37 protein-coding genes and 4 pseudogenes (1 of these 41 only partly in view) are annotated in these 49,674 nt (G+C 53.3%); 27 read left to right on the plus strand and 14 right to left on the minus strand.

Going from position 1 to position 49,674, the window contains the following annotated elements:
* From EKM04_RS22440 to EKM04_RS22540, 21 genes are all read left to right on the plus strand, one after another.
* On the plus strand, window positions 1–757 hold the 3' portion of the coding sequence (locus EKM04_RS22440; RefSeq protein WP_183893685.1) for an ABC transporter permease. It extends 47 nt beyond the left edge of the window; 757 of the gene's 804 nt are visible here — the last part of the coding sequence; its start codon lies beyond the left edge, outside the window; it ends in the stop codon at window positions 755–757.
* Between the two features lie 63 nt (window positions 758–820).
* Complete coding sequence (locus tag EKM04_RS22445; RefSeq protein WP_234910844.1) at window positions 821–1,924, plus strand: ABC transporter substrate-binding protein; 1,104 nt, start codon at window positions 821–823, stop codon at window positions 1,922–1,924.
* 73 nt (window positions 1,925–1,997) lie between these two features.
* Window positions 1,998–3,056: an ABC transporter ATP-binding protein gene (locus tag EKM04_RS22450; protein WP_183893689.1), complete on the plus strand. Its 1,059-nt coding sequence runs from the start codon at window positions 1,998–2,000 to the stop codon at window positions 3,054–3,056.
* A gap of 102 nt (window positions 3,057–3,158) precedes the next feature.
* Window positions 3,159–4,700: a hydantoinase/oxoprolinase N-terminal domain-containing protein gene (locus tag EKM04_RS22455; protein ID WP_183893691.1), complete on the plus strand. Its 1,542-nt coding sequence runs from the start codon at window positions 3,159–3,161 to the stop codon at window positions 4,698–4,700.
* 12 nt (window positions 4,701–4,712) lie between these two features.
* Window positions 4,713–5,801, plus strand: coding sequence for an S-methyl thiohydantoin desulfurase family protein (locus EKM04_RS22460; protein ID WP_174154618.1), 1,089 nt, complete (start codon window positions 4,713–4,715; stop codon window positions 5,799–5,801).
* 1 nt (window position 5,802) lies between these two features.
* Window positions 5,803–6,891, plus strand: coding sequence for an S-methyl thiohydantoin desulfurase family protein (locus EKM04_RS22465; protein WP_183893693.1), 1,089 nt, complete (start codon window positions 5,803–5,805; stop codon window positions 6,889–6,891).
* A gap of 70 nt (window positions 6,892–6,961) precedes the next feature.
* Complete coding sequence (locus tag EKM04_RS22470; protein ID WP_234910845.1) at window positions 6,962–9,691, plus strand: LuxR C-terminal-related transcriptional regulator; 2,730 nt, start codon at window positions 6,962–6,964, stop codon at window positions 9,689–9,691.
* 335 nt (window positions 9,692–10,026) lie between these two features.
* Complete coding sequence (locus EKM04_RS22475) at window positions 10,027–10,767, plus strand: glycosyltransferase family 25 protein (RefSeq protein WP_234910846.1); 741 nt, start codon at window positions 10,027–10,029, stop codon at window positions 10,765–10,767.
* A 32-nt stretch (window positions 10,768–10,799) separates the two neighbouring features.
* Entirely contained in the window at window positions 10,800–12,137 is a 1,338-nt protein-coding gene (locus EKM04_RS22480) for an O-antigen ligase family protein (RefSeq protein ID WP_252094096.1), read from the plus strand.
* Window positions 12,134–14,074: a polysaccharide biosynthesis protein gene (locus EKM04_RS22485; protein ID WP_252094097.1), complete on the plus strand. Its 1,941-nt coding sequence runs from the start codon at window positions 12,134–12,136 to the stop codon at window positions 14,072–14,074. Before EKM04_RS22480 ends, EKM04_RS22485 begins: the two co-directional genes overlap by 4 nt.
* Before the next feature lie 21 nt (window positions 14,075–14,095).
* A complete protein-coding gene (locus EKM04_RS22490) occupies window positions 14,096–15,007 on the plus strand; it encodes an NAD-dependent epimerase/dehydratase family protein (protein ID WP_183893699.1) in 912 nt (303 codons plus the stop codon).
* A 52-nt stretch (window positions 15,008–15,059) separates the two neighbouring features.
* Window positions 15,060–15,638 (plus strand): sugar transferase, encoded by a 579-nt coding sequence (locus tag EKM04_RS22495; protein WP_210290008.1) that lies wholly within the window; start codon window positions 15,060–15,062, stop codon window positions 15,636–15,638.
* 334 nt (window positions 15,639–15,972) lie between these two features.
* Window positions 15,973–17,046 (plus strand): dTDP-glucose 4,6-dehydratase, encoded by a 1,074-nt coding sequence (gene rfbB, locus EKM04_RS22500; protein WP_183893700.1) that lies wholly within the window; start codon window positions 15,973–15,975, stop codon window positions 17,044–17,046.
* The gene (gene rfbA / locus EKM04_RS22505) at window positions 17,043–17,927 is read left to right on the plus strand and encodes a glucose-1-phosphate thymidylyltransferase RfbA (protein WP_183893702.1); all 885 of its coding nucleotides are present in this window, start codon (window positions 17,043–17,045) and stop codon (window positions 17,925–17,927) included. Before rfbB ends, rfbA begins: the two co-directional genes overlap by 4 nt.
* Before the next feature lie 17 nt (window positions 17,928–17,944).
* Window positions 17,945–18,628: an NAD-dependent epimerase/dehydratase family protein gene (locus EKM04_RS22510; RefSeq protein ID WP_183893704.1), complete on the plus strand. Its 684-nt coding sequence runs from the start codon at window positions 17,945–17,947 to the stop codon at window positions 18,626–18,628.
* On the plus strand, window positions 18,618–19,592 hold the full coding sequence (locus tag EKM04_RS22515) for a glycosyltransferase family 2 protein (RefSeq protein WP_183893706.1): 975 nt from the start codon (window positions 18,618–18,620) through the stop codon (window positions 19,590–19,592). The genes EKM04_RS22510 and EKM04_RS22515 overlap by 11 nt, the downstream gene beginning before the upstream one ends.
* Window positions 19,589–19,969 (plus strand): GtrA family protein, encoded by a 381-nt coding sequence (locus EKM04_RS22520; RefSeq protein ID WP_183893708.1) that lies wholly within the window; start codon window positions 19,589–19,591, stop codon window positions 19,967–19,969. Before EKM04_RS22515 ends, EKM04_RS22520 begins: the two co-directional genes overlap by 4 nt.
* 45 nt (window positions 19,970–20,014) lie before the next feature.
* Window positions 20,015–21,334 (plus strand): NAD(P)/FAD-dependent oxidoreductase, encoded by a 1,320-nt coding sequence (locus EKM04_RS22525; RefSeq protein ID WP_183893710.1) that lies wholly within the window; start codon window positions 20,015–20,017, stop codon window positions 21,332–21,334.
* A gap of 18 nt (window positions 21,335–21,352) precedes the next feature.
* Entirely contained in the window at window positions 21,353–23,644 is a 2,292-nt protein-coding gene (locus EKM04_RS22530) for a hypothetical protein (protein WP_183893712.1), read from the plus strand.
* Between the two features lie 335 nt (window positions 23,645–23,979).
* Window positions 23,980–25,398: a class I SAM-dependent methyltransferase gene (locus tag EKM04_RS22535; RefSeq protein ID WP_234910847.1), complete on the plus strand. Its 1,419-nt coding sequence runs from the start codon at window positions 23,980–23,982 to the stop codon at window positions 25,396–25,398.
* 146 nt (window positions 25,399–25,544) lie between these two features.
* Entirely contained in the window at window positions 25,545–27,593 is a 2,049-nt protein-coding gene (locus EKM04_RS22540; RefSeq protein ID WP_183893714.1) for an LTA synthase family protein, read from the plus strand.
* Window positions 27,594–27,642: 49 nt separating this feature from the next.
* Here the strand turns inward: EKM04_RS22540 and EKM04_RS22545 are convergent.
* Window positions 27,643–28,362: pseudogene (locus EKM04_RS22545) on the minus strand (glycosyltransferase family 2 protein); the annotation flags it as partial.
* Between EKM04_RS22545 and EKM04_RS23100 the strand changes: the two are divergent.
* Window positions 28,346–28,408, plus strand: coding sequence for a hypothetical protein (locus EKM04_RS23100; protein WP_350310112.1), 63 nt, complete (start codon window positions 28,346–28,348; stop codon window positions 28,406–28,408). The pseudogene EKM04_RS22545 and the gene EKM04_RS23100 sit on opposite strands and share 17 nt — an antisense overlap.
* On the opposite strand, the gene EKM04_RS22550 is transcribed toward EKM04_RS23100, so the two are convergent.
* The 9 genes and pseudogenes from EKM04_RS22550 to EKM04_RS22585 form a co-directional block, all read right to left on the minus strand.
* Complete coding sequence (locus EKM04_RS22550) at window positions 28,388–29,326, minus strand: GDP-L-fucose synthase family protein (RefSeq protein WP_183893717.1); 939 nt, start codon at window positions 29,324–29,326, stop codon at window positions 28,388–28,390. The two genes, EKM04_RS23100 and EKM04_RS22550, sit on opposite strands and share 21 nt — an antisense overlap.
* Window positions 29,327–29,329: 3 nt before the next feature.
* Window positions 29,330–30,412 (minus strand): GDP-mannose 4,6-dehydratase, encoded by a 1,083-nt coding sequence (gene gmd / locus EKM04_RS22555; protein WP_183893719.1) that lies wholly within the window; start codon window positions 30,410–30,412, stop codon window positions 29,330–29,332.
* A gap of 12 nt (window positions 30,413–30,424) precedes the next feature.
* Window positions 30,425–31,435: a GDP-mannose 4,6-dehydratase gene (locus EKM04_RS22560; protein WP_174154589.1), complete on the minus strand. Its 1,011-nt coding sequence runs from the start codon at window positions 31,433–31,435 to the stop codon at window positions 30,425–30,427.
* Window positions 31,436–31,469: 34 nt separating this feature from the next.
* Complete coding sequence (locus EKM04_RS22565; RefSeq protein WP_234910849.1) at window positions 31,470–33,980, minus strand: glycosyltransferase; 2,511 nt, start codon at window positions 33,978–33,980, stop codon at window positions 31,470–31,472.
* Window positions 33,981–34,112: 132 nt separating this feature from the next.
* Window positions 34,113–34,463 (minus strand): annotated as a pseudogene (locus EKM04_RS23105) (glycosyltransferase); the annotation flags it as partial.
* A 9-nt stretch (window positions 34,464–34,472) separates the two neighbouring features.
* Window positions 34,473–35,339 (minus strand): class I SAM-dependent methyltransferase, encoded by an 867-nt coding sequence (locus tag EKM04_RS22570; protein WP_183893723.1) that lies wholly within the window; start codon window positions 35,337–35,339, stop codon window positions 34,473–34,475.
* Window positions 35,340–35,556: 217 nt separating this feature from the next.
* Window positions 35,557–36,963, minus strand: a complete 1,407-nt coding sequence (locus tag EKM04_RS22575; protein WP_183893725.1) for an ABC transporter ATP-binding protein — start codon at window positions 36,961–36,963, stop codon at window positions 35,557–35,559.
* Window positions 36,953–37,771, minus strand: a complete 819-nt coding sequence (locus tag EKM04_RS22580; RefSeq protein WP_174155357.1) for an ABC transporter permease — start codon at window positions 37,769–37,771, stop codon at window positions 36,953–36,955. The genes EKM04_RS22575 and EKM04_RS22580 overlap by 11 nt, the downstream gene beginning before the upstream one ends.
* A 206-nt stretch (window positions 37,772–37,977) precedes the next feature.
* A complete protein-coding gene (locus EKM04_RS22585) occupies window positions 37,978–39,099 on the minus strand; it encodes a glycosyltransferase (RefSeq protein ID WP_183893727.1) in 1,122 nt (373 codons plus the stop codon).
* Window positions 39,100–39,671: 572 nt separating this feature from the next.
* Here EKM04_RS22585 and EKM04_RS22590 point away from each other — a divergent pair.
* Window positions 39,672–40,634, plus strand: coding sequence for a glycosyltransferase family 2 protein (locus EKM04_RS22590; RefSeq protein ID WP_183893729.1), 963 nt, complete (start codon window positions 39,672–39,674; stop codon window positions 40,632–40,634).
* An 82-nt stretch (window positions 40,635–40,716) separates the two neighbouring features.
* Here the strand turns inward: EKM04_RS22590 and EKM04_RS22595 are convergent.
* Window positions 40,717–41,380: pseudogene (locus tag EKM04_RS22595) on the minus strand (transposase); the annotation flags it as partial.
* Between the two features lie 560 nt (window positions 41,381–41,940).
* Here EKM04_RS22595 and EKM04_RS22600 point away from each other — a divergent pair.
* Window positions 41,941–43,905, plus strand: coding sequence for a HAMP domain-containing methyl-accepting chemotaxis protein (locus EKM04_RS22600; protein WP_183893731.1), 1,965 nt, complete (start codon window positions 41,941–41,943; stop codon window positions 43,903–43,905).
* A 548-nt stretch (window positions 43,906–44,453) separates the two neighbouring features.
* Here the strand turns inward: EKM04_RS22600 and EKM04_RS23110 are convergent.
* Entirely contained in the window at window positions 44,454–44,861 is a 408-nt protein-coding gene (locus EKM04_RS23110) for a winged helix-turn-helix domain-containing protein (protein ID WP_183893733.1), read from the minus strand.
* Between the two features lie 424 nt (window positions 44,862–45,285).
* The gene (locus EKM04_RS22605; RefSeq protein WP_183893735.1) at window positions 45,286–47,193 is read right to left on the minus strand and encodes a HAMP domain-containing methyl-accepting chemotaxis protein; all 1,908 of its coding nucleotides are present in this window, start codon (window positions 47,191–47,193) and stop codon (window positions 45,286–45,288) included.
* A 429-nt stretch (window positions 47,194–47,622) separates the two neighbouring features.
* Here EKM04_RS22605 and EKM04_RS22610 point away from each other — a divergent pair, with 429 nt between their 5' ends.
* The gene (locus tag EKM04_RS22610; protein WP_183893737.1) at window positions 47,623–47,931 is read left to right on the plus strand and encodes a hypothetical protein; all 309 of its coding nucleotides are present in this window, start codon (window positions 47,623–47,625) and stop codon (window positions 47,929–47,931) included.
* Between the two features lie 24 nt (window positions 47,932–47,955).
* On the opposite strand, the pseudogene EKM04_RS22615 reads toward EKM04_RS22610, so the two are convergent.
* Window positions 47,956–48,195 (minus strand): annotated as a pseudogene (locus EKM04_RS22615) (BrnA antitoxin family protein).
* A 341-nt stretch (window positions 48,196–48,536) separates the two neighbouring features.
* Between EKM04_RS22615 and EKM04_RS23115 the strand changes: the two are divergent.
* Both EKM04_RS23115 and EKM04_RS22620 read left to right on the plus strand, forming a co-directional pair.
* Complete coding sequence (locus EKM04_RS23115; RefSeq protein ID WP_327786285.1) at window positions 48,537–48,758, plus strand: hypothetical protein; 222 nt, start codon at window positions 48,537–48,539, stop codon at window positions 48,756–48,758.
* Between the two features lie 65 nt (window positions 48,759–48,823).
* Complete coding sequence (locus EKM04_RS22620) at window positions 48,824–49,441, plus strand: HEPN domain-containing protein (protein ID WP_327786286.1); 618 nt, start codon at window positions 48,824–48,826, stop codon at window positions 49,439–49,441.
* Window positions 49,442–49,674: the final 233 nt, after the last annotated feature.

The raw sequence follows: 49,674 nt of genomic DNA on the forward strand, positions 1-49,674 counted from the left end.
TCTGACGCTGGCCATTCTGCTCGTGCCCGTTGTTATCGTGGTGCTGGCGGGCTTGAATTCCGGGGACTACCTCACCTTCCCCCCACAGGGCTTTTCGCTACGGTGGGTCTATGCTTTCCTGACATCACCTTCGTTCCTGTCTGCCTACGGCGTGTCATTTCTGGTTGCCGCGATCTCGACGGCGATCTCGACGGTGCTCGGCACCATGGCAGCCCTTTTCCTGTCGCGCGCCTCCGGCCCGTTGATTGGAATGTTGCGCGCCTTTTTCATGATGCCGATCGTCCTTCCCGGCGTCGTTCTTGGCCTTGCTCTTTACGTCTTCTATGTCACAAGCGGAATCGGGCTGGCACGCAGCCTGACCGGCCTCGTCATCGGCCATGTCATCGTCACGTGCCCGTTCGTGATTGCGACTGTCACGGCTTCGCTCGTCGGTTTCGACCGGAGCCTTGAAGAGGCGGCACGGTCGCTCGGTGCTTCACCCTTTACAGCCTTTCGGCTGATCACGCTCAAGATCATCGCGCCCGCCATTTCAGCAGGCACAATCTTCGCCTTCATCATTTCCTTTGGGCAGTTCGAAGTGACGCTGTTCCTGTCGACACCGAACCTCCAGACGCTGCCAATGGCGATGTATGTCGCGTTGCGTTACGCGTTCGAGCCGACGGCCGCAGCTGCCGGTATCTTTGCCATCCTTCTCGTCGTCATTTCGATGATCGCGACGTCTAAACTCGTCAATCTTAAACGTATCTTCGGCGGCTGAACGCCCGCCTGAGACTGAACGACCGATCCCGCATCCATAAGTTCAAAAAAGGGGAACATGGACATGACTGGAAAGACATTCGATCCCAATCGCCGCAAGCTTCTCAAACTGAGTGCCGCAGCAGCCACCCTGCCGCTGTTCAACATCAATCACGCGTTTTCCCAGGATGTGACCTATGACGGATCGGTCTTTGATGCCGGTGGTGCTGTCCTGCGGATCGGCGAATGGGGCGGTCCCTGGGGTGAGCTCGTTCACAAATATCTGCTCACGGATTTCGCCAGGGATTACAACTGCAAGATCGAATATGACTCGACCTGGCCGTGGTTCCCGAAATTCGTCGCCAACGGGCCGCAAAAGCCACCGCTCGACGTGACCAACTGGAACCTGCCGGAAATGTTCAAGACGGCAGCGGCGGGCGACTTCTTCCACACCATCGAAGAAATTCTTCCCAACCTTCCGAACGGCAAGAACCTATGGCCATTCGCCACATCGAATGGTGTCGGCGTGACATGGGCTTTCAACCAATATGTTCACGCCTACCGCACGGATCTCGTCACCCCCCCACCGACGAGCTTCAAGGATATGTGGAAGCCGGAATTTGCTGGCAAGCGCGGTACCTATATCACATCCAACACCTTGCAAATGGACTTCTTCCTCGTCGCCTGCAGCCTGTTCGGCAAGGACCAGTACGATCTCGACGCCGGTTACGAGGCGATGCGGGCCTTGATGCCCGCCAAGATTTCAGACTTTACCGGCAACATGCAGACATTGATGGATCGCGGCGAAGTCGTCATCGCGGTTCAGAGCGATGCCGAACCGATGCAGGCCCATGACAAAGGTGCGCCTTTCGCTGTCATGTACTGGAAAGAATTGCAGCCGATCCTGACGCAGACCTACACGATTAGCCGCTATTCCGAGCCGACCCAGAAAAAACTGGCCTATGCGCTGCTGAACCGTGCGCTGGAACCGTCCTTCATGACCAATATGGGCAAGGAATTCTATCTGCGGCCAACGGTTTCCAATGCCGTTCTGCCGGACAATCTGGTGAAGTCGGGCATCGTCAACAGTGCCGATGCCATCAAGGATTTCTGGTTGCCGGACTGGAAGGCCTATCTGGAGAACGAAGACGAGATCGTTGAGACAGTGAACGAAATCTTCGCGGGCTGATCGAGACAGACGGTGGAAGCGGTGGCCGTGTTGCGCGGCCACCAGCCAACGGACACATGGGAATTACAGGACGATGTCGGATATCCAGTTAAAGAACCTCGTCAAATCGTATGGCAATACGGTGGCGGTTGCGGGCATAGACCTGCACATCAAGCAGGGAGAGTTCTTTTCTCTGCTTGGGCCTTCCGGCTGCGGAAAGTCCACCACACTGCGCATGATCGCGGGCTTCATCCGCCCCAGTGCGGGTCAGATCCTCATTGGCTCGGACGACGTGACCGGACTGCCGCCGGAAAAACGGGACATCGGCATCGTATTTCAGAACTACGCGATCTTTCCACATATGAATGTTGCCGAAAACATCGGATTCGGTCTGAAACTCCGGAAAAAATCACCCGCAGAAATCGATAGGGCAGTTGCCTTTGCACTCAGCCAGGTCGGCCTTGTGGGTTACGAGAACCGCTATCAGCGCCAGCTTTCCGGTGGTGAACAGCAGCGCGTGGCGCTGGCGCGCGTGCTCGTGACCGAACCGCGCATCCTGCTTCTGGACGAGCCACTGTCTGCACTCGACAAGGCGCTGCGCGAGGAAATGAAATACTGGATCAAGGATCTGCAGAAAAAACTCGGGATCACCACCGTCTATGTCACCCACGATCAGGATGAGGCGCTGACCATGTCCGACCGCATCGGCGTGATGCAGAAAGCCCGCGTGGAACAGGTCGGTACACCACAGGAAATCTACGAACGCCCCAAAACACTGTTCGTTACAACCTTTATCGGCCAGTCGAATGTCATCGACGTCACGGTTAGGGGCCGGGATGGCGACCGGCTGAGTGTCGGTTTTGCAGATGTCACGGCGCTGACCCGTGCGCCAGCGACCGATATCGCTCCCGGAACCGCGGTTAAACTCGTTGTGCGCCCTGAAAACGTGATTATCGGTCAAGCCGGAACCGGCCTGCCCGCGACTGTGATCTCGGAGACTTACCAAGGCGCTCTGGTGCGTTACCGGCTTTCCTTCGGTACCAAGGAGATCATCGCCGAACGACAAAACCAGTCTCACGTCGAACGGCTCTCACCAGGGCAGTCCGTGGGGGTGAGTTGGGACCCGGAAAGATCGGAGGCATTGATGGCCTGAGGGCCGCAATCGCTGAAAACAATCATTGATGAGGCGAACCGGCATGCGGGCAATGTCCGCAGCAAAGGACGCGCATTGTCTGAAGACAAGTAGGAGAATGATATGCGTATAGGAATTGATGTGGGTGGCACCAACACGGACGCCGCTCTGATGGACGGAGCCGCTGTTATCGGTGCATGCAAGAGCCCGACAACGGCTGACGTCGGGTCTGGTATCGTTGCCGTGATGAAAAAGCTGCTGGATATGACCGGCGTGTCTGTTACGCAGATCCAGGCGGTCATGATCGGCACAACGCACTTCACCAATGCCGTGGTTGAGCGCAAACGCCTCCTTGAAGTGGCCGCCATCCGTCTCGGTCTGCCCGCCACCAAGGGGTTGCCGCCGCTTACCGACTGGCCGCAAGACCTTGCCGACACGCTTGGTCGTCATACCTTCATGCTGCATGGCGGCCATGAGTTCGATGGCCGCAAGATTGCGCCACTCGATGAAAAAGGTCTTTTGGAGGTGGCGCAAACCATCCGTCAGCGTGGTTTGACGTCTGCGGCCGTGACGTCCGTATTCTCGCCGGTAAAACCGGAGATGGAGCTTCGCGCTGCCGAAATCCTGCGTGAAGAAGTGCCCGGCATCGCCCTGTCTCTCAGTCACGAAATCGGCCGCGTCGGTTTTCTCGAGCGTGAAAATGCCTCGATCATGAATGCGTCGCTGGCCGACCTTTCGAAGAAAGTCGTGTCATCGTTCCGCAATGCCCTAAAGGAGATGTCGATCACGGCGCCGTTTTATGTCAGCCAGAACGACGGGACACTGATGGCACCCGATTATGTCGAGCGCTACCCGGTGCTCACCTTCGCCTCCGGCCCCACCAACTCCATGCGTGGCGCTGCACTTTTGGCCGGAGAGAAAGAGGCCATGGTGGTCGATATTGGTGGGACGACGTCCGATGTCGGCATGTTGATGCAGGGGTTCCCGCGCGAGTCTGCCGTTGCCGTCGATATCGGTGGCGTGCGGACCAACTTTCGGATGCCGGACGTGCTGGCCATTGGCCTTGGTGGCGGGTCGTTGGTGCGCGATGACGGAACCCGTATTGGCCCCGATTCCGTTGGCTATGAAATCACCTCGAAGGCGCTGGTCTTTGGCGGCGATATGTTGACCACGACGGATATCGTCGTCGCTGCAGGACTGGAAGATATCGGCGACAGGTCGCGCGTTGCCCATATACCGGCCAGCACCATCGAAGCCGCTCTGGCCACCATGCACCGGATGGTGGACGAAGCCGTCGACCGCATGAAGACCAGCGCAGAACCGCTACCCGTCATCCTCGTTGGCGGCGGTTCCATTCTCGTCTCCCGTGATCTCCCATCGGCCTCAAAGGTTATCAGACCGGAAAATGCGTCTGTCGCGAACGCCATCGGCGCGGCCATCGCTCAGGTCGGCGGAGAGGTTGATCGCATCTTCTCATTGGAAGGCACATCGCGCGACATCGTGCTGGCCGGTGCCAAAGCCGAAGCATCGGAACGCGCCATCAAGGCCGGTGCCGATCCGGCATCGGTCAAGATCATGGATATCGAAGAGGTGCCGCTGGCCTATCTGCCAGGCAGTGCCACACGCATCCGCGTCAAGGCGGTCGGCGATCTGGTGATTGGCTGAGGAGCCCTGACGATGAAACTCACACGCGAACATCTTGCCGATCTGGCCGTCGGCGCAGCTTTTCTTGGCACCGGGGGTGGGGGCGATCCCTATGTTGGACGCCTGATGGTGCAGCAATGCCTGGATGAAGGGTGCGAGGTCGAACTGATCGATCCGCAGGACGTCCCCGATGATAGTCTTGTTATTCCAACCGCCATGATGGGGGCCCCCACCGTGCTGGTGGAAAAGATACCATCGGGTGACGAAGCCATTGCCTCACTGCACCGGCTGGAAAAACGGCTCGGTCGGAAGGCGGGCTACACCATGCCCATCGAAATCGGTGGCATCAACTCGACGATCCCCCTCGTCGTCGGCGCACGACTGGGCCTGCCCATTGTCGATGCAGATGGCATGGGCCGCGCCTTTCCTTATCTGGAAATGGAAACATTCGGCGTCTACGGCATTTCAGGCTCTCCGATGGCCGTCAGCAATGAATGGGGGGATTGCGCCCTGATCGAGGCTGTCGACAACCGTCAGATGGAATGGCTGTCACGCGCCGTCGCCATGCGCATGGGTGGCTGCGCCTATATCGCAGAATATGCGATGACCGGTGCGGAGGTAAAACGCACGGCCATACCCAACACGCTGACACTTGCTATTCGGATTGGCGAGGTGATGCGCAAGGCGCGTGACGAGCACCTCAACCCCATCGAAGCGCTCTTAGGTTTTCTGCCATCAACGCTCTATCGTTATGGACGCGTCATCTTTTCCGGCAAGATCACGGATGTCATGCGTGAAACGCGGGCGGGCTTCACCATGGGGCGGGCGCGCATCGATGGCATCGCTCCCTTTTCCTCGCAGATGGACATCGAGATCCAGAACGAGAACCTGATCGCCCGTGTCGATGGCAAGGTCAAGGCCATCGTGCCGGACCTGATCTGCATCATGAACACCGAAACGGCCGAGCCGATCACCAACGAGAATCTTCGCTACGGGCAGCGGGTGACTGTTGTTGCCGTCTCCGTGCCGGAAATCATGCGCACGCCCGAAGCGCTCGCCGTGTTCGGACCCGCCTGCTTCGGGCTTAAAGAGCCCTTTACCTCGATAGAGGAGATCGATTGATATGAACATCATCACGGATCAGGATCTCGACGACCTCGCAGTTGGTGCTGCCGTTCTGGGAACGGGTGGGGGCGGCGATCCCTATATCGGCAAAATGCTGGCCAAGGCTGCTATTGAAAAATACGGTCCTGTCTATCTCATGCATCTGCAAGACGTTCCCGATGAAATCGCTGTCGTCGCTTGCGGCGCGATGGGCGCCCCGACTATCCTCATTGAAAAGATTCCCTCGGGCGATGAGGGTGACCTGGCACTCGATAGCTATGAAGACCACACCGGTGTGGATATCGACGCGCTCATTCCCTTCGAGGCAGGCGGCATCAATTCGATGGTTCCGATCATCATGGCTGCTCGAAAACGCATACCGGTCATCGACGCCGACGGCATGGGGCGTGCTTTCCCACAGCTCGAGATGGAAACCTTCAATGTCTATGGCGTTTCAGCCAGCCCTATTGCCATTGCTGACGAGCGTGGCAATTGCGTGTTGATAGAAACCCGTGACGCTGGAAAGGCTGAATGGCTGGCGAGGGGGGTGACCATCCGCATGGGCGGACAGGCCTATATCGTCAATTACGGCATGGACGGAAAAACGGCAAAGCGCGTTTCTGTTCCTGCCACCATGTCGCTTGCCATCGGTATCGGACGCACGCTCCGCGAGGCGATCGGCAGTCATGACGATCCGGTGGCCGCATTGATTGCGTTCTTCGCTGGCACGCATTACGGACACGCCGAGATCATCGCGTCCGGAAAAGTCGTCGATGTTGCCCGCAAGGAGGAAAACGGCTGGTCGGTGGGCATTGTGACGATCGAACCCTTCGATGCATCGCACCCGAACATCAAAATCCGCATACAAAATGAGAATCTTGTAGCAGAAGATGAAAATGGCAAGGTTCTGGCCATCGTTCCCGACCTGATAACGGTGCTGGATCTGGACACGGCCGAAGCCATTACGACGGAGCGACTTCGATATGGTCAGCGTGTCAACGTGCTCGCGGTCAGGGTCCCGCCGATCATGCGGACGCCGGAAGCGTTGGCGGTCTTCGGCCCTTCAGCTTTCGGCCTACCCCATACCTATAGACCGTTAGGGGCTTGACGAATGATCGACTAGAGGACCTGATAGAGGTCGAAGCAGGACAGTCCTGCGGTCTTAAAAGAGCATACCGATGCAGAACTCCGGTCTGAGCGAAAAGGCACAGCAGGTCAAAACGGCTGCTGAGCGCACCAAGGTTGGATCGCGCTTTCGCCCCCCGCGCATGTTGTTCAACGGGATAGAACGACCCTACCTGCTGTCGAAGCTTCTGGATGGGCTTGCAAGGCAGATCGTAATTTTGCGCGCGCCGCCGGGTTTCGGCAAGACGGCGCTGATGAAGGCTGCCTATGATCGGATTTCCGCGGGAACGCTTCGTCTTCCGGGCGGATGCGAAACGCCTATCGCGCACTGCGCATGGTTGACCCTGTCTTTGCCGCAATCACCGGAGGATTTCGTCGCAGACCTGCGGCAAGCGCTCGATCTTCCCAGGGGAGAAGAGACCGGCAATGCTCTGATGGAAACAATGGAAGCGGTCGGACTCCGCAGCGGCGTCACCATCCTGTTTATCGATAATGTCGATGATGTCGGCGGTCAAAACCGTTCTCTGGAAGAGATGGTGCTATCGGCGCCGGATAATCTTCGTATCGCTCTCGCATCCTTGCGTCCCGCGCCGATCCCCATCGCTCGCCTGAAGGCGGCTGGCACCCTGAGCGAGATAAGTGCAGGCGACATGCTCTTTGGGCGCTCCGAGCTTCAACGGTTGTCGGCTCGTTCGCAGACGACAGCGTCGATTGATCACCTGATGGAGGTGACGAGGGGTTGGCCAGCCCTGACGCAACTCGCTACCCTTCCGTCGCAGGGAGAGCAAGGAACACCTTTGGCCGGGCAGAATGCGGACATGGTCGGGTTCGTGCGAGAAACAATCAGCAGCCAGTTATCTCCTAACCTTTGCAATCTCCTTCGGAAAATGGCCGTCTTCGATGAGTTTCGATTGGACCTTGCTGCTGATCTCGGCGCCGAGCAGCTGCTGCCCGACGACCTCGCGATGATCGAGACCCTCAACCCGGTTATCGAAAAAAATGCGGGCGGATGGCTCACGCTTCATCCGGTGTTACGTTCCTGTCTGGCTGAAGATACGCCGGGTGCGCCCGCAAACAACGGTCGGACGTTGCACCGACAGGCCGCAATCTGGTTTGCGACTCAGGGCTTTCTTGAGCAGGCGGTCTCGCATGCGGCGCGTAGCGGTGACTTTCGAATGGCAGAGGAAATCATCGATCAAGCTGGCGGTGTCGACATCTTCCTCCGGGCCGGACACAAGGTGTTGGAACATCTGATCGATAATTTTCCGCCAGAGGTTTTGCATGCTTCTCCGGGACTCGCGGTGTGTTACGCGGTCGTCCTGTCCAAGCGTGGGAATGCGACAGCCGGACGGGAGCGGTTGGACCTGCTGAAAGAAAAAGACGACTGGTCGCCCGTTGCGCTTGCGGCGGTCAATCGCAATGTTTTGGATCACATCGATAGCCTGATTGATGTGTATGTAGACCGCAGGATGAATGTGGCCCAGGCGCAACGTCTGGAACAGGTTGCGGCAGGGCTGCCACCCCATGCGACGTGGGAACTGGCTTGGATTCATAATCATCTGTGCATCGTTTACACGCGCTTGGGCGATATCGAGGCTGCGCGGCGCACTGCGCTCAAAGCACTCGGCTATTATCGCGAGGAGAAAGCGACTTACGCACAGGTCTTCATGCTGGTCCACCTCGGTCTGGTTGGATCGCTTGCAGGCGAATTTTCCTCCGCACTTCAGTTTTGCAGAGAGGCCGAGGCCCTTGTCGAAAGCAAACATTGGAGTGATCGCAATCTTTTGGCTATTACCCGGCTTGCCTGCGCCGATGTGCTTTACCATCAAGGCGAAGTCCAGCTTGTCGAAGCCATGCTCAATGAATGCATGGAGCCCCTGGTGCGTGGAGAAAGCTGGGTAGACCTGTATACGCGCCTTTTCTCGCTGCTTTCACGTAGCCGCCTGCACATAACGGGCTTCGATAGCGCTGTTGCGGCAATCGATAAAGCAGAAGAGGTCGCCGTTGAGCGCGCCATGCCGCGCTTGAAGGTTGCCGCCGGGATTATGCGGATCGATCTGCTGGTCAGGGTTGGCATGATCGAGTCCGCCGGACAGGCGGGTGAAAAAGTGGTGGCGATGCGGGCGAAAGCGGATCCGAACAACTGGACGTGGAGAGAGGACTATGATTATGAAATTGCTTCATCCAGGCTAGCCATCGTTCTCGGGCACAGCCAGATAGCGCTGGATGCCGTCGAGACATTAATTCGCAAAAGTTCAATTCAAGGGCAGGGTTATCATCGACTGATTGCCGAAATCATCGCCGTGAGAGCGGCATGGAAAGCCGGGCAACAGGACAAGGCCCTGTCCTACTTGCAATCGGCAATCGCTCTTGCCCGTGCCCATCAGGCAACACAGTTCTTCATTGATGAAGGGTCGGATTTCGCTGTGATATTGCGGGCAATTGTGCGTCGTTTCGGACTGAAAGCGTTCAGTGTTGATGCCGTGGAGTTTATGAGTCGCATCGTTGGTCGTGATTTTCAGCGCCCACCCAAATCGGTGACGGTCGTTCAGGAACGCAAGGATAGGATCCCGCCATCTGCGGGCCTGTTGAGCAACAGGGAAACAGGTGTATTGAAGCTTCTGGTGGATGGTCGCAGCAACAAGGAAATGGCACGGGCGCTGGATATTTCCGAGGCGACCGTCAAATTTCACTTGAAGAATATCTATACGAAGCTGGGGGTAAGCCGGCGGGGCATGGCCGTGTCATTGAGCAATCAGCTCAATCTTACAACACAACAATAGCGCGAAGGCTCTTGCATTGTCGCACCTGAGCGCTCGCATCGAACTGTATGACCATGTGAAATCTCATCCTTCACGAACAAAAATGAGAGGAGACGCCCAAAAATGAACTATATTCATGGCTTATCCGTTGAAGGCTTTGCGGTTGATGGCTACGACTTTCGATAAAATTCATCGTCGACTCCAACCTGGATTTGTTTCGTTTTTTTGAGCTAGATATGGGCGCCATACTGTTCTAGATAAGCGGATATAATGTCGCTTTTTTAGATTTTCGTGTTGTAGTTGTTGCTTCTGTATGGATATTCTATCCTTTAAAAAGTGTGATGAGTGGGGATTTCTTGGAGACATTCGGCTTATATGTTATCAACTTGGACCGATCTGCGGATCGGTGGGAGGCGATACGTGTTCAGGCCGAAAAATTTGGTTTGAACGTCGAGCGCGTGAGTGGAGTTGACGGGAACAAGGTCTGTGCGGATTCCTGGGTCGATGCTGACGAGAGCAAATTTATCGTCAGAAACGGGCGCAATATGCTTCCTGGCGAATACGGATGTTACAAAGCTCACCTGTCTGTGCTCGAGACATTCGTCTCAAGCGGCTATACAAATGCCATCGTGATAGAAGACGATATCGAACTGACAGAGGATTTTTTGCCCCGGGTGGCGGCCATCCGCAGTGGACTGCCGTCTGCCGAAATCGTAAAGCTATTGAACCACCGGACAAAAGGTTTTCGGGAAGTCGCGGTGACCACTTTCGGCGACAGGATCGGTCGTTGTCTTCACGGTCCGCAAGGATCGGCGGCGTGTTATTTGGTGACACGCGAGGGCGCCAGAAAGATGCTCAGCGAAATGCAGATGATACGTTACCCTTATGACATTACGCTTGAGCGCGGCTGGAAAACCGGCGTTGAAGTATATACCGTCAAAAGCAACATTGTGGAATTATCGACACATTCAATCGATAGTCAAATTGCCAACCGCGAGCAGTATCGTGCGGTGAAAATACGAGGACTTCGTAAGATGTCGACCCATCTCATCAGAGCGATCGAGTACCTGCGTCGGATTCGGTACGCGCTATCGTGATGATTGCTTCCACTCCTTCTAGGTCTCTTGCCGTGACCGCCTTGGTAAGCGCTCTCTGGCTTGTGATGATGTCGGTCACCTTGGTTGAGAGCGATGCATATAGATATGCTGCGCTCGGCCTCATCATCGCCTTCGCCTTTTTCGTTCCCGGGCCGAAAAATCTCCTGTTGCGAGATTGGCTTGCAATCTTGTGCATTGTCGCTGGCGGCGCTGCGTTGCTTCGTTTTCTTCTCCTGCTGATCGTCACGGGTGAAAAAGGCGCGTCGGAATGGCTGTATGCCTTTCCCCTTCTTTTCCCCATTTTAGGTGTCGCATTCGCCGGAAGCTGGAAAATGGTGAGGGGTATCGTCGCGATTTTCTTTTCTCTCGCACTCATATTGCTTCTGCTATCGACCAGATTTACCGATGCCCTGACGGGTGAGCGCATTTTTCCACTTTTTCACCACAACCCGATCCACGGCGCCGTTGGTTGTGGATTTCTTGTGATTGGTGCTTTCTACTGGATGTCGCATCAGTACGAAGTGGGTAGTTCCAAGGCTTTTAGATCGTTTGCGACGGTTGTCGGAACCGCTGTTATCGCGCTGGCGCTTTTTAATGTCTGGGGATCGAAATCCAAAGGCGTATGGCTTGCTCTGATACCGGCCTTTGTCATGTTGGTGCCAACGACCCTCATGTTTTTGCGGAAAAAAGAAGTCATCCTCACCATGGTCGCGGGCGTCCTCCTTCTGGGCGTGAGCGTTTACGCTGTCCGTGAAAATATTGCGGAGGTTGCCGGCCCTACAGTCGATTCCGTTGCCACAGTCGTCGCAGAGCTTGATAGCGGCCGGTCGTTCTCAAGTATTTTTAAGGAGGCGATTGAGTCGTCCTCGACGCCTGTTACGTTTGACGAGCGCCTTCAACTCTGGTCGAACGCCTCTGAAGTGATTGCCGTCGCACCGTTTTTCGGAAGTGGCAACCACTGGCTCACGATTTGGCACACAACGCGTTACGCCAGTATACCCTATACACTGATGCACAATGGATATCTGGAAATCCTCATCCGGCACGGGTTTTTAGGACTGGCCATTTACGGCTTGATATTTGTAGCAAGCCTATCTCGTGTTTTCAGGGCATCACGGCTGGGCTTCATCAGTAAATGCGCGTTTTCATGTTATCTCGTCTGCGCCGTCTACTTCGCCTTTACGATCCTCAGCAATTCCAACAATCGTTTGGCCATGGGGGAATCCTATGCGCTGCTTTTCAGCGCCGTGTGTTTTGCATGCACGATCAGGATGACATCAACGCCTCAGACAACCGGCCAGGCGATGCAAGACGACGCCCGCGGTGCGGCCGCTGACCGTGTTGACCTCAGAAAGCAGACACTGGCGTGATCGAAGACAAATACGTCCAACAGATACTGAATTTGCCGCGCTCAACCAAGCGTGCGCTGGCCGTTATTGTTGACGCGTCCTTTTGTGTGCTGACGATTTGGCTGGCTTTTTGCTTTCGCCTCAACGACTGGGTTGCGCTCGAAGGAATTCAGCTGCTGACGATACCCGTGTCGCTCGCGATTGCGCTGCCCATTTTCATCACGATGGGCCTCTACCGTGCCATATTCCGGTTCATGGGGTGGGCCGCCTTCATCGCGGTGATAAAGGCCGTGACGATTTATGGCCTGGCGTTCATGGCGATCTTTACCGCCGTCAGCTTTCCCGGAATACCGCGCACCGTCGGCATTTTGCAGCCCCTGTTGCTGCTGATCGCGATCGGTCTGTCCCGCTTCACCACCCGCTATTTTCTCTACGAGGCCTATAATCGTATCCTTCGTCAGAGCACTCGGCGCAATGTCTTGATCTATGGTGCCGGTATCGAAGGTCGCCAGTTCGCCAGCGTTCTCAGTCGCAGTGTCGAGTTCCATCTGTGTGGCTATCTCGATGACGACCGAAACCTTCAGGGAAGCCTGATCGGTGGCGTCAAGGTTTTCAAGCCGGAGCAGATCGTCGACATCTGTGCCCGATTGAATATCCGCACGGTCTTGCTGGCTCTGCCCAAAATCGATCGGAAGCGTCGCAACGACATCATCGAGGAACTGCGCGGCGCCCGCGTTGCTGTTCGCACCGTTCCAGATCTTGGGGCGCTTGCCATCGGCAAAGCACAGACAGCAGATATGCAGGAACTGGATGTCGAGGACCTGTTGGGGCGTGAACCGGTTCTGCCGAACCAGGATCTGCTGGAAAGGAATGTCAGAGGTAAAGTGGTGTTGGTGACGGGAGCGGCAGGCTCCATCGGGAGCGAGCTGTGTCGTGGCCTGATCAAGTCCAACCCGTCGATGTTGATCCTTCTCGATCAAAGCGAGTTTGGCCTTTACGCTCTCGAAGCAGAACTGGTGAAGGATGGGGAGACCAATCCGCAAATCATTCCTCTTCTGGCCGATGTCTGCGATGAGACGCGCATTTCAAAGATCATGCAGACGTGGCAGCCTGCGACAGTCTATCACGCCGCCGCCTACAAGCATGTCCCGCTGGTCGAGCAAAACCCGGTCGAAGGCGTCAAGACGAACGTGTTCGGCACGCTGATCGTGGCGAAAGCCGCCATTGATGCCGGCGTCGAGAACGTCATCCTGGTGAGCACGGACAAGGCGGTGCGGCCGACCAACGTCATGGGGGCGACCAAACGGCTGGCGGAAATGTGTCTTCAGGCTTTGGCGGCCGACGGTTCCAAAACCGTTCTGTCGATGGTTCGTTTCGGCAATGTTTTAGGATCCTCCGGCTCCGTCGTTCCGCTGTTCAGGCAACAGATCCGGGAAGGTGGTCCGATCACGCTGACGCACCCCGATATCACGCGTTTCTTCATGACGATTTCCGAAGCAACGCAGCTGGTTGTCCAGGCAGGTGCCATGGGCAAGGGCGGAGATGTATTCGTGCTGGACATGGGCGAACCGATCAAGATCATTGATCTAGCGCGCCGCATGGTGGAACTGTCTGGCCATACCATCCAGGATGAGCGGTACCCGGGGGGTGACATCAGTATCACCATGACCGGTTTGCGTCCTGGCGAAAAGCTGTTCGAAGAGATGCTCATTGGCGACAATCCGGAGCCCACAGAGCATCCGAAAGTCATGCGCGCCCGCGAAAAATTCATTGCCTGGAGCGAATTCGAGCCCAGGCTTGATACTCTCCTCACCATTGCCGCAGGTGGTGATGCGGCGGCGATAAAGCTGTGTCTGTCCGAGTTGGTCGAGGACTACAAACCTCTGGACCGCATTGTCGACCACGTCTTTGTGCGGGACGGACAAAGAGTTGACTGCGTCACCGAGCCCTTCAAATAATCGAACCCTGAGGAGATCACGATGTTTCTCGTGACCGGCGCGACAGGTTTTGTCGGGACATCCGTGGTAAACACACTTCGTCAACGTGACCTTCCATTTCGCGCTGCGTCCCGCTCGGCCCGTGAGGATTTTATCGGAGTTGGCGATATCGGCGCGTCTACGGATTGGCAGACAGCACTTTCAGGCGTTGATACGGTCATCCACCTGGCGGCTCACAATCAGGACATCATGGCGGGTGATCAGGGTTCCGACGATAAGATGCGCTCAGTCAATGTTGACGGCACAGTGCGACTTGCCCAGCAATCGGTGGAATGTGGTGTGAGGCGATTTGTCTTCATTAGCACGATAAAAGTGAACGGCGAACGCTCAGAACCGGGACGGCCCTTCACCGCCCATGATCGTCCGGCACCTGAAACGGCTTACGGCAGATCAAAACTTGAGGCGGAAAACCGTCTCATGGACATCGCCACTGCCTCTGGCATGGAACTCGTTATTGTGCGTCCGCCCTTGGTTTACGGCAAGGCTGCCAAAGGAAGCTTCAAGGCGTTGGTCAAGCTCGTCAAAAGCGGCCTTCCGCTTCCGCTACGGTCCGTGCGCAATCACCGGTCCGTGATCCACGTCGACAATCTGGCCGACCTGATTATCACGGCAGCGATGAGCCCGTCAGCGCACGGGCACATTCTGATGGCAGCAGATGGCGCGGCATTGTCCACTGCAGATTTTGTCCGAAAAATCGCTGCGGCAAGCGGACGCCGTGCGGTGTTGTTGCCGGTGCCTGCTTCGGTGTTGCAGACTATAGGGCGGGTGGCAGGCAAGACAGATATGGTTGCCAGGCTCATTGACAGCCTGGAGGCCGACATTACTGAAACCGAAAACAGACTCAGTTGGAAGCCACCATTTTCAACCGACGAGGGGCTACGGCGGTCGGTGTGATGTGCTAGATCGACTGAAATAGTAGAGTGTTTCCATACCAAAGGCGGACGAATTGGCCGATCGCGTGAACAGTGTCATAAAACGATTCTTCGATATCATCGCCTCAGCAGGCGGGCTGATCGTCTTTTCGCCGCTGCTTCTCGTCCTCGTCATTCTCATTCGCCGCGATTCTCCAGGCGGCGCATTTTTTCTGCAGCAGCGCGTCGGGCGCCATGAACGCATCTTCACATGCATAAAATTCCGCACGATGGCAGCGGGAACCCCGAATGTCGGCTCTCATAATGCGCAACAATCCTGGATAACACCACTCGGCAAAAAAATACGATCCATAAAACTGGACGAATTGCCACAACTGATCAACGTCCTGAAAGGCGACATGAGCCTTGTGGGGCCGAGGCCGTGTCTGCCAAGTCAATCAGAGGTCATCGAGGCACGCAGAGAACGTAATGTCTTTTCGGTGAGGCCTGGTGTGACGGGCCTTGCTCAGGTAAGCGGCGTCGATATGTCAACTCCAGAGCAGTTAGCTGCAATCGACGCGTCGTATATCAGCAATGCGAGTTTTTCAGGAGACATGCGGCTCATCGTCGCCACGGCATTCAATGGAGCAAGGGGTGACGCTGCAGCGAAATAACAAAAACATAAGAAAGATCCGGTAGAAAGGGATTAACCGGTTTTTCAAATTCAGACCGCGAGGGTGTCTGTTCATGGAAAAAATTTCTAACGATGCACTTTCCGTCGGATGATAGAAGAAAGAAAGTCCGTAAACCCGCATTCAGCGCTGATAAGTTGGGAGTTCGGATATTACGCCTATCATAACCAATAAGGGAGTCTCCAACGGTTGTATTGAGATCTGATCGGCCGATTAGATTGACCCTACTATCGCGCTCGTGTAAGAGCCATCTTAAGTAAATGTAAGGCGAGTTTGGCTTGCTTTTCTTCAAATTATGCTGCGGGAAGAGTGGCCGATGACAATAGTCGTGACTGGCGGGGCGGGTTTCATCGGCAGCAATTTCGTTCTGGAGTGGCTGCGGAATTGCGATGAGACAGTCATAAATATCGATAAGCTGACCTACGCGGGGAATCTTGAGAATCTCGTTTCTTTGAAAGGCGACCCTAGGCATATTTTTGCCAGAGTGGATATTGCCGATAATGCGCGAGTTTCCCAACTACTTTCTGAACATAACCCGAGGGCGATCTTTAACTTCGCTGCTGAATCTCATGTAGACCGGTCCATTCATGGACCCGGAGATTTCATTGATACGAACGTGGTCGGCACGTTTCGGTTGCTGGAAGCGGTCCGTGCTTATTGGGGCGGTTTGCTGGAGCCGCAAAAAAGCTCGTTTCGGTTTCTCCATGTATCGACTGATGAGGTCTATGGTTCATTGGATCGAGAAGCTCCTCCGTTTAATGAGTTGAGCCGCTACGAACCCAATAGTCCATACTCCGCGAGCAAGGCCGCTTCAGACCACCTCGTCAGGGCATATCATCACACTTACGGGCTGCCCGTACTGACGACAAACTGCTCCAACAACTATGGACCCTATCATTTCCCGGAGAAACTTATTCCGCTTTGCATTCACAATGCATTGGCGGGCAAACCCTTGCCGATTTACGGTGATGGTCAGCAGATCAGGGACTGGCTATACGTCGAGGATCATTGCTCGGCCATCCGGCAGGTGGTTGAGGGAGGCCTGGTCGGCGACACCTACAATATTGGCGGCTGGAATGAGAAGGCCAATCTCGATGTTGTCAAAACATTATGCGAAGTCTTGGATGAGCTGAGGCCCCGTGATGATGGATCGTCTTACGCCGAACAAATTATTTTCGTTAAGGATCGTCCAGGTCATGACCGGCGCTATGCAATTGATGCACGCAAGATAGAAACTGAGCTGGGGTGGCGGCCAGCTGAAACGTTCGAAACCGGACTACGCAAAACGGTCAGATGGTTCTTGGATAATCAGGTTTGGGTCGAGAATGTGACCAGTGGGGCCTACCTTTCTTGGGTCGAGAAGCAATATGATGGTGGAGTGAGTGAGTGACGCGTAAGGGAATTATTCTCGCTGGAGGCTCTGGAACGAGGCTGTACCCCATTACCGAGGGGGTTTCGAAGCAGTTGCTTCCAGTCTACGACAAGCCGATGATTTACTATCCTTTGTCGGTTTTGATGTTGGCGGGCATTCGGGATATCCTGATCATCACCACGCCTGAGGACCAGCCCGCATTCCAGCGATTGTTGAAGGACGGTAGCCAGTTTGGCATAAATTTAAGTTACGCTGTGCAACCAAGCCCGGACGGACTGGCGCAGGCATTTCTTATAGGCGAGTCCTTCATCGGCGGTAACGACGTTTGCCTCGCACTCGGTGATAACATTTTTTATGGTCAGGGCTTTAGTCCCCTTTTGCAAAGCGCCGCTGCAGTCACGCGTGGTGCGACCGTCTTTGGTTATCCTGTCAAAGATCCTGAGCGTTTCGGAGTGGTCGAGTTCGATGCCGACATGCGCGCGATTTCAATTGAAGAAAAACCGGTAAATCCCAAAAGCCACTATGCTGTGACCGGACTTTACTTTTACGACAATGACGTTGTGGAAATTGCAAAGGCAGTAGAGCCTTCCGCGCGCGGTGAGTTGGAGATTACGAGCGTCAATCAACATTACATGACGAACGGCTCTCTCAACGTTCAGGTGCTCGGTCGAGGCTTTGCATGGCTGGACACTGGTACATTTGAAAGCCTTCTAGAAGCGTCTCAGTTTGTAGAAATCATTGAAAAGCGGCAAGGCTATAAGATTGCCTGTTTGGAAGAAATCTCGCTTAGAAATGGTTGGATGAGTGTCGATGCTCTGGCGGCGCGAGCTCACGCCTTGCGCAAGAACAGCTATGGTCAATACCTTGGCGAAATAGCACGACAGGTTGCGAGCGAGTAATTGATGCAGGATTTGTTATGATTATCGGGCGCGGGCTTGTCGCTTCGGCGTTCGTTCCATACTTCGAATCTGATCAAGACGTAATCGTTTTTGCCGCCGGTGTTTCAAACTCGGGTGAGACGCGCGCAGAGGAGTTTCTCAGAGAAGAGAAAATGCTGAGAGCTTACCTTGAGGCAGCGGGGCAGCTTATATACTTCGGTAGCTGCAGCGTTTTTGATCCAGAAATGGCGAATACGCAATACGTTCACCACAAGCTCGAGATGGAAGCTTTGGTTAGCAGTTATCGAGGCAATGCCATATTTCGCCTACCTCAGGTGGTTGGCACGTCGTCTAACTCTAATCTTCTCACAAATTTTTTGCACCAAAAAATTGAGAATGGTGAGCGTTTCAATGTATGGAAAAATGCACGCCGTAACTTGATCGATGTCGATGATATTGCGGCTATCGTTACGCACGTGATCCGCACGGGTGACCCAAAAGAGGGCGTTTATAACATCGCCAGTCCGTTTTCTGTTTCGATCCTGAATATAGTCGAGGTATTCGAGATGGTTTTGGGCAAAAAGGCGGTGTACTCGTTGATCGATGCAGGAAGTGGGTATGACATTGACGTTCCCGATGTTAAGCGTGCGGCGTCTGACCTAAACATTTCGTTTGACGAAGACTATATCGAGAGGACGATAAGGAAATATTATGGAAGGTGAACCCGCCCTGAAACTTTCAGTTGTTATCCCTGCCTATGGCAGTGAGCTCACTCTTCCTGAGCTGGTGCGGCAATTGGAAGTGGTGTTGAGCGATGCGCCGAATGTGTTGGGTAGCTACGAGATCATTTTAGTCTGCGATCACTCCCCTGATGGGACCTGGGAAGTAATCAAGCAACTGGCGGCGACCCGTTCAAAAGTCTCAGGTGTCTTGCTTCGAATGAATGCTGGTCAGCATAACGCCCTGATGGCCGGTTTCACGCGTGCATCCGGAGCAGTCGTGGTCACGATGGACGATGATCTCCAGCACTCGCCACACGATATACCGAGGCTGGTTGAGAAAGTGGATGAAGGGTATGACGTAGTTTATGGTCGATTTACGAACCGTAGCCATGCTGCCTGGAAAGTTATCGGAAGCAAGTTCAACAACACGATCGCGGCCTATCTTATGAAAAAGCCTATGGATCTGTATCTTTCGCCTTTTCGCGCTTTTCGCTCGGTAATTTGCAAGGATATTCTAAGCTATTCGGGGCCTTACGTGTATGTCGATGGACTGATTTTGACGTTCACTAGAAATATCGCCTCGGTCGAGGTCAATCATTTTCAAAGGTTTGCCGGCGATAGCCGGTATGGTCTGAAGAAGTCTATTTCTTTATGGCTGAAAATGGCGACCAGCTTTTCACTTGTGCCCTTAAGGCTGACTTCTTTGCTAGGGATCATTGTATCCGGCTTCGGTTTTCTCTGTGCGTTTTTACTCATCGTGCAGAAGTTGACGATTGACGTGATGCCTGTTGGCTGGGCTTCCTTGATTGTTGCGGTTCTTGTGATTGGCGGTGTGCAGTTACTTGCCCTCGGCGTCATTGGCGAATATCTGGGCCGAGTGCTTCTCACAATCAACTCCCGGCCGCAGTATGTGATCGGTGAGACGACTGATGCGCTCGCTCGTACTCAGGACCAAAAGTTATGATACAGTTCCTTCTTTATTGTGTGTGCGGCGGCATCGGAGTTTCGACCGATTATCTCGTATACTATCTCAGTATCCAGTCGGGACTATGGTACCAAAGCGCGAATGTGTTGGGGTATCTGTGTGGCACCATCATAAGCTTCTTCCTGAACCGGATCATCACTTTCAAAGCAAGAGACAAGATTGCCCAGCGGTTTGCGATCTTCCTTAGCGTAGCAGCGGTAGGCTTCACGGCGTCGGTCGTCATGTTGTGGGTCCTCGTGGACTATATGAGTGTGGATGAAAAGATTGCAAAGCTTCTTACGTTGCCTGTTGTGGTCGTTATCCAATTTATATTGAATCGCCGTATTACTTTCGGCAGCACCGCAAATAGCCGCTGAAGCGAATTGAACGATAGGCAGCGAGTGCCATTGGAAGGGTTGAACGTGGAACAAGTTTATGATGTCGTGGTTGTGGGTGGTGGTTTCACCGGACTTACAGCCGCTTATGTTCTCGCTAAGCGGGGCTTGAAAGTTCGTGTTATTGAGGGAGATACCGATGTAGGCGGTCTTGCCGGAACGTTCGAGTTCAGCGATGGCGTAAAACTCGAGAAGTTTTACCATCATTGGTTTAACAACGACGTTTACGTTCCTGAACTGGTCAAGGAACTTGGGATGGAGGGGGACATCGTGACCCTCCCCTCCAAAACTGGCATGTATTTTAATGGCCGTATGTGGAAGCTATCGACGCCGATGGATCTGATGCGGTTCACGGCCCTGTCGTTCGTTGATCGTATCCGTCTTGGGCTACTCGTATTCCAAGTCCGCAGGGTTAAGGACTGGAAGCAGATCGAGCATCTGAGCATACGAGAATGGCTGGAATCCTTGGCGGGCAAGCGCGTCTACAAGGTGGTCTGGGAGCCGTTGATCGAGTCCAAGTTTTCTGTGTACGCAGAAGCTGTGAATGCCGTTTGGATGTGGAAGAAGCTTGTTCTTCGCGGCAGTACGCGAAACGACAAGGGTGGCGAGGAACTTGCCTACTTTAAAGGAGGATTCGGACGATTGGCCGACGCCATGGTGTCCGCAATTAGACAGGCTGGCGGTGAGGTTACCGTTGGCGAAAAAGTACTCAGTGTTAAAGCTGATGGCAAAAACCTCTCTGGAATTCAAACACAGAGCGGGGAGGTTCAGGGCAAGCAGTTTCTGTTCACTCCGGCGCTGCCAATTATCGCAGACATCTTCAAGGGATCGACCACTGAGGAATGGCGCCAACGATTGCTACGGGTGCGCTATCTGGGCAATATGTGCTTGGTACTGAGGCTCAAGCGAAGCCTGTCTGATACTTACTGGCTCAATGTTAACGATCCTGGCTTCCCATTCGTAGGTGTCATAGAACACACGAATTTTGACGTTCCAGAAAACTATAAAGGATCGCATATCGCGTTTCTTTCACGATATCTTGCGGTTGAAGATCCGGTATGGTCGTTTACCGACGAGGAGTATGTCGATTTTGCGTTGGGGCACCTAAAAAGGATGTTCCCTGAAATGGAGCCTTCTTGGGTTATCGAGCATCGGGTTTGGCGTTCCGAATACGCTCAGCCTGTGACGGAGCGCAATTATTCTAGCTATGTTCCAGGCAGAGACACGCCATTTGAAAATGCTTTTATTTCAACGATGGCGCAGATTTATCCTGAAGACAGAGGAACGAACTATGCCATCCGAGAAGGCCGAGACATCGCGCGGCATATCGCAGATTTGCTGGCTTAGGCAGTGATGGTAAACGGGTTGCCATCGATTCCTGCAGTTTTCATTCTTGCTGGTTCCATCACTGTCGCCCTGGTTTTTGGGGCGACAATCGTTGGACGATACTTAAGTGGCTTACTTCCAGTACGATTGCGTCCTCTAGCAAAGTTCTATCTCGCACCTGCTTTGGGGCTCGCTCTTTTTACGGTAGGGGCAAGCATCGTAGGACGTTGGCTGCCTCTCGGAAACTGGATCATCGCCGCAGTTTTATCTCTCGGGCCGATTTGTTGGGCTATTCTGCGTGAGCCCTTCAAGGGTCGGATGCTCTTACACGCAGTCTCCAACAGCCTTTTTTCGCTAGCCGCCGGTATCAGCATGCTAGCTCCGCTTCTTGTCTTTGGAGCGTTCAACGCACACAATGACGCTTTTACTTATCTCGCCCACAGTGGCTGGCTACAGAATCATGCGTTTTCTAACACGATCGAACCCGGTTTGATCACTCCGGTAACGACGCAAATCGCAATGTATCAACATTTCGGTTTTCGCATGGGCAGCTCGTTTTTTATTGCTCTTGTTCAGTCGATATTCGGTCTTCGGTGGGCTTATGCTGCTTATCCTGCCGTCATCATCTCGGCAATATTTTCCACATGTCTTTCACTCGGGTTTCCAATCAGTGCGTATTTGAGGCGTTTTTCCCGTAGAACCCGCTTACTTGTGCTGTGTTTTCCCGCATTCGGCTTCGGTGGATTGGTGTTTGCTGCCAACTTCGGCTTTTTGCCACAGACACTTGGGCTAACATTTGCCTGCAGTCTGCTGTTTCTGTCAGGGTCTGTTTTCAAATGGTTTGGTGCGCTCGAAACAGACGATATGCGGGCGGTGCTTAAGCCCGCCATTCTATCCGCGCTCCTCCTCAGTGCATTCGTTTTTGCTTATTCCGAATTCGTTCCGTTTGTTGGATTGGCGATTTTGATCGTCGCCATCGCAACCATGATCCAGTCAAAAAACAAGCTGGCAATAATCGCTTATGGCGTATTCGTTCTAGTTTTCGCGACGCTTTTCCTAAATTTGGAAATCGTCAGGGCGTTCACAGCATTAAAACTTCAGTCCGGCGCTGTCGTAGGAACACCGGTCAATTGGACTCTCATCGGGTTCATAGCGCATGCGTTAGGCACACATGGTGGAGCGTGGGATACCTTTCAGTGGGCGTTGCCTAGCGGCGATTGGGTTTCTTACGGCGCAGGCGTCTTTACAGTCCTCCTCCTAACTGCACTACTAGCACACGGTTGTAGAGGACTTTCGCGGTCAGCAAAGACGCCACATCTGCTGCCTATCACTACAATGCTGGTCATTCTTTCCCTAGGTCTTTTGTATTTTCGTTACTTGGTACCATCGCCATTTTCAGTCGGCGTTGGCCAGAGTTGGAGCCAGTTCAAGCTGGCAGACTGGGCGCACCCATTTGTTTCCGTCTTCGTTTTGCTAGCGTTTTTCTTCTTGCTCTCCAAGATGGGAAAATGGGCTGCAAAAACGGTTACGGCATTTTTTGCCTTAGGTTTTGTTGCGGCCGGCGTTTTGGCGGTTGAGCGGGTCAAACCGGTCGTGAAGAGTTATGGAGACGTTCACGATCTCGCAAGGTTCTATACGGATTTTAGGGACGCCGTGCTGACCTCTTGCCCTCCTCTGGCTCCTCTTTACCTTGCTTTAGGTGACAGTGATCAGAAAATCAGACAAATCGCCACGCTCTACCTTCCAGACCGTCAAGTTCTCGCCGACTGGAAGGGAGATGACTATGTTCAGGCTTGGTTGCCCGAAGCCGATAGGCGCGGAGAGCTTGTACCGGGGCAGTGTATCGTCGAACGGCAATCTTCTCAGCAAATCTCCGTTGGTGGCCGAAACGTGGGTGCATTTACAGTCGGTGCAGTACCCGATGTTGGGCGTATTCTAATTGGGGTAGTCCAAGGGGCGCATGACCAAGAGACAAACGGCAAAGACTGGTGGCGTTGGATCGAGCGTGAAGTGAGCTTTGAATTGCAGCCTAGATTGGTTGATGGACAAGCAATGCGCACGAGGGTTCGATTTGCATATCAAACGCGTGGGCCACAGACCATCACTTTGGCACTGCAATCGGATGGCGGAAACGAAGGTGATTCAGTCAGCACCTTTGCGGTCAAAAGCACGGGCGAAGGTTCGGAAGTGTTCGATCATGTTTTTGATGTTCCCCCTGCAGATATCCGGAGGCTACACATGACCACAAATGGCGTCGCATTCCCTCTGCAGGAACCAGATACACGATCTGCCGCATGGAGAATCGAAAACCTTCACATCGAACCCAGTTAGTAGAGTGTTTTCTCAACTAACCTCAATCGTCCAAAAAAGGTCCTGCACATTGCGCTTTTATATATGACGGATGTATGACAAAAGTGAATGTCGGGCCAGTCAAGATTGTATATAACGAGGGAAACTGAGAATGAGAAATCTATTATTCATATCGTCAGGCGGACTATTTCTAATGTCGTCAAGTGGAAGTGCATTCGCTTACCTTGATCCAGGGACTGGGAGTATGGTTCTCCAAGCTATCTTAGGAGGCGCAGCGGTAGCTCTTGCTACATGTTCTCTCTATGTCGAGAAGATAAAGTCTTTCTTTAGTGCTCGAGGGCGCGACGGTAAACGGGATGGTGGCGGAAAAGATGTTTGACGCCTCATCCGTCGGAAATGCGACAAGAATTTCTGGTTCTTTTCGCGATCCAGCAGGTCACGTTTTGGAACGTGGTGACGACATTTTCCGTGAAATTTCTTCTTGGGGCGCTCCTGCTTACGAAGCAGCCAGAGACGCCGGTATTTTCCTCGAATTCTCAGAAAGAGGATGGCTGGTCCCTATCAGAGCAGAAACCGTTATGGCTGATAAAAAAGGCTATATTATAAAGGTCGACCGGATTCCGTGGATCAGTTATCCGTACGAGTGGTCTTTCGCTCTCCTGAAATGTGCAGCACTTTTTCATTTGGATTTTCATCTCAGTCTTCTGGACAAGGGGTTCACTCTGTCGGACGCGACGGCCTATAATGTCCAGTTTTTAGGTCCAAAACCGATATTTATTGATCACCTGTCTTTGCGCCCGTACCGTGATGGAGAGTTTTGGGCAGGACACAGGCAGTTCTGTGAACAATTCCTCAATCCACTGCTTCTGCGCGCTTATGTTGGAAGGCCGCATAACGCTTGGTATCGAGGGGCCATGGAAGGGATTGCTGTGGCGGATATCGCAGCAGTGATCCCAACCCGTCGCAAATTCACTTGGAATGTTTTTACCACTGTCGTGCTGCAGGATCGCTTCCAAGCGGGTACCAGTTCGGATGCCGCCAAGATCTCGGTAAAAGATCGCAGTCTGCCAAAGCGAGCTTTTGTCGCCATGCTACAGCAGCTTCGAAACTGGATTTCCTCGCTGGAACCGGGCGACAAGGTTAAAACTGTTTGGGCCGATTATTCGCTGACGAACACTTACAGTGATGCCGAAAGAGATGCAAAACATCGTTTTGTGGCAGACTATGTGGCCGATGTGAAACCAAGAACGGTCGTTGATCTCGGTTGCAACACTGGAGAATATTCAGAACGTGCTTTGGACGCAGGCGCACAGGCCGTAATCGGGTTTGACTACGATGTTCAGGCGCTTGATCGCGCCTATCAAAGATCGATCGACAAAGGGCTGAACATTCTTCCTCTGTTTCTAGACGCCAGAAATCCTTCCTCGGGCCAAGGTTGGTTGGGCACGGAGAGAATGAGTTTTTCCGATAGAATCAAGGCCGACGGACTTCTAGCGCTGGCATTTGAGCATCATCTGGCGATAGCCCACAATGTTCCATTGGATCAGCTTGTTCGCTGGCTGGTTTCGGTAGCGCCAACTGGCGTGATCGAATTTGTACCCAAGACAGATTCGACGGTCGAGAAGATGCTGGCTCTCCGGGAAGACATCTTCCACACATACGAGATAACCGAGTTTGAGCGGCATCTAGGTGGAGTGGCGGAGATCGTCCGGTCACAGGTCGTCTCTCAATCCGGGCGAACGCTGTTCCAGTATAGGAATTCGAATGTTATTTAGTGTGTTTTGTATACCGGTATCTATTTCTTTTACCTTGATACACCGTCGATATATTACGCGTGTGTCGTAATGAGTAGAATAATCGAGTTGGAATTTCTAATCCGAATTCTACTTTCGCACTTTTCTTAGTTAACTCGGGATATCATATGTTCGCTTACGCCCCTGCCTTTATAATCGGGCTCCAGATTTTTGTTTTGGGGCCGTTAGTATTGGTCATCGCAAATAAAGAGCGTTCTCCGATTAGCGTGGCAGATGTTTTTCGAGAGCCTCTTGCGATATCCCTGTTTTTTTCTCTCACGCTTGGATTTTTGATTTTCAAATTCCAAAAAAAATGGAATGGTAGAATTGCATCGCTTTTCTGGGCGTTTGCTTTGTATCTTTTAATCCAGTTCTTTATAATTATTCCAGACCTTGGAGTGCTTGATGGGCGAGTGATAGATTTCGCCGATCACCGCCTGCTGATGATCTTGGAACTTTCTATTTTAATTACGGTCCTTGTAATAGCTATCATTTTTCCGCGTCAGTCCGTGACCTACTTGTCACGATTAGTCATATTTGCCTTTGTTCTCGTTTCTATCCAGACAACGCTCTCGTTGCCTCGCAGCAGTCAAGTCGATCCTAGTTTGACAGGCTCCCGTTCCTCGGACTTTTTTCGAGACGCCGAGGTATACGATGTCCTACAAGTCGGAAAGGAAAATGCAATTGTCATTTTAGTCGATACTCTTCAAGGCGACGCTTTCGAAAAGGCGATTTATGCTAACCCAGATTTGGCAAGTCGGCTTTCGGGATTTACATTCTATAACAATACAACGGGACATTTTCCTTTCACAGCTTTGAGTGTGCCAGCCATACTCAGCGGTACTGCTTACGCTGGTAAGGGGCAGAGTTTACCTGATTATAGAAAAGACGCCGGTTTCAGAAGATTGGAATCTGTGTTCGAAGGTGCAGGATTGCGCTGGGGGCGTATTCCGCTTGGTGGAAGAGCATCCTTTTTGGACGATCGTTCCTCAAAGTGTCGAGCGTTCGCTACACTTTACGACGCTTATCTCTTTCGCCAGCTACCTCTGTTAATAAAACCGATGTTTTATTCCAACGGGGAGATGCAATTAGAAAAGCGATGCGGGGCATCCGTGGTCCCGAATAATCCGTCAGGTCTTGATCTTGCTGTCTTAGAAAAATTGTCTGAGGAGACAGTAATTGGAGGTGCTGGATCTAAAATGGTCTTCATACACTTGTGGGGCATGCATCCACCTGCGAACCTTTCTAGCGGCTGTGAGGTTTCTGCCCCCAATCCATCGATGGAAAAGTATCTCGAACAGGCGCCGTGTATAATTGGTCGAGTCGCCAACTATATTGATCGCCTTCGTTCGATTGGTGCTTTTGAAAAATCCTCCATCTTTATTGTCGCGGATCATGGAACCAGATATGGGTTTTTTAACAAAACCGAACCGAGCTCAATCCCTGAATTTATCCGTTCGTCTGCAAATCCGACCCTACTATATCACTCTCCTGGCCAATCAGAACCATTGAGTATCAGTAATTCTCCAATAGAGATAACCGACATCTATCCCACCATAACTCACAACTTCGGATTGGAAGACGGCTCTAGAGCGAAGGTAATAACTGCCGCCGGTGAAAATGAAGAAAGGGAACGCACATTTTTGTTCTATAAGGGCATCACCGACACAAATGGCGAATTTCTTCCGCAGTATGAACGGTTTTCGATCACTGGAGACGTGAAGAGCGTAGATAGTTGGAAGAGCTTGGGGGTGGAAACCGAAGTCCCAGAAAAATTGGAATCAATTAAATTTGGCACTAATGGGGCTAGTAAACTTCTCAATTACGGCTGGTCAGAGGAAGCACAAGGGGTACCGGTTTCCTGGGTAGTCGCCAGCCCTGCGACAATCACGGGGACACTACCTTGCGATTGCAACATTAGAGTCTCCATGAGGATTATGAATCCTCATGACAATCAGAGCATTGTGTTCAAGATAAATAACCAAATTATTGCAGTGCTAAATGAGTCCTCTCCAACCGGATGGGTTGAACGTGATTTCAGATTCGACGCTAGCGATTTCGGGCCGGGGTCTATCAACCTTGTCATTGAAGCGGCAATAATAAAGCCCATATCTACAGCAGACGTTCGGAACATAGGCATCGCATTTGACTGGATTAAACTAGAAAAAGAAAAATAAGATTCACGCCGCAAAGCATCAGTCTCTGCTTGTGAAAAAATATGCCAGTTTATAGACTCAACGACTTCCACCATACTGCATAGGGCTGTGCGATCCACCATTTGAGCGGGACGCTGCCATAGTGACGCCGAACGAGATCGATCGCTTCTTGGTAATGAAGTCGTCGGTTGTTTCGGGTCTTTGTCGCTTCGTGAACGCGGTTGACTGCGACGAAATCATCGATATAGCGCGGAGAGCCTACCGTCTTGTAGAGGCGCCACCAGAGGTCGTAATCCATGGTCATGTGGAGTGTAGGATCCACGCCACCGATGCGTTCCCATGCGGCACGGCGTATCAGCGTCGCTGGCTGGGAAATGATGCAGCGCAAGGCGAGTCTGTGTTCCGAAAAAGGCTCAACCCAAACGGGTCGGCGGACGCCTGTATTTTCGTGGTGGTTCCAGCAGCGGCCATAGACCATGGGCGCGTCCGGGTGGGTTTCGGCGGTTTTAATCAGACGCGCCAAGGCGCCAGGCAGAAACCAATCGTCACTGTTCAGCCAGCAGACATATTCTGCTCGACCCTTGGCGACACCCTCGTTAATCGCTGCTGCCTGGCCGTCGTCCTTTCGGCTCCGATATCCCGCGAGGCGATCCCGCCACCGGTCGATTACATTGAGCGAATTGTCGCTTGAGCCGCCGTCCAGAACAAAGACCTCGAGCGGGATGTCCTGCTCGAAAACGGATGTAAGAGCCTGATCCAGGAAGCGTCCCTGGTTGAAGGATGGGACGACTACGGTAACAAGCGGATCTGCCAGATTAGCCTCCGGCATGTTTTGACAGGAAATCGGCATAGGCTAGAGCGATACCTTCGCGCAGGCCGATCTTGGCCTTCCAGCCCAGTTGCTGCAAGCGGCCCACATCAAGAAGCTTGCGTGGCGTGCCATCAGGTTTGGAGGCGTCGAAAACGATTTCTCCTCCGAAGCCGACGACGTCCATGACCGTTTCAGCAAGCTCGCGAATGGTGACGTCCGTTCCTGTCCCGACGTTGAAAAGCCCTTCTGTGATTGCGTCCTGCTCCATCAGGAACAGACAGGCGTTCGCCATGTCATCCACATAAAGAAACTCGCGCATCGGTCGGCCGGAGCCCCACACCGTATATGTGCTGTCGCCTCGGAGCTTTGCCTCATGAGCCTTGCGGATGAGTGCCGGGAGAACGTGGCTATTGGCAAGGTCATAGTTGTCGTTTGGACCATAAAGGTTCGTCGGCATTGCCGAGACATACTGCGTTTCATACTGGCGGTTAAAGCTCTCACAAAGTTTCACACCGGCAATCTTCGCGATCGCATAGGGCTCGTTGGTCTGCTCCAGGGGGCCTGTCAACAGATAGTCTTCGCGGATCGGCTGTGGGCAGTCGCGGGGGTAGATACAACTGGAGCCGAGAAATAACATGCGCTTGACACCAGCCTGCCAAGCACCATGCACGACATTGGATTCGATCATCAGGTTCTGGTAGATGAAATCCGCGCGAAACGTGTTGTTGGCATGGATGCCACCTACTTTCGCGGCTGCCATGAAAATGTAGTCCGGCTTCTCGTGACGCAGGAACTCGTTGACCTGATGTTGCTGAGTCAAATCGAGTTCGCTGCTAGTACGAGTTACCAGATTGTCATAACCGACAGCGAGGAGCTGCCGGACAATGGCCGAACCTACCATCCCACGATGACCGGCAATGTAGATCTTGGCATCCTTGCGCATGGCTTACTCGTTGTAGTTGAATGTGTTGTAGCCGTGCTTTTTGACGACTTCATCCCGTTGGGCCGACTTCAGGTCTTCACGCATCATTTCAGATACGAGTTCATTGAAGGTGATCTTGGGAGTCCAGCCAAGCTTCTCGCGCGCCTTGCTGGCGTCGCCCAAAAGGGTCTCGACTTCGGCCGGGCGGAAATAGCGCGGGTCTACCGAGACGATGCAGCGGCCTTTTTCGTCGTACCCCTTCTCGTCTACGCCGGTACCGCGCCAGTCGATCTTCATATCGATTTCGCCAGCCGCAGTGTTGACGAAGTCACGCACGCTGTATTGCACGCCGGTCGCAATGACGAAATCTTCCGGCACGTCCTGTTGCAGCATCATCCACTGCATCTCGACATAATCCTTGGCGTGACCCCAGTCACGAAGGGAATCCATATTACCGAGGTAGAGGCAATCCTGCAGACCTAGCTTGATACGCGCCAGAGCCCGCGTAATCTTGCGCGTCACGAATGTTTCGCCGCGCACCGGGCTCTCGTGATTGAAAAGAATACCGTTGCAGGCATAAATGCCATACGCTTCGCGGTAGTTGACGGTGATCCAGTAGGCGTAGAGCTTAGCTACAGCATAGGGCGAACGTGGATAAAAAGGTGTCGTCTCGCGCTGCGGAGTCTCTTGGACGAGGCCGTAAAGCTCCGAGGTGCTCGCCTGGTAGAACTTTGACTTCTTCTCCAGCCCGAGGATACGGATTGCCTCAAGAATGCGAAGGGCGCCGATGCCGTCCGAGTTCGCCGTATATTCCGGCTCCTCAAATGACACGGCAACATGCGATTGGGCAGCCAGATTGTAGATTTCGTCCGGCTGAACTTGCTGAATGATGCGGATCAGGCTGGAAGAATCCGTTAGATCTCCGTGGTGGAGAATAAATTTGCGCTCGCCATCATGTGGATCAACATAGAGGTGATCGATGCGGTCGGTATTGAACAACGATGTGCGGCGTTTGATACCATGGACCTCATATCCTTTGGCAAGCAGAAGCTCTGCCAAATATGAGCCATCCTGACCAGTCACACCGGTAATAAGAGCTTTTTTCACGTTTCCTCGCAGCTATAATAGTTTTTCTAAACGGGTCAGTTGGGCTTGAACCATCCGCCTAACCATTTCTTTGAAGCTCACCGTCGGTGACCATCCGAGTAATTCTTTCGCCTTGGCGGGGTTCGCCAAAATCTGGCCCGGCTCCAGCGGCCGTACCAAGGCAGGATCGCTGAATACACATTTTTTCCAATCGCATCCAACCGTTTGATAGGCAATTTCACATAATTCCGTCAGCGTGTGCAGTTTTCCGGTACCAATGACGAAATCTGTTGGCTCTTGCTGCTGTAGGATCATCCACATGGCGTTAACGAAATCGGGCGCATATCCCCAATCTCTGGCGGTGTCCAAGTTGCCAAGGGCCAGCCGTCCGCCCTCCACGATGGGTCGTCCCCTCTCGTTCATGTCGGGTGAATCGACTATTCCGAGTGCCGCACAGGCCGCACCATAGGCCACTTTCTGCGTCAAAAAATGTAGTCCGCGCCGCTCGCTTTCGTGATTGAAGAGGATGCCGCTTGTTATGTATAGATTATAGCTGTCTCTGTAAATTGCAGCCATATGGTGTGCGTATACCTTCGCTGCGGCATATGGATTAACGGGATGAAAAGACGTCTCCTCATCCTGTCTTGCCGAGCGTGATTGGCCAAACATCTCCGATGAAGACGCATGGTAGACACGGGTATCCGGCCGATGATTGCGCACGGCCTCAAACAGCTTTATGGCCGCAAGCCCATTGACCTCCAATGTCTCAGGCGCGCGCGCCCAGGATTCACCCGGCCTAGACTGCGAGGCGAGATTATAGATTTCGTCTGGCTTCGCTTCGTTGAGAACACTGGCCAGTTCAAGATCCTGGATCAGGTCCCCGAAAAGAATGTTGACGCGGCCCGCCAAATGGCTCGCGCAGTTCGGTTGAGACCAACTCGCAGCCCGCGCCAACCCAAAGACTTCATAACCCTTCTCAAGAAGGAGTTCTGCAAGGTAGGAGCCGTCTTGGCCCGTTATGCCAGTGATCAGCGCTCGTTTCATAGGCCCTCTCGCATGATGATTTTGCTGACCTTACTCATCGAAAACGCCTGCGTAGGCTCGCTGAGCGAAACCAAGCTTTGCGGATCAAACTGCCTGCCCAAGGCAATCGGCGATCCACGACGCGAAACATCCCCCGCGCAACGTATCTCAGCCTTGCCCTGTCTCTTCCGATTGATCCTGCCTGACCTAGGAAACCCAACGTTGCGGGAATTCTATGAATATTCGGGAGCGTGCGTCGCAGTCGGCTCCCCCCAGGCCATGTTTCATATAACCGGTAAGCCCAAAAACCGAAATAATAGCTGAGGCTGACATATCCACCGTGTCTCGCACAGATCTCGAACACTTCCCGGTAGATAACCCCGCGCATCGCAAGCGTCTTGGCGTCTTCGTGGAGGCGAGATTGCGCGAATTTGTGATCTGAGTGTAGAATAATTGCGCCGGATGTGGCCATGCGAAGCCAGTATTCGTAATCCATGGCTGTCTGCATCGACACATCAAAAGGCCCAATCCGGTCGACAATCCGTTTGCGCCAAAACGATGCGGGTTGGCACACGCAGCAATCATGCATCAAGCGCTCGAAAGAGTAGGGCGCACTGTTATATGTGCCGATAATTGCACCCTGGGCGTCGATATAGTCGGCATTGCCATACACCATGTCGCATTCCGGGTGCTCATTGAAGAATTGCACGGCAGCTTCCAACGCACCGGGCAACAGGATGTCGTCGGAATTCAAGTAGGCAAGAATTTCTCCACCCACACGCTCCATGCCTTTATTGATGGCATCGGCCTGTCCTTTGTCGCGTTCCGACACCCATTTTATCCGGTCGCCGTAGCTTTTGAGGACTTCCACGGTATCATCCGTCGAGGCGCCATCCATGACCAGGAGTTCGACATTTTTGTAGCCTTGGTTCAGCACGCTATCGATCGACTCGCGGATGAAATGGCCATGATTTCGCGTCGGCATGACGATGCTGACCAGGGGCTCTTTCCGAGCGTATTCAAGAGGGTTCTTCGAAACACGCAGTAAGGCGTCACGTAGAGACTGAGCAGGCTTGACCCAGTCATAGGCTGCGACGCGTAGCTTTGCTTTATCAGAGAGGCTGGCCCTCAAGCCTTCCTCGGTCGTGATGCGTCGCATCAGATTTGCCATTGCTGCGATGTCTGTGGGATCACATGCTAGGACTGCATCGCCGCCGACTTCAGGGAGTGATGTGGTGTTGCTGCAAAGAACGGGTGTTCCGTGATGGAAAGCCTCCAGCAACGGCATGCCGAAGCCTTCGAAGAGAGAGAAGTAGACCAGCGCTGTCGCTTTGGCAAAAAGTGCTGTTACCTGTCTGTGCGGTAGAAAACCCAGATGGACAATTGGAAGGTCCTCGAAGCCCTTCAGACTGTCCTGAAGACCGTCAGGATTGCCAGTGAGAACAAGACCTGTCTTCGGCGGTAGGTCAGGCAACGCAAGTTTGAATGCTTCGAAAAGGCGCCTGTGGTTCTTGTGTGGCCATAGGTTCGCCGGCATGTAGAAGAAGCGCTCAAAGGCTTTAGCTTCTGACGGCAAATCGTCTTCGGTCGGTGTTTCCTGGAGTTCCTCGGGAAGGGCCGCAGGCATGAGGAACACGTCATCTGTCATGGTCCAGGCGTTGCTGACCATCGTATGGCGGGAATGATCCGTCATCGTTGCGATTGCGCCCCCTCGGGACAAAGCGTCAGCAAACGCACGACGACGACTAGCCAGCACATCCCTCGGGAAAAAATCAGGGAAATATTCGTGCTGAATGTCTGGGATGACGAAGACCTGCCGTTGAAGCGGGAATTCAGGATGAGCCTCCTGAGGATATGTCCGTAGGATTGCATCGACACCCAGATTCGCGCAGTGCTCCGACATCTCCGCATAGAATAGAGCCGGATGCTCATCTAGGCGGATATAATCAACATTTGGACCCTTGATTGCCAAAGGAGGCAATCCTGGCCGATGAAAGAAGACGATCTTGTCGTTGGGAAAAAGACGAACCATCTCGCGAAGAACGCCATGAACCCATGGGACGATTCCACCAGAAACACCGGCAATGAGAGGATATAGATCGACCGCGATAACAATCCTTTGCTTGATTGTAATTTTAGCGTTGTCGGGCGTCTTTTCCTCATCGGCAGAAGCAGCAGATGGCACAGGACTTCCGGCGGCATTCACGCCGAGACGCTGCATATCGGCCTGAACTTCGTTCCAAAAGTTGAGCAGTGCACTCTGGGTTTGATCGCTGAACAACTCGCTCGACTGCGTCGTACGATGCATATTGTCTAGCCAATAGCAGAGTGCGCCTGGTGTCATGGGGCGACCGGTATGACGTTCCGCCAATAGACGAAGCTCTTCTGCCCTTCGGAACCCTCCGGTTGCCGTCAACGTGTCGCCCCACTCGCGTGACGCCGCAAGGGATGCTTCAACGGGATGCGGCGTTGATAGTTTCGCCAGCCGGATCCAGAGGTCCCAGTCAAAGCTCCAGCGCAGGCTCTGATTTAGCCGGCCTAGTCGGCGTAGGTATGTCGCGTTCATGAATGTCGACGGCTGGAGTATATAGTCCAGACCGCCCAGGAGAGCGTCCTCGTTGTAAAGGACCGGTCCGTCGATGAAATCGGCGGTCTTGTTACCTCCCTCATCCGTCCTGATCCCATTGCCGAACCAGAAGCTTGCCTGGGGTGAAACGCGGTAGGCTTCCACAATGTGTTCAAAGGCGCCGGGCAGATAGAAATCGTCCGCATTCAGCCAAGCAATAATGTCACCTGTGCATCTGGAAAGACCCTTATTGATCGCGTCCGCAGCGCCTTTGTCGGGCTCGCTGACATATCCTGTCAGCCAATCCTCGTTTTGACGAACGACCTCCAGGGTATTGTCGCTGGAACCACCATCTATGATGAAATGCTCGATATCAGGCCAGTTCTGGGACCGGACGGAATCGATGCACTCCTGAAGGAAGCGTCCCTGATTCAGAGACGGCGTCACTATAGAAATTCTTGGTGTCGGATTACTAAAGGTCATCTCGGTTTTTTATTTTCCTGCTGCAGCCTGCAGATCGTGGATCATTTTTGTCAAAGCCTGAATCTGATCGAGTCTAGCCGCGCGATCTTCATCTATGATTTTCACGTGCTCTTCAATGCTCTTTATCTGCTTGTCCTGATCGAGAAGTGCTTGAACGAAACGTCCTTTTGGCGTCTCGATCGATTTTTCAGCATCTTCCTTCGAGATCATCTCGATCGGTTGCCTGCTGACAACGAAGAACATGTCATGCTCAGTGAAGAAGGGTTTTTCAAAAATAAGATGCTCGGCACCAAGCTCTTGAAACAGTCTTTGCGCCGCATTTTGCGAGTATAGGTAGATGTGTTCGTCGGGAAGAAGCATGCCCAAGAAGGAAGGGTGCGCAGTTTGAAGTTCCTCAAACGTCGTAACGCCGGGAAAATTCGGCATTTGGATCATTATCAGGCCGTCCGGCTTCAACATGTCCAGTGCAATCGTCAAAGTATCCTTCGGGAAAGGCAAATGCTCCAAAACGTCCATCAACGCGACCGCGTCAAATGTCCCCGCTTCGAGTTCAATATTCTCTATAGGTCCAACCAGCACAGGAATGTCGAAGGTTTCCTGTGCATACTCAACGACCCAAGGACTCATCTCCATTCCGGAGGCTTCGTAGCCGGCTTGGCGGAGAAGCGCGACAAAGCTTCCGTGGGAACAACCCAGTTCCAGAACTTTAGAAGGTGGCGCCTTGTATTTCAGAAGGGTTCTGAGCCAATGCAGATTTCGATCGGTCAAATCTAGCTTTGCTCTCTGAAAAATGTTCGGAAATCCGAGATCCTTGTTCTGGTGTTCAAGCCAGTATTTCTTTCCGTAGAAATCTGCTTCATCGTCTGTAACTTTCAACTCATCATCTGATAAACCGACTGCCGATATGAGGGTACCGCAGCTTGCGCAACGAACATACTCTGCACTGAACTCCCGGTGGTCTACGCTGCCGCACCAACACTTCCTATTATTCATTGCTTTGAAGCTCTCTTCCTATTACGCGTTTCTAATGCTGTAGCATGTTTGATCTTTTATCTAGCATTCCTCTAACATTAACAGACATCTCAACTCCATGTTAGCGAAGGTCAGGAAATGAAAATTCGATACTACCAGGCAAATCTGCGATGCCGTGATGGCTTAGTGCCGAACCGCTACGATTTGAAGCCCAGCCTATTGAAAGTGATCCAGCATTAGGCAACACACAAAGATGGATTACACTTGCATCGATAGCTTCGTGTGTCATTTCCGACATCCGGCTGAAGATATCCGGATCAATGGATCCCAAACCGATCTCGAACGTGTATTCACCCAATTGTAAATTTAAAGAAATTTCTTGTTTACAGCGTACAATATTTCCGGCTTTGAGGCTGCCACCTGTTCCAACTCCATGCTCAATCGAGCCTTTTCCGTGAACAGTTATACCACGTTCATTATGTAGGACGACACCGCAGGTAGCCATGCCGATATCTTTTAGTATGCGAAATTCCGAGACAAAGACCGCCACTTGTCCCTGCGAAAAGTGGTGACAGGGCGCGCCCTGAGTATCGTACACTGAAAATCCCAAACACTCCGCGCTGCCGTTTCCGACTTGCGTAATGGTTTCTGCCGAACGGAGCGAGGTAAATTCGCCGCTTTTTATCTCTTCGCAATCCGACTGATCAGCGTGGGTAGCTTCTGATTTATTTACATAAGATGTTGTTGAGAACGATTGTCCTGTTTGATGCAACTGATAATATCGCTTTGCTGCTTCAGCGGCATCACCCAAGAAATTCATTCTGCCATGATCGAGCAAAATCGCCCGGTCACAGAACTGCTCGATGTCAGTCATCGCATGTGAGACGAGGAGGACGGCAGCGCCGGACGAACGAATTTCCTCAAGGCGCGCATAGCACTTCTGACGAAAAAATACGTCGCCTACTGCCAGAGCTTCATCGATGATGACGATGGATGCGTTGATGTGAGCCTGCACCGCGAATGCGAGGCGGACAAACATCCCACTTGAATAGGTTTTCACCGGCTGGTCGATAAAATCGCCGATATCGGCAAAAGCGACGATTTCGTCGTAGCTTGCGTCGATCTGCTCGCTACTGAGCCCCAAGATGCGGGCGTTCAGAAGGACGTTTTCGCGTCCTGTAAAATCGGGATTGAATCCACTTCCCAGTTCGAGAAGGGCGGCGACGCGCCCCTTGACCGTCAGATCGCCGAGGGTAGGGGCCAATGTACCGGCCAAGATTTGCAGCAACGTGCTTTTGCCGCCACCGTTTCGTCCGATGATGCCCAAGGTTTCTCCAGGGCGAACCTGGAATGAGATATCGTGTAGCGCCCAAAACTCACGGTGGTAGGTGGGCGCCGGGCCTGAGCGACCAAAAAGGTTGGTCAGTTTCGGCATGACCAATTGCTTCAGGCGGTCGCGTGGGTTGTTGTATATGTCGTAGCGCTTCCCGACGCCGCGCACATCGATAACTGGCTCGTTAGAGGACATCTGCAAATCCCCGTCTTGTCTTCTGAAACCAAGCGAAGCCTAGATAAAAGACGGCGAGGCTCACGAGAAGGCTCATGGCCCAGGCGACCCAGTTCAGAGGCGCTCCCCAAAGCAACGCGTCCCTAACTTGAAGCACCGGAAGCGTGATCGGGTTTAAGGTCAGCAACGACTGATAGGCAGGTGGAAGCGCGCTGATAGGGTAGAAAACCGGCGCTAGAAACAGCGCAACCGTGGTGAGCATGCCGATGACCTGCGCGAAATCGCGGAGATAGACGCCAAGCGAGGCGAGAAACCAGCTCAGGCCTAGGGTCATCAGAAGTAACGGCAGCAGGATGATGGGCAAAAGAAGACCTGCGGGATGGATGAACGTCCCGGAAATCAAACAAAAGAACATTAAAACGACAAGGCTGACAATGAAATTCCCAAGCGCAGATCCCATGGTCATAAGAGGCAGTATTTCCAACGGGAATACGACTTTCTTGACGTAGTTTGCGTTCGCGGCGATTATGGTTGGAGCCCGCATCAGGCACTCGGCGAAAAGCGCGTGTACGATGAGGCCGGAGAAAAGAACGATGGCAAAGTTTACCTGGCTGTCATTGCCCGCGCCCCATCTGGCTTTGAACGCGACACTAAAAACAAAAGTGTAGATTGCAAGCATAAGCAATGGGTTGAAAAGGGACCATGCGAGCCCGAAGACGGACCCCTTGTATCGGGATACGAAATCACGTTTCGTCAGTTCCCAAAGCAGACCTCTGTTGTGGATGAGTGTTTTAACAACAGCGGTCGGGTCGACCGAATGATTTTTCATATAGTACGAAATTCCATCGCTGTGGTTAAACGCCTGGGTGCCCAGGTAGCCGGTTTACACCTGACTATTTTAGCCGTGCACCCCTCTAATATGCGGCTAATAGCTGTTCAGCCTGGCAAAGACAAGCCCTTGCCAAACGCTCATGGTTGGACCAGCCCACTCATCCCCGACGCTCATCTGCCGATATTTGCAAGATCCCAGATTGATCAAGCACGGTTCCCCGTGTCGGCGATCCGCCGATATAGATCAGCATAAGCGGCTGCCATTTTCTCTGCCGTGAAGTTGTCCAGATAGCGTTGACGAGCGTTTCGCCCAAAGCTTTGCACTAAGTCGTCGTCGTTGAACAAACGCCTCATGGCGACAGCCAAAGAGTCGCTGTTTTCTGGAGGAACGACAAGGCCCGTGCATCCATCGAGATTGACGTAGCTGGTTCCCGTGCCAATTTCACAAGATATCATCGGCTTACCGCTCATGGCTGCCTCAACCAGAGAAAGACCGAATGCTTCCGATCGGAGATGAGATGGAAAAACGAGACCAAGGCTCAGATCAAGGACCGCCATCTTGTCTTCGTCCGTCAGGTTTCCGAGAAAATGCATGTTTTGGAGGCCACGCCGCTTCGCTTCCTCTTGAAAATCATCCGTCTGGCCACCGCCGATGAGTACGACAGGAATACCGGTCTTTTCCGCAGCATCCATCAGCACGTGAAGTCCCTTGTAATAACGGAAGACACCAATGAAGACGAGGAAGCGGGGAGGGAGTTTGGATCTCCATCTCTCTCTATTTTGCTGGCCAACTGCCGGGTAGCTGGCTTCGTCAAGTCCAAGTGGAATGACCTCGACTTTAGAGCGGAATTTCTGGAGAGTAGCACTTGAATTCACATAATTCGGCGATGTGGCGACGATGCTGGTCGTGCTGCCGAGGAAGCGAAACATGAGGGGTTCGTAGAGACGTAATAATGTTTTCTGCTTAACCACGTCCGAGTGGTAGGTGACGACAGAAGGCATTCGATGAAAACTTGAAAGGTGTATGACGTCCATCAATGGCCAGGGAAAGTGAAAGTGAACTACATCGACTTCGCGGCTGAGTTCTCGAAATCGGCTAAACGCGGAACGAGAAAAACCTGTCGAGGCAAACTCGAAATCAAGCTTGGCCTTGTGCGCGTAATGTCCACCAAAAGGACGCGAGTTTTCCTTTGGCTGCGCGCTAAGAGAGAGCACCTCGGACCTGATCCCATGGGTTTCGACCCCCTCACAGATAGCGGCGATAGTCCGCTCAACACCACCGAACGTGTCAGGCCAATATGTTTTGAAGAAATGCAAAATTTTCATGCTGTAAAGCCGTAGCAGGAGGGGAACCAATGCCGGAGGGCAAAAACGACTAATTTTTTGGCGCTATGACCGACGCTTTTATCCGCAACATTCGATAACACAACTATTTCCTCGCATTTGTGTCGTGAATTCGGCTTCCTAAAAGCATTGCTTAAAAGGGCTCACCGTCTTCGAGAAGGCAATACGAAGTAGGACTCAGAAAATTGCGCATAGGATTTTGATCTATCTGTGAGTGTAGCATCTGTTCGTCCGCTGTCCGCGCGCGATACCGGGATTGAGTAGGCCATCAAGCTGGGGCCTTAAAAGAAAATGGCCGATGCATTGGAGCAGTGAAAACGGTTACTCATTTGACGAATAATTTCGGCAGCTTTTGCGGGGGTGGGTGGCGTGATGCCATCCGGTTTTGAGAGCGGGTTTCAAACGTGCGTCAATCGCAATCGGTCACAGCCTTCGAGAATACCATTTTTGCGGACGCCGGACATATTTCAATTTTTCTTGGTTCTTAGGATATTAAACCAGCGCTCGACATCCGGCGGATTTGACTGCTATCTGAGCGTAAAGAGGATGATGACGTGCCGCCCAAATTTTCGATTATCACACCGTCTCTTAATCAGGGGCGATTTCTGAAGCAGTGTCTTGCCTCTGTGCAGATCCAAAATTGGCCGGATTTGGAACACTTCGTCATTGATGGTGGCTCTCAGGACGAGACCCTTCAGATATTAACAGAAAGCAGGTCCCAGCTGACGGCTTATGTTAGCGAACCTGACAGCGGCGCCGCAGACGCAATTAACAAGGGCCTCGCCATGGCTACTGGTGATATCGTTGCGTGGATAAATGCTGACGATTATTACGCAGCCGGAGCCTTTGAGAAAATTGCAGAGGCGTGGCGCTGCGAACCCGACGCTCCATTCTGGTTTGGCAACGGCGAGCGCGTGGACGAAGCTGGGAACTTCAAATCACCGTTCAATGATCATCCCATCCTCTACGACCACCGAGCACTCATCGAGGGCACCGATTATATTCTTCAGCCCTCTACGTTCATGAACGGTAAGGTGTTGCGACAGATCGGTGGGCTCAATACCGCGTTACGCTGGTCTTTCGACTGGGAACTCTTTATTCGCCTAGCTGAGCAAGGGCAGCCTGTGGCGCTGGACGATTCTCTGTCTTCCACGCGTGAGTGGGGTGAGACCCTTACTGCGACGGGTAGCCTGAAAAGGATTGAAGAAATCCGAGTGATGATTGAGAGACGAAGTGGTAAGCCCCTCACTTATGGAACGCTCTGCTACCACTTCGACGCGACACTCAAAGAGATGCAAACTCGTCCAGAAGACTTTTCCGCGCGGGCTATTTATTCTGTTGAAAATGCTTGGAGAGCTATACAGCAAGACATGATGGACAACCTGCCGGTCGATGCCGGAGGCATGCCAAGGCGGCCGGAGCAGGCGGAGAAATACGAGGAGACGCCTACTCCAGGTATTTTCATGCGTGCTGCTAGGCGAGGGTTGCGTCTAGCTAGTCGTCTCCGCGAAAGGTGACATATGGATAATGACATCCACAAACATTGATCTGAAACCTTCAAACCGGCCTGAACTCATGGGGTGGATGCCATTCTGGTCGGCGTCGCATATGAAACTTTCGCGGAAGATAGGGATAGGTTTTGTGCCCATGCGATGGTTTGGATGTGCTCGGGCGGTGGTAGATCTCAATGATGCTCGTCTTCCTCATCAGCGTGCCGATATGAAGCCGCCCAGTCTCCAGCCCTTCTCCCCTCAAAAGCCCTTGCAACATCTGACTTTCGGCGAACGGGTAATCGAGATGCATTTCATCGATCCGCCGCATCAAGGCCAGATCGCCCTCTGACACCGGACGCGGTAGGTAATAGACGCTGCGAAGGCAGAAGCCGAGAAGCTTGGCTTGCCTTCGACAGACAGCTTGTGCCCGCGGACGATCATTTTTTCCGCTCAGCAAGCCCGCCTTGCCAAGCGCTCAGGCTAAAAAAATAGTTTGCCAGCGTGGACGTCCCGATTTTGGCGTGCAGTGTTTTTACATCGACGGTTGGACCCGCCAGTTCCGCCTTCGCTTCATCACCAAAAACGCCTGTCGCCCCCTCAAGGAGCTGGTCTTTTCTTTGTTTGATCTGGTTGGCGTGCACGTCAAACTGCTGGTATCATTCCACCAGCGTCTGCTCGCCTCGAATGGCGGCGAGCGCCAACCTTGCCTTGAAAGCCGGGCCTTGGTTCCGGCGCGGTCGTCTTGTCATGGTCTCTCCTGCTGGCGGCATCTAAGCCGAAGTCAGCCAGAAACTCGACTTATCCCCCCTGTGCAGATATCCCGTGTCACCTCTTGCTCCGCATCAGATCGTGGTCCTGCACTCAACCCCGCGCAATCGCAGGCATTCTCGGACAGACAATCAGCGAGGCGGCAGATTAACCGGATTCCTGAGATTTGATAAGGTTTAGGCATGTGTAAGTGCTGTAATCTATGTAATTTATTCTTTTTTATTTTGATATGAGATTTGTATAAAAAATGATAATACATAATATATCCCTACGTGGATGCAGAATTACAATAATAAATATTCATTTTAATTCAAAAACCGTCATATTAATTTCGTTATTTTATAAATACACAAATGAATAAACAACTTTAAATAGTGCAAATATAAAATTTAAAATTATAGAAATTAATAGAAATTGTAAAAATAGATATTTAGATTCAGATTTTTATATTCAATAAAAATTAAGTCAGTTACTTTAATATTAGCAAATAACGCTCTCTTCAGGGGAGGGGCGTACTGAAATTGTAGTGCAGCTCAGAATCACCGAGGGGATAATAGAGCAGATGACGAAGGTGAAACTATCAGGAATTGTAGGGCGGCTAACCGCAGGATTTGGGTTCCTGCTTATTTTGATGGCCGGCTTGACATTATATTCAACGCATCAGGTCTCGCAGATCAATAACAATCTCGGCGTGATCAACGATGTCAACAGCGTAAAACAACGCTATGCGATCAACTATCGCGGAAGCGTTCACGATCGTGCTATTGCGGTGAGAGACGTGACTATTGTGGCCTCTCCTGAAGAAAGAAAGGCCGCAATCGATCTGATTGGGAAGCTTGCCTCCACTTACGCCGAAAACGAAAAAAAGATGACGGCAATGGTTTCGTCGCCGGATGGCGCAACTGCCCAAGAGCGTGCGATTCTGGATGAAATCGGAGCCATTCAAGCCAAGACAAATCCGCTTGTAGCAGACGTCATTTCTTTCCAGGAGAAAGGTGCTACAGAAGAGGCCCGCAAGGTTTTGCTTGAGCAAGCGCGTCCAGCATTCGTATCCTGGCTCGGAGCGATCAATAAGTTCATCGACTATCAGGAGGCACTGAACAAGGAGATCGGTGCCGAGGTGCGCGCGGCGACGAACGGGTTTCAGTCTCTTGAGTTGACGGCCCTTGCCATTGCAGCCCTTCTCGCTGTTGTCGCAGCCGCATTTACCGCGCGTTCCATCGTTGCCCCGTTGATAAAGCTTCAGGATTCTTTGAAATCCATGGCGGAAGGCACCATGAAGGGCGATCACGATCTGGAAAACCGCAAAGATGAGATCGGCATGCTTGCACGCGCCGTCTCTGCTTTGCGAGAGGCAATTGCCGCGAAGACACATGCGGATGCTGATCGTGAAGCGATGCGGTCTGCCGAAGAACGTCGACGACTGGAAGCGGAAGCTTCGGAACGGGGCGTTCTGGCCGAGCAGACCGATACTGCTGTCTGCCAACTTGCTGAAGCGCTTCAGGGGTTGGCCAACGGTGATCTTACAGGACACATTGCCACACCCTTTATCCCCTCACTGGAGCAATTGCGTACAGATTTTAATCTGGCCGTGGAGAAACTGCGCATCGCCATGCAGAAAGTGTCCGAGAACGCGAGCGCGATCGCGTCTGGAGCGCAGGAAATTCGCTCCGCTTCAGATGATCTGGCCAAGCGGACAGAAAACCAGGCGGCCTCCATCGAGGAAACAGCAGCGGCACTGGAAGAAATCACGACAACTGTCTCCGATTCTAGCAGCAGGGCGCAGGAGGCTGGAAAATTGGTTCGCCAGACGAAGGAAAACGCGGAACATTCCGGTCGTGTTGTGCAGAGCGCCGTTGATGCCATGAGCAAAATCGAGGCTTCAGCAACTGAGATCGGTAACATCATCGGTGTGATCGACGAGATCGCTTTTCAGACCAACCTGCTCGCACTCAACGCCGGCGTCGAAGCGGCGCGAGCAGGTGAGGCTGGAAAGGGCTTTGCCGTTGTGGCTCAGGAAGTTCGTGAACTCGCACAGCGATCTGCGAAAGCTGCGAAAGAGATCAAAGAACTGATCAACACCTCAAATCACCATGTCAAAAGTGGCGTATCTCTCGTCGGCGAGACCGGCACGGCCTTGCAGGAGATGGTTGTCCAAGTTCAGCAGGTCGATGGTAATGTCAGTGCAATCGTCGAAGCATCGAGGGAGCAGGCGACTGGTCTCAAGGAGATCAACACCTCTGTTAACACCATGGATCAAGGCACCCAACAGAATGCCGCGATGGTTGAGCAATCCACGGCAGCGGCCCATAATCTCGCCTCCGAGGCAGAGGCGCTGTTCCGGCTACTCGCCCAGTTCAGCATCGGAACGAAAGTTGCACCAAGCGGCAACAGATGGCCTCCGGCCAATGGCGCTCCCGCCCCGCCACGCCCTGCACCGTCGCCAGCGCGTCAACTGTCAGCCAAGCTGCATCACTCTTTCCAAGGCAATGCGGCTCTTTCGAGCGCTGGCTGGGAAGATTTTTGACGGGGTTCTGCCGCCATCTGAAGCCGAGCAGCGCTATGACGCCTGTCTCGGCTTTTTTGCGCGGGGTCTCTGATCGGGATACGACAAGTGTCAGGTTCCAAAGCTAGAGGGTGTTGCTGGGTGACGACCACGTGGATCGAATGATGATGTCGGTCATTTCGCCGACAGCGAAATGGACGGACCCGCCAGCCTGTGGTTTGGGTGTCTAATACGGCGTCTGACTGAACAGAATCCATGCGCCCATTCTCGGCGTCCGATCGACATAAGACGCCATGCCTGACTTTCGAGTTTCCGCCAGGCATCGCAGTCGTGATCGACTGATACCGTCGTGGGATTTGAAGACGCGGCGCGTCATAGCCAGCCTTCGCCTATGAAGTGCAAGAGATTTTCAAGCGGGTTCAGCGCCGGTCTCTTCGGCGGTAATGGCAGGTCTATGATGTTTTCGGCCAAGACGAGCGTGTTGGACATGTGTCATCCAGCCTGATCCATCATGTGGATAGCGAGCGCATCTCCGCCGACATCACGGGCGATTTCGACCAGATGCGCGGTCATTGCATCGGTGTCGCACCATGGCCAGACCAGCGCCGCCGCCTTGCCGAGCTTCGGGCAGATTGCTCCGAAGATGTCGACCGATCTGGGACTTTAATTTCCGGGAGGGGGCCAAGGGCGCGTTCCGGGCATGATCCCACGGTGCGTGATCGTGTTTTTCTGACCGATCCGAGCCTCATTCTGAAACCAAATTTCTCTTCGTTTCCCTCGCGCAGCTCCCGCGACAATTTCTGCCACAGCGGCGGGGAAACTTTTTCAGTTTCATCGATGGCTTGCGGGTCCTGCGCGCGATGTCTTGGTCGTGGGACCGGTTTCCTGTAGCTGATGGCCCGGACGTGACGGCTCAGCGTCTGTTCGCTTACTGTTAGCCGAAACTCTTCCCATAAACCATTACCACCAGACCACATGGACGCCACCGACAGCAGCGTCGAGGTAGAGGTTCGGCCCGCACTCGAACACCTGTGCCAAGCCGCCAGCTGCTGATCGTTTAACCGCGACGGCTCCCCGAGCGCTTGGCCATTGGTCAGCGCTTGGAGACCGCGTGCGTTAAAACGCGGGGCCCAGTCTCGGGCCGTCCGGAGTTCTGCGATCAAAGCGCTGCGCCCATCGCAAACCGCCAGTTTGCGACAGAGATTCAGTTTGCGAAGACCTGGCTATCCGGCCCTGTGCGACCCGGATCACCTGCTTTACCGGGCACAAGAGCTGCAATCCACAACCAGTGCGCCTCGTTCAGCTCATATCGCTTCACTGTCATCGACGACCGCATAGCGAACCATCATTGCCTTTGAAACATCGATGACCCAGTTTTGGAATCCTGACTGTCACGACGGCCTAAAACTCGTCCCACTGCTCCGGCTTCATGGCCAGATTGCCGCGGCTGACGGGCATTGAAGCTGCTTTCGCCTGGCGCTGCGGCGCGGGCGCTGGTCGTCTCTGGCTGGCCGCCGGAGACGCGTTCTCTGAACCAGTCTGGAAGCGAGCGATCAGCTGGGCCAGCTGCTGGCTTTCATCGGCAAGACCGACGCTCGCCGCGTTCATCTCTTCAACCATGGCCGCATTCTGCTGGGTTGCCTGGTCCATGTGGTTCACGGCTGTGTTGACTTCGGAGAGACCGGTTGCCTGCTCCTGCGCAGCCACGGTAATGGCATCCATGTGCTGGTTGATGTCTTCAACGATGCGGGCAATCTGCTGCAAGCCTTCACCCGTATCGCCAACAAGCTTCACGCCTTCGGTCACCGCCACACCTGAATTGCTGATCAGGCCTTTGATTTCCTTGGCCGCTTTTGCAGAGCGCTGTGCAAGCTCGCGCACTTCCTGCGCAACAACCGCAAAGCCCTTGCCCGCCTCGCCAGCGCGTGCGGCTTCAACACCGGCATTGAGCGCAAGCAGGTTGGTCTGAAACGCGATTTCGTCGATCACGCTGATGATCTGCGTGATCTGCTGTGCAGAGTGCTCGATACGCTCCATGGCCGCTACGGCATTGCTGACAACGATGCTGGAGCTTTCAGCATGCTGACGGGCCGTCCGCACCAGCGTTCTCGCTTCTGTTGAACGCTTCGACGTGGCCTGAACGTTGGAGGTAATCTCTTCCAGCGCTGCCGCTGTTTCTTCCAGAGATGCAGCCTGCTGTTCCGTACGCTTTGAGAGATCATCCGAGGCCTGGGATATCTCGCCGCTGCCATTGGCAACACCTAGACCCACTGTACCGACGGATACCAGCACGCTGCGAAGTTGTTGAACGGAGCTGTTGAAGTCGTGGCGCAGAGGCTCGAACTGGCGATCAAACGCCTCGTTGATTTCACAGGTCAGGTCGCAGGTTGCCAGGCGGCGCAGTGCGGTGGCCAGAGAACCGGTCGCAGTGGCCAGACGCTGCTCGGCTTCCTGCTCGGCGCGCTGCTGAACGTCCGCCTCGTTGTTGCGCGCCGCAATGCGGGCTTCTTCCGCATTCCTTTCGATTTCAATCTTGGAAATCGCGGATTGACGCATGATTTCAACGGCGCCGGCCATCTCGCCAATTTCGTCCTTGCGGTTGGCATCGGGAACCGCAACATCAAGCTTGCCGCCAGCAATCGAGAGCATAACGCGCGAGAGATGCGTGATAGGCCGCGAAACGCCGAGAATAATCCAGACGGCCAGACTTCCCAAAATCACGATGCTGATTGCGATGAAACCTCCAGCAATGAGAGATGAGCGCGAATAGGCGGCGTCTGCCGCCGTAGCAGATGCAGCGGCACCGGCATCATTCAGCCTGATCACTTCGCCAAGCGCGCCAAAGGCATCCACCAGCGGCTGTCTTGCGGGCGCGATGGCGGCAACAGCGCCTGCCTTGTCTCCGGCCTGCACGGCGTCGGCAATCTTCTGACGCGCTTGCAGGTAGGCCGCCCATTTCTGCTCGAATGTCGCCCAGCTTTTGCGCTCGGCATCGGATGTCAAAGTCTCGCGCAGATCCGCATAGGCCTTGGGAATGCTCGCATTCATCTCGGCGAATTCGTCGTTGAGACCTTTAATCTCCGCTGGATCCACTGCAATAGCTGTCCGAATGGTCGTGGTGTGGTAACGAAGTAGAGTAAACTGTACATTATCCAGCTTAACAACACGTGGCATCCAGACTTGTTTGGTGTCTGAAGCTGCCGTGTAAACTTTAGACATCTGGCTGTAGCTCATTACGCCAAGCCCAATAATAAGAATGAGAGCTGAGGCCGCCATGATCATCAGGCGAGCTGGAATACGAAGTGACATGTTTGAGGCCTTTGGCTAGTCGGCAAATGTTAAACTTCAAGAATCCTAGCGACCATTATTTAATATTTGGTGATGTCGTTTTACATTATTATGATGCAATGTTCGCGCCAGGGTGTCGCGATAGAAATTCCAGAAAAGACGGGTCATAGAAACGGCGGGTCCAACAACCGTAGCCTTTGGTGCAGCGCTATACTACCAAGCATAAACAGCACACTTGCGCTGTTTGCTGAAGACCTTGTTTCGGCCTTCAAAGACGTCGATTTCCGTCACAACGACGAAGAAAGCGCCGCACGCCTGCATTTCGGAGTGGGCGATGCTTTCATTCCTCGCCGAGCGTTTCGATCACATGCCAAATGAAATGAAAGTCATCGCGAATTTCCGCCCCACCCACGGTTGACGTATCAGCCGCGGCTGGCATTTTCGTGAGGCATGAGCCCGACGACAGATATCATTGGTGAACTTGTTCGAGATGCTAAGCGCCTGGCGCGCCTGGATGCGTCCCATAAGCGCCACATGCTGCAGCGCGCCGTGGCTACGATAGAAGATCTGCGCGAAGCCGCAGGCATACCCAAAGGCCCCGGCCACGATATCCTTGCAGATATCAAGACAACCGTATCAGCGGCAGAACGGGACTTGGCTGATGATGCCCAGCTACGGGAAACGTTTTTGCAAGCCGCTGGAATGATCCGGGATCTGCACATCGTCCTGGATAGCGGCACAAAGGTATCCGTCGTCTAAAACCAGAAACGACGTGCCGCCGCCTCAAGCCTCCTTGTCGTCTTCAGCCACCATAGTGGCCCGCAGAACATCATTCATCCGCTCCTGCCAGCCGGGGCCATCGTCTTGAAAATACGCGAGAACATCGCTGTCAATCTTCAAGCTGACCAGTTACTTCGTCCCGGGAATAGCCCGTTTTTCCACCGCTGGTGCTGCGCGCTTCTTTGTCGCAGAAAACAAGGCTTCGGCTGCGTCTCGTGGGTTTAGCGGTCTGCGGGGTGCCATTGGGTTCTTTCTAATGATTGGTGAGGGGGCTAGCAAGCGAGTCACTGGCGGTCGCGTTGTTGCTAGTATCGGCTGGTGGATGCTTCTCGGCAAGTTGGTTGTTTTTATAAGGTCAAGAGGGAAACTGAAGTGGTTGGATTGAAGTTTTAGATCTCCTGGCACACACTAACTTCAATACCGGCGTGACTCGCCACACCCGCAGCAGAGCCTGTTTGCGCCGCACGACCCAAGACCATGAAACGGCCCTTCCCGAAACCGGGATTATTCTGCTAAGGCAGACAAGCGGTCGGGGCGGGTGAGCGTTTTCCCTCTCACCTTTCAGGAGTTGCAAGGATTGAGACATGGACATGGAGCGTCTGAGCCATCTGCCCGAAAAGAAGCGACGCGAGTTGCACCGTGTCGCGCAGATCATTTTCGAGGAATTTGACGAGTCCCTGAAAACCAAGCTCTCGGAAAAGGCCAAGCGCGGACGCATCCTGAAGCTCATCCTGTTCGGCTCCTATGCGCGCGGCAACTGGGTGGAAGATCGCAAAAGCGGCTATCTCTCGGATTACGCCTGCTGATCGTCGTCAATCATGAACAGTTTGCCGAAAGATACGAGGCCTGGGAAAGGGCCGCCGCACGCTTCGTGCAGGCATTCGATATCGCCGGACATCTTTCCGCGCCAGTGAATTTCATTGTGCATTCGTATGAAGAGGTCAACTCGCTGCTGGCACGGGGATGGCCGTTTTTCGTGGATATCGCCCGAGATGGCATCCCGCTTTACGATGCCCCCGGCCATCCTCTGGCCTCACCGAAAAATCTGGCGCCAGACGAGGTGCGCGCCGAGGCGCAGAAACATTTTGATCATTGGTTTCCAAGCGCCAGCGCGTTTCTTGAACTTACTCAACAGGCCTACGCTGGCGGCCACGGCAAACAGGCGGTGTTCCTCCTGCACCAATCATCTGAGGCGCTTTATCACTGCATCCTACTTGTCAAATCGCTCTACAGCCCAAAATCCCACAAGCTGACATTCCTGCGCTCACATGCAGAACAAATTGCCCCGGAACTCAGCACGATCTGGCCAGACGATACCAAATTTGCCAAACGCTGCTTCAGCCGTCTGGAGCGTGCCTATGTTGATGCTAGATACTCACCCGCCTACGACATCACCGACGAGGAACTGGCGTGGCTGACAGAGCGCGTCAAGCTGTTGCAGGACGCGGTGCTGGCTGTCTGTGAAAAGGCCCTGAAGGTTCCAGTCTGAGCGGCACGTATCGCGGCCTCCTCATCCGATCAATCATTGTCGGCGTCAAAGACGTATCAGCTGGATATGGTTGCACAAATTGATGAATTTTCTGCTGTTGACACACTGATTGATTGCATTATGGTCGCATTTTGATAGTCGATTGATATTTTACAATCACCCGGGTTCCCCTATGACCGACCAGCCTTCGTCGTCCGATTTCATCCAGGCCAGCCGTGTTTTGAAGGTCAAGT

This window comes from Rhizobium skierniewicense Ch11 (assembly GCF_023757665.1).
In the GTDB taxonomy this organism is placed as follows: domain Bacteria; phylum Pseudomonadota; class Alphaproteobacteria; order Rhizobiales; family Rhizobiaceae; genus Agrobacterium; species Agrobacterium skierniewicense.

Excerpts from the sequence above, each read along its gene's own strand:
- EKM04_RS22445 (WP_234910844.1), top strand. The coding sequence starts at position 821 with ATGACTGGAAAGACATTCGATCCCAATCGCCGCAAGCTTCTCAAACTG.
- EKM04_RS22520 (WP_183893708.1), top strand. The coding sequence starts at position 19,589 with ATGATACAGTTCCTTCTTTATTGTGTGTGCGGCGGCATCGGAGTTTCG.
- EKM04_RS22535 (WP_234910847.1), top strand. The coding sequence starts at position 23,980 with ATGGTGGCGGAAAAGATGTTTGACGCCTCATCCGTCGGAAATGCGACA.
- EKM04_RS23110 (WP_183893733.1), bottom strand. The coding sequence starts at position 44,861 with ATGTGGTCTGGTGGTAATGGTTTATGGGAAGAGTTTCGGCTAACAGTA.
- EKM04_RS22585 (WP_183893727.1), bottom strand. The coding sequence starts at position 39,099 with ATGAAAATTTTGCATTTCTTCAAAACATATTGGCCTGACACGTTCGGT.
- EKM04_RS22515 (WP_183893706.1), top strand. The coding sequence starts at position 18,618 with ATGGAAGGTGAACCCGCCCTGAAACTTTCAGTTGTTATCCCTGCCTAT.
- EKM04_RS22510 (WP_183893704.1), top strand. The coding sequence starts at position 17,945 with ATGATTATCGGGCGCGGGCTTGTCGCTTCGGCGTTCGTTCCATACTTC.
- EKM04_RS22610 (WP_183893737.1), top strand. The coding sequence starts at position 47,623 with ATGAGCCCGACGACAGATATCATTGGTGAACTTGTTCGAGATGCTAAG.
- EKM04_RS22455 (WP_183893691.1), top strand. The coding sequence starts at position 3,159 with ATGCGTATAGGAATTGATGTGGGTGGCACCAACACGGACGCCGCTCTG.
- EKM04_RS22470 (WP_234910845.1), top strand. The coding sequence starts at position 6,962 with ATGCAGAACTCCGGTCTGAGCGAAAAGGCACAGCAGGTCAAAACGGCT.
- EKM04_RS22450 (WP_183893689.1), top strand. The coding sequence starts at position 1,998 with ATGTCGGATATCCAGTTAAAGAACCTCGTCAAATCGTATGGCAATACG.
- EKM04_RS22540 (WP_183893714.1), top strand. The coding sequence starts at position 25,545 with ATGTTCGCTTACGCCCCTGCCTTTATAATCGGGCTCCAGATTTTTGTT.
- EKM04_RS22460 (WP_174154618.1), top strand. The coding sequence starts at position 4,713 with ATGAAACTCACACGCGAACATCTTGCCGATCTGGCCGTCGGCGCAGCT.
- EKM04_RS22605 (WP_183893735.1), bottom strand. The coding sequence starts at position 47,193 with ATGTCACTTCGTATTCCAGCTCGCCTGATGATCATGGCGGCCTCAGCT.
- EKM04_RS22600 (WP_183893731.1), top strand. The coding sequence starts at position 41,941 with ATGACGAAGGTGAAACTATCAGGAATTGTAGGGCGGCTAACCGCAGGA.
- EKM04_RS22465 (WP_183893693.1), top strand. The coding sequence starts at position 5,803 with ATGAACATCATCACGGATCAGGATCTCGACGACCTCGCAGTTGGTGCT.
- EKM04_RS22550 (WP_183893717.1), bottom strand. The coding sequence starts at position 29,326 with ATGCGCAAGGATGCCAAGATCTACATTGCCGGTCATCGTGGGATGGTA.
- EKM04_RS22560 (WP_174154589.1), bottom strand. The coding sequence starts at position 31,435 with ATGAAACGAGCGCTGATCACTGGCATAACGGGCCAAGACGGCTCCTAC.
- EKM04_RS23115 (WP_327786285.1), top strand. The coding sequence starts at position 48,537 with ATGGACATGGAGCGTCTGAGCCATCTGCCCGAAAAGAAGCGACGCGAG.
- EKM04_RS22575 (WP_183893725.1), bottom strand. The coding sequence starts at position 36,963 with ATGTCCTCTAACGAGCCAGTTATCGATGTGCGCGGCGTCGGGAAGCGC.
- rfbB (WP_183893700.1), top strand. The coding sequence starts at position 15,973 with ATGACAATAGTCGTGACTGGCGGGGCGGGTTTCATCGGCAGCAATTTC.
- EKM04_RS22565 (WP_234910849.1), bottom strand. The coding sequence starts at position 33,980 with ATGAACGCGACATACCTACGCCGACTAGGCCGGCTAAATCAGAGCCTG.
- EKM04_RS22490 (WP_183893699.1), top strand. The coding sequence starts at position 14,096 with ATGTTTCTCGTGACCGGCGCGACAGGTTTTGTCGGGACATCCGTGGTA.
- EKM04_RS22580 (WP_174155357.1), bottom strand. The coding sequence starts at position 37,771 with ATGAAAAATCATTCGGTCGACCCGACCGCTGTTGTTAAAACACTCATC.